Origin of the sequence: Phenylobacterium sp., from assembly GCF_030681155.1 — a bacterium.
In the GTDB taxonomy this organism is placed as follows: Bacteria; Pseudomonadota; Alphaproteobacteria; order Caulobacterales; family Caulobacteraceae; genus Phenylobacterium.
This window is the reverse complement of record NZ_JAUXXE010000069.1, coordinates 1-55553: the sequence shown is the minus strand read 5'-3', so window position 1 is coordinate 55553 and position 55553 is coordinate 1. Positions and strand designations below refer to the sequence as shown.

General features: G+C 63.9%; 58 protein-coding genes (1 of these 58 running past the window's edge). 22 read left to right on the top strand and 36 right to left on the bottom strand.

Annotated features, from left to right (window positions below):
• The 6 genes from Q8M13_RS18135 to Q8M13_RS18110 form a co-directional block, all read right to left on the bottom strand.
• Positions 1–1114 carry the 5' portion of a serine hydrolase gene (locus tag Q8M13_RS18135; RefSeq protein WP_305301544.1) on the bottom strand. Its footprint begins 329 nt before the window's first position, so 1114 of the gene's 1443 nt are visible here — the first part of the coding sequence; its start codon is at positions 1112–1114; its stop codon lies off the left edge, out of view.
• A 26-nt stretch (positions 1115–1140) separates the two neighbouring features.
• Positions 1141–2679, bottom strand: a complete 1539-nt coding sequence (locus Q8M13_RS18130) for a carboxylesterase/lipase family protein (RefSeq protein ID WP_305301543.1) — start codon at positions 2677–2679, stop codon at positions 1141–1143.
• Positions 2680–2700: 21 nt separating this feature from the next.
• Positions 2701–4095, bottom strand: a complete 1395-nt coding sequence (locus Q8M13_RS18125; protein ID WP_305301541.1) for an MmgE/PrpD family protein — start codon at positions 4093–4095, stop codon at positions 2701–2703.
• Positions 4092–4811: an IclR family transcriptional regulator gene (locus Q8M13_RS18120; RefSeq protein ID WP_305301540.1), complete on the bottom strand. Its 720-nt coding sequence runs from the start codon at positions 4809–4811 to the stop codon at positions 4092–4094. The genes Q8M13_RS18125 and Q8M13_RS18120 overlap by 4 nt, the downstream gene beginning before the upstream one ends.
• 198 nt (positions 4812–5009) lie before the next feature.
• Positions 5010–5246, bottom strand: a complete 237-nt coding sequence (locus Q8M13_RS18115) for a hypothetical protein (RefSeq protein WP_305301539.1) — start codon at positions 5244–5246, stop codon at positions 5010–5012.
• Positions 5247–5473: 227 nt separating this feature from the next.
• Entirely contained in the window at positions 5474–5983 is a 510-nt protein-coding gene (locus Q8M13_RS18110; RefSeq protein WP_305301537.1) for a lipocalin family protein, read from the bottom strand.
• Positions 5984–6267: 284 nt separating this feature from the next.
• Here Q8M13_RS18110 and dinB point away from each other — a divergent pair, with 284 nt between their 5' ends.
• The 5 genes from dinB (at position 6268) to Q8M13_RS18085 (ending at position 9775) form a co-directional block, all read left to right on the top strand.
• A complete protein-coding gene (gene dinB / locus Q8M13_RS18105; protein ID WP_305301536.1) occupies positions 6268–7395 on the top strand; it encodes a DNA polymerase IV in 1128 nt (375 codons plus the stop codon).
• The gene (locus Q8M13_RS18100; RefSeq protein ID WP_305301535.1) at positions 7392–7562 is read left to right on the top strand and encodes a hypothetical protein; all 171 of its coding nucleotides are present in this window, start codon (positions 7392–7394) and stop codon (positions 7560–7562) included. Before dinB ends, Q8M13_RS18100 begins: the two co-directional genes overlap by 4 nt.
• Before the next feature lie 75 nt (positions 7563–7637).
• On the top strand, positions 7638–8051 hold the full coding sequence (locus Q8M13_RS18095) for an MbcA/ParS/Xre antitoxin family protein (RefSeq protein ID WP_305301534.1): 414 nt from the start codon (positions 7638–7640) through the stop codon (positions 8049–8051).
• A complete protein-coding gene (locus Q8M13_RS18090; protein ID WP_305301533.1) occupies positions 8048–8764 on the top strand; it encodes an RES family NAD+ phosphorylase in 717 nt (238 codons plus the stop codon). The genes Q8M13_RS18095 and Q8M13_RS18090 overlap by 4 nt, the downstream gene beginning before the upstream one ends.
• Positions 8765–8881: 117 nt before the next feature.
• Positions 8882–9775, top strand: coding sequence for a 3'-5' exonuclease (locus Q8M13_RS18085; protein ID WP_305301531.1), 894 nt, complete (start codon positions 8882–8884; stop codon positions 9773–9775).
• A 109-nt stretch (positions 9776–9884) separates the two neighbouring features.
• Here the strand turns inward: Q8M13_RS18085 and Q8M13_RS18080 are convergent, their stop codons facing one another.
• A complete protein-coding gene (locus tag Q8M13_RS18080) occupies positions 9885–10157 on the bottom strand; it encodes a helix-turn-helix domain-containing protein (RefSeq protein ID WP_305301530.1) in 273 nt (90 codons plus the stop codon).
• Positions 10158–10236: 79 nt separating this feature from the next.
• On the opposite strand from Q8M13_RS18080, the gene Q8M13_RS18075 reads away from it, so the two are divergent.
• From Q8M13_RS18075 to Q8M13_RS18065, 3 genes are all read left to right on the top strand, one after another.
• A complete protein-coding gene (locus tag Q8M13_RS18075) occupies positions 10237–10428 on the top strand; it encodes a hypothetical protein (protein WP_305301529.1) in 192 nt (63 codons plus the stop codon).
• A gap of 249 nt (positions 10429–10677) precedes the next feature.
• Complete coding sequence (locus Q8M13_RS18070; protein ID WP_305301527.1) at positions 10678–11286, top strand: flavodoxin family protein; 609 nt, start codon at positions 10678–10680, stop codon at positions 11284–11286.
• A gap of 27 nt (positions 11287–11313) precedes the next feature.
• Positions 11314–11718, top strand: coding sequence for a GFA family protein (locus tag Q8M13_RS18065; RefSeq protein WP_305301526.1), 405 nt, complete (start codon positions 11314–11316; stop codon positions 11716–11718).
• A 41-nt stretch (positions 11719–11759) separates the two neighbouring features.
• Here Q8M13_RS18065 and Q8M13_RS18060 read toward each other — a convergent pair whose 3' ends face one another.
• The 4 genes from Q8M13_RS18060 to Q8M13_RS18045 form a co-directional block, all read right to left on the bottom strand.
• The gene (locus tag Q8M13_RS18060) at positions 11760–11972 is read right to left on the bottom strand and encodes a hypothetical protein (protein ID WP_305301525.1); all 213 of its coding nucleotides are present in this window, start codon (positions 11970–11972) and stop codon (positions 11760–11762) included.
• A gap of 124 nt (positions 11973–12096) precedes the next feature.
• Positions 12097–13518 (bottom strand): recombinase family protein, encoded by a 1422-nt coding sequence (locus tag Q8M13_RS18055; protein WP_305301524.1) that lies wholly within the window; start codon positions 13516–13518, stop codon positions 12097–12099.
• Positions 13515–14687: a recombinase family protein gene (locus Q8M13_RS18050; protein ID WP_305301523.1), complete on the bottom strand. Its 1173-nt coding sequence runs from the start codon at positions 14685–14687 to the stop codon at positions 13515–13517. The genes Q8M13_RS18055 and Q8M13_RS18050 overlap by 4 nt, the downstream gene beginning before the upstream one ends.
• A 2-nt stretch (positions 14688–14689) precedes the next feature.
• Positions 14690–15103, bottom strand: a complete 414-nt coding sequence (locus tag Q8M13_RS18045) for a S24 family peptidase (RefSeq protein WP_305301522.1) — start codon at positions 15101–15103, stop codon at positions 14690–14692.
• A 774-nt stretch (positions 15104–15877) separates the two neighbouring features.
• Here Q8M13_RS18045 and Q8M13_RS18040 point away from each other — a divergent pair.
• Positions 15878–16030: a hypothetical protein gene (locus Q8M13_RS18040; RefSeq protein ID WP_305301521.1), complete on the top strand. Its 153-nt coding sequence runs from the start codon at positions 15878–15880 to the stop codon at positions 16028–16030.
• Between the two features lie 121 nt (positions 16031–16151).
• Here Q8M13_RS18040 and Q8M13_RS18035 read toward each other — a convergent pair whose 3' ends face one another.
• Both Q8M13_RS18035 and Q8M13_RS18030 read right to left on the bottom strand, forming a co-directional pair.
• Positions 16152–16739 carry an alpha-ketoglutarate-dependent dioxygenase AlkB gene (locus tag Q8M13_RS18035; RefSeq protein ID WP_305301520.1) on the bottom strand — a complete coding sequence of 196 codons (588 nt, stop codon included), beginning with the start codon at positions 16737–16739 and terminating at the stop codon, positions 16152–16154.
• A 19-nt stretch (positions 16740–16758) separates the two neighbouring features.
• A complete protein-coding gene (locus tag Q8M13_RS18030; protein WP_305301519.1) occupies positions 16759–17022 on the bottom strand; it encodes a DksA/TraR family C4-type zinc finger protein in 264 nt (87 codons plus the stop codon).
• Positions 17023–17326: 304 nt separating this feature from the next.
• Here Q8M13_RS18030 and Q8M13_RS18025 point away from each other — a divergent pair, with 304 nt between their 5' ends.
• Positions 17327–17956 carry a sensor histidine kinase gene (locus tag Q8M13_RS18025; protein WP_305301518.1) on the top strand — a complete coding sequence of 210 codons (630 nt, stop codon included), beginning with the start codon at positions 17327–17329 and terminating at the stop codon, positions 17954–17956.
• A gap of 24 nt (positions 17957–17980) precedes the next feature.
• Here the strand turns inward: Q8M13_RS18025 and Q8M13_RS18020 are convergent, their stop codons facing one another.
• Both Q8M13_RS18020 and Q8M13_RS18015 read right to left on the bottom strand, forming a co-directional pair.
• Positions 17981–18433, bottom strand: a complete 453-nt coding sequence (locus Q8M13_RS18020; protein WP_305301517.1) for a VOC family protein — start codon at positions 18431–18433, stop codon at positions 17981–17983.
• Positions 18434–18639: 206 nt separating this feature from the next.
• Positions 18640–19974 carry a sodium:proton antiporter gene (locus Q8M13_RS18015; RefSeq protein WP_305301516.1) on the bottom strand — a complete coding sequence of 445 codons (1335 nt, stop codon included), beginning with the start codon at positions 19972–19974 and terminating at the stop codon, positions 18640–18642.
• 73 nt (positions 19975–20047) lie between these two features.
• On the opposite strand from Q8M13_RS18015, the gene Q8M13_RS18010 reads away from it, so the two are divergent.
• Complete coding sequence (locus Q8M13_RS18010; RefSeq protein WP_305301515.1) at positions 20048–20647, top strand: TetR/AcrR family transcriptional regulator; 600 nt, start codon at positions 20048–20050, stop codon at positions 20645–20647.
• A 425-nt stretch (positions 20648–21072) separates the two neighbouring features.
• Here Q8M13_RS18010 and Q8M13_RS18005 read toward each other — a convergent pair whose 3' ends face one another.
• The gene (locus tag Q8M13_RS18005; protein ID WP_305301514.1) at positions 21073–21828 is read right to left on the bottom strand and encodes a DUF72 domain-containing protein; all 756 of its coding nucleotides are present in this window, start codon (positions 21826–21828) and stop codon (positions 21073–21075) included.
• Between the two features lie 427 nt (positions 21829–22255).
• Here Q8M13_RS18005 and Q8M13_RS18000 point away from each other — a divergent pair, with 427 nt between their 5' ends.
• Entirely contained in the window at positions 22256–23233 is a 978-nt protein-coding gene (locus tag Q8M13_RS18000; protein ID WP_305301513.1) for a methyltransferase, read from the top strand.
• A gap of 229 nt (positions 23234–23462) precedes the next feature.
• Here the strand turns inward: Q8M13_RS18000 and Q8M13_RS17995 are convergent, their stop codons facing one another.
• Positions 23463–24341: a hypothetical protein gene (locus Q8M13_RS17995; protein ID WP_305301512.1), complete on the bottom strand. Its 879-nt coding sequence runs from the start codon at positions 24339–24341 to the stop codon at positions 23463–23465.
• A 532-nt stretch (positions 24342–24873) separates the two neighbouring features.
• Here Q8M13_RS17995 and Q8M13_RS17990 point away from each other — a divergent pair.
• The 3 genes from Q8M13_RS17990 to Q8M13_RS17980 are packed head-to-tail and all read left to right on the top strand — an operon-like array spanning position 24874 to position 26307.
• Positions 24874–25428 (top strand): hypothetical protein, encoded by a 555-nt coding sequence (locus tag Q8M13_RS17990; protein WP_305301511.1) that lies wholly within the window; start codon positions 24874–24876, stop codon positions 25426–25428.
• Positions 25429–25433: 5 nt separating this feature from the next.
• Entirely contained in the window at positions 25434–26060 is a 627-nt protein-coding gene (locus Q8M13_RS17985; protein ID WP_305301510.1) for an OmpA family protein, read from the top strand.
• Between the two features lies 1 nt (position 26061).
• On the top strand, positions 26062–26307 hold the full coding sequence (locus Q8M13_RS17980; RefSeq protein ID WP_305301509.1) for a hypothetical protein: 246 nt from the start codon (positions 26062–26064) through the stop codon (positions 26305–26307).
• A 641-nt stretch (positions 26308–26948) separates the two neighbouring features.
• On the opposite strand, the gene Q8M13_RS17975 is transcribed toward Q8M13_RS17980, so the two are convergent.
• The 6 genes from Q8M13_RS17975 to ectA form a co-directional block, all read right to left on the bottom strand.
• Positions 26949–28388, bottom strand: a complete 1440-nt coding sequence (locus tag Q8M13_RS17975; protein WP_305301508.1) for an MFS transporter — start codon at positions 28386–28388, stop codon at positions 26949–26951.
• Between the two features lie 49 nt (positions 28389–28437).
• Positions 28438–29667 (bottom strand): MFS transporter, encoded by a 1230-nt coding sequence (locus Q8M13_RS17970; protein ID WP_305301506.1) that lies wholly within the window; start codon positions 29665–29667, stop codon positions 28438–28440.
• Between the two features lie 112 nt (positions 29668–29779).
• Positions 29780–30727 (bottom strand): ectoine hydroxylase, encoded by a 948-nt coding sequence (gene thpD / locus Q8M13_RS17965; protein WP_305301504.1) that lies wholly within the window; start codon positions 30725–30727, stop codon positions 29780–29782.
• 11 nt (positions 30728–30738) lie between these two features.
• A complete protein-coding gene (locus Q8M13_RS17960) occupies positions 30739–31131 on the bottom strand; it encodes an ectoine synthase (RefSeq protein ID WP_305301502.1) in 393 nt (130 codons plus the stop codon).
• 12 nt (positions 31132–31143) lie between these two features.
• Complete coding sequence (gene ectB / locus Q8M13_RS17955; RefSeq protein WP_305301500.1) at positions 31144–32457, bottom strand: diaminobutyrate--2-oxoglutarate transaminase; 1314 nt, start codon at positions 32455–32457, stop codon at positions 31144–31146.
• 30 nt (positions 32458–32487) lie between these two features.
• Complete coding sequence (ectA, locus tag Q8M13_RS17950) at positions 32488–33042, bottom strand: diaminobutyrate acetyltransferase (RefSeq protein WP_305301498.1); 555 nt, start codon at positions 33040–33042, stop codon at positions 32488–32490.
• 236 nt (positions 33043–33278) lie between these two features.
• Between ectA and Q8M13_RS17945 the strand changes: the two genes are divergently transcribed.
• Entirely contained in the window at positions 33279–33785 is a 507-nt protein-coding gene (locus Q8M13_RS17945; protein ID WP_305301496.1) for a MarR family winged helix-turn-helix transcriptional regulator, read from the top strand.
• 277 nt (positions 33786–34062) lie between these two features.
• Positions 34063–35253, top strand: a complete 1191-nt coding sequence (locus Q8M13_RS17940) for a D-alanyl-D-alanine carboxypeptidase (RefSeq protein WP_305301495.1) — start codon at positions 34063–34065, stop codon at positions 35251–35253.
• 114 nt (positions 35254–35367) lie between these two features.
• Here the strand turns inward: Q8M13_RS17940 and Q8M13_RS17935 are convergent, their stop codons facing one another.
• Complete coding sequence (locus Q8M13_RS17935; RefSeq protein WP_305301494.1) at positions 35368–36153, bottom strand: universal stress protein; 786 nt, start codon at positions 36151–36153, stop codon at positions 35368–35370.
• A 5-nt stretch (positions 36154–36158) separates the two neighbouring features.
• Positions 36159–37025, bottom strand: a complete 867-nt coding sequence (locus tag Q8M13_RS17930; RefSeq protein ID WP_305301493.1) for a hypothetical protein — start codon at positions 37023–37025, stop codon at positions 36159–36161.
• Positions 37026–37138: 113 nt separating this feature from the next.
• Between Q8M13_RS17930 and Q8M13_RS17925 the strand changes: the two genes are divergently transcribed.
• Positions 37139–38431, top strand: coding sequence for an SLC13 family permease (locus tag Q8M13_RS17925; RefSeq protein ID WP_305301491.1), 1293 nt, complete (start codon positions 37139–37141; stop codon positions 38429–38431).
• 572 nt (positions 38432–39003) lie between these two features.
• Positions 39004–40218 carry a mechanosensitive ion channel family protein gene (locus Q8M13_RS17920; protein WP_305301489.1) on the top strand — a complete coding sequence of 405 codons (1215 nt, stop codon included), beginning with the start codon at positions 39004–39006 and terminating at the stop codon, positions 40216–40218.
• Between the two features lie 406 nt (positions 40219–40624).
• On the opposite strand, the gene Q8M13_RS17915 is transcribed toward Q8M13_RS17920, so the two are convergent.
• The gene (locus tag Q8M13_RS17915; protein WP_305301488.1) at positions 40625–40954 is read right to left on the bottom strand and encodes a thermonuclease family protein; all 330 of its coding nucleotides are present in this window, start codon (positions 40952–40954) and stop codon (positions 40625–40627) included.
• A 424-nt stretch (positions 40955–41378) separates the two neighbouring features.
• The gene (locus Q8M13_RS17910; RefSeq protein ID WP_370870100.1) at positions 41379–42638 is read right to left on the bottom strand and encodes an MFS transporter; all 1260 of its coding nucleotides are present in this window, start codon (positions 42636–42638) and stop codon (positions 41379–41381) included.
• Positions 42639–42939: 301 nt separating this feature from the next.
• On the opposite strand from Q8M13_RS17910, the gene Q8M13_RS17905 reads away from it, so the two are divergent.
• A complete protein-coding gene (locus tag Q8M13_RS17905) occupies positions 42940–43215 on the top strand; it encodes a hypothetical protein (protein ID WP_305301486.1) in 276 nt (91 codons plus the stop codon).
• A gap of 344 nt (positions 43216–43559) precedes the next feature.
• Here Q8M13_RS17905 and Q8M13_RS17900 read toward each other — a convergent pair whose 3' ends face one another.
• The 5 genes from Q8M13_RS17900 to Q8M13_RS17880 all read right to left on the bottom strand — a co-directional run bounded on the left by Q8M13_RS17900 (position 43560) and on the right by Q8M13_RS17880 (position 47985).
• Positions 43560–43829 (bottom strand): hypothetical protein, encoded by a 270-nt coding sequence (locus Q8M13_RS17900; RefSeq protein ID WP_305301485.1) that lies wholly within the window; start codon positions 43827–43829, stop codon positions 43560–43562.
• A gap of 86 nt (positions 43830–43915) precedes the next feature.
• Positions 43916–44128, bottom strand: a complete 213-nt coding sequence (locus tag Q8M13_RS17895) for a YHYH domain-containing protein (RefSeq protein WP_305301484.1) — start codon at positions 44126–44128, stop codon at positions 43916–43918.
• Positions 44129–44568: 440 nt separating this feature from the next.
• On the bottom strand, positions 44569–45219 hold the full coding sequence (locus tag Q8M13_RS17890; protein WP_305301483.1) for an NADPH-dependent FMN reductase: 651 nt from the start codon (positions 45217–45219) through the stop codon (positions 44569–44571).
• A 56-nt stretch (positions 45220–45275) separates the two neighbouring features.
• Positions 45276–46556 carry an MFS transporter gene (locus Q8M13_RS17885; RefSeq protein ID WP_305301482.1) on the bottom strand — a complete coding sequence of 427 codons (1281 nt, stop codon included), beginning with the start codon at positions 46554–46556 and terminating at the stop codon, positions 45276–45278.
• 61 nt (positions 46557–46617) lie between these two features.
• Entirely contained in the window at positions 46618–47985 is a 1368-nt protein-coding gene (locus Q8M13_RS17880) for an LLM class flavin-dependent oxidoreductase (protein ID WP_305301480.1), read from the bottom strand.
• A gap of 276 nt (positions 47986–48261) precedes the next feature.
• On the opposite strand from Q8M13_RS17880, the gene Q8M13_RS17875 reads away from it, so the two are divergent.
• A complete protein-coding gene (locus Q8M13_RS17875) occupies positions 48262–48954 on the top strand; it encodes a TetR/AcrR family transcriptional regulator (RefSeq protein ID WP_305301479.1) in 693 nt (230 codons plus the stop codon).
• Positions 48955–49636: 682 nt separating this feature from the next.
• Here the strand turns inward: Q8M13_RS17875 and Q8M13_RS17870 are convergent.
• Genes Q8M13_RS17870 through Q8M13_RS17860 form a run of 3 tightly spaced genes read right to left on the bottom strand, consistent with a single transcriptional unit; the run spans position 49637 to position 52707 of the window.
• Entirely contained in the window at positions 49637–50920 is a 1284-nt protein-coding gene (locus Q8M13_RS17870) for a 3-hydroxyacyl-CoA dehydrogenase NAD-binding domain-containing protein (protein ID WP_370870099.1), read from the bottom strand.
• Positions 50921–50947: 27 nt separating this feature from the next.
• On the bottom strand, positions 50948–51817 hold the full coding sequence (locus Q8M13_RS17865; RefSeq protein ID WP_305301478.1) for an SDR family NAD(P)-dependent oxidoreductase: 870 nt from the start codon (positions 51815–51817) through the stop codon (positions 50948–50950).
• Between the two features lie 17 nt (positions 51818–51834).
• Positions 51835–52707 (bottom strand): alpha/beta hydrolase, encoded by an 873-nt coding sequence (locus tag Q8M13_RS17860; RefSeq protein ID WP_305301476.1) that lies wholly within the window; start codon positions 52705–52707, stop codon positions 51835–51837.
• Positions 52708–52874: 167 nt separating this feature from the next.
• On the opposite strand from Q8M13_RS17860, the gene Q8M13_RS17855 reads away from it, so the two are divergent.
• Complete coding sequence (locus Q8M13_RS17855; RefSeq protein WP_305301475.1) at positions 52875–54077, top strand: acetyl-CoA C-acyltransferase; 1203 nt, start codon at positions 52875–52877, stop codon at positions 54075–54077.
• 119 nt (positions 54078–54196) lie between these two features.
• On the opposite strand, the gene Q8M13_RS17850 is transcribed toward Q8M13_RS17855, so the two are convergent.
• Positions 54197–55399, bottom strand: coding sequence for a TetR/AcrR family transcriptional regulator (locus Q8M13_RS17850; protein ID WP_305301474.1), 1203 nt, complete (start codon positions 55397–55399; stop codon positions 54197–54199).
• Between the last annotated feature and the right edge of the window lie 154 nt (positions 55400–55553).

Genomic DNA, 55553 nt, shown 5'->3' with positions numbered 1-55553 from the left:
CGAAGTCGCGCGCCGTGCTCCAGCACTGACCCGAGGCCAGGAAGTCGCCATTCCAATCGGTCTCGATGAGCGTCCGCGTCATGCCGATCTTCCACATGAGCTCACGGTGAGGGAAGCTGATGAAGGCGTGATCATCCCCCACCGCCTGGCGAAGCGCGCGAACGGCCAAGATTGTGTCCGATCCGGCGTAGACGAACCGCGATCCGGGGCGTGCATCGACCATGTTCAGCGCCGAGACCTCGGCGGCCGCAGCTCCTGACCCGTAGAGGGACTGCTGAGGATCGCCGGCAGCTTCGGTGTAGAGGCCGCTCGCCATGTGCAGGAGGTCATTGACGGTGATGTCGCCGCGGGGATCTCCCGGCCGCGTCCACTCGCTCAGGGGCGCCTTCCTTTGAAGGTCGATCAGGCCCTTGCGCACGCCAACCCCGACCAGACCGGCGGCGAGGCTCTTGCACATGGAGTTGGTGCGAGACAAGACGTGCGGCCCATAGCCGGGCCCATAGCGCTCGGCGACGATCTTGCCATCCTTGATGACCACGACGCCCCAGGTCGCGCCCTTGTAGGGGCCGGCCTGACCAAGGAACGCTTGATCGAGAACCTTCTCCAACCGGTCGGCTTGCGGCTTGCGCAGCTTTGCGACGGCGTTCTGATCACCCATCGGCCAGGGGCGCGCGTCGAGATCAGGGGCCAAGACGTCCGCGGGCCAGGTCGCAAGAGCGCCCACCGCTTCCTTTTTCGCGCCGATCGGAAGCTGAACGCAGCCGAGGTTCGCACGCCAGGCGGCGATGCGCGGCTCCATGTCCGGCGAGTAGCTCACCGACACGGTGCGTGCTTCACGGTCGATCTTCATGGGCAAGGCCGCCGAACGCGCGCTACGGCCGCCTGCGGTCGTTTCGACGAGCGACTCGCTCATCCCCGAAGCGAACAAGCCCGTACAGTAGTGAAGCGCGCGGAAACCTGCGGCCTGCGCAAGCGCGTGGCGGGGAGAGGCGGCGACGCTCCTGGCCTCGGCTGTCGCGGCCGCAGGGCGTGGTCCGCTCGCCTCTTGGGCGCTGGCCGGCGCGGCGCTCAACGTCAATGCGATGGCGAGTATCGTCAGTGAGGGCTTAGTCATCGAATGTCCAAATCAAACCTGCGGCCCTAACGGTGCAGGGTGCGACCCATCTGTTGGCTGGCGTAGCGGCTCATAAAAGCGCGCTCGCCGGCGTAAGGGTCTTGCGCAAGCGTCGGGGGAATATCGAACAGCATCACCGCCCGATCGGTCATGTCGTACGCTCGCCAGCGTGGAATGGCGGCGTTGTTGGGATCCCCGGTGCGCGCAAAGCTGATCCATGTCTCGGCCATCGCGTTCGCGAGCTGGCCGGTCTCCTCGCTCTCGGGTCCGGTGAGGTGCGTGGCGGCCGCGACGTTGTCGAACATGAAGGGCAGATCGAGAGTGTGCTGGCTGATACGGCGCCCGCCCTCGGCTGGAGAGCGCCAGACCAGTTGGTAGGAATAGGTCGGGGCCGCGCCGGCCTTCACCCGCTGTTCGGCCATGATGGTCTGGTCCAGGATGTAGCCGCGAGCCGAAGCGATCTTGAAGTAGAGCTCTGAAGGAGAGGCGTGCGGGCTGCTCGCTTGGAACGCGGCGATCGCCGCGTCCACCTCGTCCTCGCCCACATAACGCGGCAACCGTCGGCGCAGCTCGGCCATATCCAGGTCGAAGGCGCCAGGTTCATAGCCGAGCTGGTTGGAGAGCTCGGTGCGTGTCGTGCCGACCATCATCGGCAGATGGTTCGAAATCGCTGGCGACGCCGGAAGGAAAGGGTGGGTCTTGAAGGCAAGGCCGTCCAGCACCGGGGAGAACCGGGACCGCGTCTCGCGCATCACCTTCAACTGAGCCGCGCTCAACGCCTCGACAGGCGCCTCCAGCAGCTTGCCGGCGTCGCTGGGCGCCAGGTCGAGCGTTCTTAGCAGGGCGTCGGTGAGCTGGGCTGCCTTCTCGGGCGCTTGGACCCGCAGGTGCGAGCCGCTCTGCACGACGCCGCGGTGGAACAGGCCGCTGGCGTCTTCGCCTGCATAGCAGAGGCTAACCTTCCGGCCGCCGCCGGACTGTCCGAAGATGGTGACGTTGCCAGGGTCGCCGCCAAAGCTAGCGATGTTCTCACGCACCCAGCGCAACGCCGCGATCAGGTCCAGATATCCGACATTGCCGGCCGCGGCGTAGGCTTCGCCCAGGCGATCACCCAAGAAGCAATGGCCGAACACATTGAGCCGGTGGTTGAGGCTGACGACCACGACGTCGCCGCGCGCCGCCAGCCGCGAGCCGTCATAGACCTTCTGCGACGCCGATCCCGCCTCGAACCCCCCGCCGTGGAACCAGACCATCACCGGTCGCCGCGTCAAGTCGGTTCCTGGCGTCCAGACATTGACGCGAAGACAGTCCTCGCTCATCGGGCCCTTGTCGGCCAGCGGCCCGCGCATTTGTGGTGACTGCGGGCCATAGGCCAGGGCGTCCTGAACGCCGATCCAGGTGGGCGGGGGCTGAGGCGGGCGGAACCGGTTTGGCCCGGACGTGTCGGCGCCGTAGCGCATGCCCTTGAAGGCCGATACCGACCCTTGGCGCGATCCGCGCACCTTTCCCTGCGCGGTCTCGACCACAGGTCCCTCGGGGATGGGTTCGGGAGGAAGTGTGCCCATATCGAGCCTGCTCCTGGACGTTCAGCGTGCGATGAGTTCGATGAGCGGTTTGCAGTCGGGAAGGGTCTCTATCCCCCGGACCGCGGCGATGACGGCCTGCGCGCGCTCGGGCCCCAGGTGCTCGACCATCAGGTTGAAGGCCTTGGATTCAACATCGGCCGCATCCATTGGATGGGACGGAAATCCCAGGACATGGGGGACGAACCGCGAGAATTCTCGCCCGTCCTCCAGGGTGATCCGCACGCGGGCGGACTCCGTCCTGGGCGAGCCGGGCGCAGCCTCCTGCGCAGGGTCGTGGGCGATTTCGATCTTCGCCATCAGATCCTTGACCGCCTCCTCCTGCGCCATGCGCGTAAGACTCTGCGCGCTCACGAAATCCAGACGTCCATCGATCAGGATGATCGCGGCGAGGTAGCGCAGATTGAGCGCGGGCATGGCGGCGTCGCGAAACGCCTGCCAGCGGCCCGGCATCTCGATGAATACGCTTTGAACCGCTTGGCCCGCGATCGCCGGCGACAGGTCCAAGAGCGCCTCGACCGCCGGCTGCGTCGGGCCGCCGACCGGATAGCGCTTGAACGCGGTTAGCGGCAGCTCCGAGCGCTCGCCGAGATCGTCGACCAGATAGGCCCGGTTCGCATCACCCCCGGAGAACATCGCGCCGCGCATCCAGCCGCCCGGATGGTCCAGAGCGTTCCGGACGCCGCGGAAGCCCGCCGAAACCATCAGCGCGGCATGAAGGCCGTCGCGAGCGCCCATGCCGGCGAAGACAAACGCCTTTTCGATGTGTTCGACGTCGAGCAGCCACTGCCAGGAGCCCGAGGCCTGCTGAGCGCAGAAGGTGAATACGTCGCCAATCCTGTCAGCGGGCAGGCGCAGCAGGATCGCGGCGGCCGTGGCTGCGCCAAACAGAGGGCCAAGGCCGTGATTTGCAACGCCCGCGCGGCGCAGGTTCTCGACGCCAAGAGCTTTGGGCATGCGCCCGGCCAGTTCATAGCCGGCCATGACCGCGCGGAGCAGCTCGGCGCCCGAAGCGCCCCGCGTCTCGGCGATCGCCAAGGCTGCGCTGAGCACTGCAGGACCTGGCTGGACAAAGGCCGACGGAATGAAGTCGTTGATCTCCGCGCCGTGGCCCGTCATGGCGCTGGCGAACGCCGCATCGACGATGCTGGCGCGGGCGTGAGTACCCAGGATCGTGGCTGCGTTAGGACCGTCGCCGCCGCCACTCAGCGATAGGGCGTAGTTGCGGGCCAGGACCGCGGGTTCCAGGTCGCGACATGCGACGATGGCCGCAAGCGTGTCCAGGATGTGGAGCTTGGCCAATTGGCGATGCGTCTGGCAAGGCCAGGCGTCCAGAGCGCCGCTGACGTAGCTGGCCAGCCGTTCGCCGACCGGAATTTCCAACATGGGCTGGCTCATGGCCGGTCCAGCGCCTCGGTCATGCGGGCCCGGGTCTCAAGCAGCGCCTCGATGATCGCCTCGCGTTTCTTGCCCGCGAGCCTCTCGCTGGGCGCAGACACGGACAAGGCGGCCTCTGGAGGTGCGCCTCCGGCTGCAACCGCTGCGCCGATGCTCGTGACGCCGGGGCTGTAGCCGGAGAGCGCGTATCCCCGCTGACGGCACTCTTCGAGTTCCGTCATCAGGGCAGGGACATCTAGGTCGCGGTGGACTGCGGCCTCTTCGATAAGCTGGGGGGCGTCGATGCGAGCCGAGAGGATCGCCTTGCCGCCCGCGGTGAGCGGCGCCGGCACGCGGCTTCCGACCCGGGTGAGGAAGCGCACCGGCCGGGCGGCGGTGAGCTTCTCCAGATAGAGGACGTCGCTTCCAGACAACACCGTCAAACTGACCGTTTCTCCGGTCGTCCGGTGAAGCGCATGGAGGTAGCCCGCAGCGACCCGATAGATTGGGAGGTCAGCGACAACCCCAATGCCGATCTCCCACGACCGAAGGGTAGGGCGATAGCGTCCAGAGTCGTCCTGGTCGGCGTATCCTAGCTCCGAGAGCGTCGCGAGGATCCGGTGGACCGTGCTCTTCTGAAGGTCGGTCGCCGCGGACAGGTCCGACAATCGCGCAGGCCCACGCGAGCGGGCCAGGGCCTCCAAGATGGCGAAGCTGCGGGAGACGGCCCGATCCATGATTGCGTCGACTCCATAGGTCTTGCGCAGACCCTACCGCAGGCGCTGCTATTGTTCCAAGTGATGAAATATTGTTCCGTAGAGCGGAACAGTATTCGGATCAGGCGATGGGGCCAAACGTCGGTCGTGGTGTGGATGACCGGAAGTGAGACCTCGCTTGCCGAAGCACGCTTGGGCCGCGCGCACCGCCTGACGAGGTCAGGCCCCGACGATGTTCTGGAGACGCATCGGCGGGGTGGTGAAGCGACGACCAAGGCTTCCATCGCGAAGAAAGATCTCAACCGCGGCCTCTTCGCCGGCGTCGGCTAGACCTTGTGCAAGCCTGATGGCCGCGCTCTCGGCCGATGCTTCGCTCTTGAAGAAGAGCACGCTTTCCATCGCCTCGGTGCGTAGCATCCAGCCGCTGTCGACCGGGGAGATCTCAATGCGTTTCATTGGGCCCTCCATGTCAGTTTTGATCCGGCATTTAGAAACAAGCCGGTGTTGCGCAAGGCGCGGTGTCGACTGAAAATGACATCCCCACGCGACAGGTGGCGCCGGTCGTCAGGTTCGGCGGGCGATGTCTTGCCGGCGTCCGCCTGCGCGAGAGGCGACTGTTAGCCGCGCTCTAATTCCCCCGAGGTCAGAATCGAGACCCGCCACTCCTCACGCCAGCACGAGTTTCAATTTTCGGCCAGGAGAGCGTCCGTAACCTCGCGGCCTGTGTGGCGGGGCGTGATCAGATCGGTCAAATCGAAATCCTGCCGACGAGCTTCGGCGAGATAGGATTGGACTGTCATGTCCGGGACGCTCGGGTCACGGGCAAGCAGCCACAGGTGCTTGCGGTCCGGAGTCCCCACAAGTGCGATCTGGTATTCGGGGTCCAGTTTTAGAATCCAATAGTCACCCTCGGTGAACGGTATCCATCGAATGAATTTCGGTAGGAAGCTCACCTTAAGTCGAGCGTTCGTCTCGTCGGCCGGTTTGGCCACGCCGACGGACTGAGTGGGTTCGCCCTCTTTATCGAAACAACGGTTGTCGACACGCACAGCGCCGTCCTCGCTCAAGGCGTAAGTCGCGGTGATGTCGCTCGCCGCTTCGTCCTCCCACCTCAAAGGCAAGCGGCGAATTTCGTACCATCGGCCCAAATAACGTTGGAGATCGACTTGGGAAACGGGTGTGACGTCGCTCATCCGGATGGTCTCCGTCGAATGGTTTGTCCCAGATCAAGAGACGTCATAGTCCGCCTTGGGCTCAAGAGGTCGACGCCACTGACTTGCGGGAGAGCTTGTCTGACAGCGGTAGCTTGGTCGCTGAGCACATAACCTCAAACGCCATGCCAAGGTTTCTCCAGTTCGGATGGCCGGCCACCGAGGTGCCACGTCCGCCGTCACCGAAGCGAGGTTTCGCCAGCGGGCCAACGTCGCAATCGGGAAGATGTTCCCGTTAAGTTCCAAATCGCCTATGCTCGGAGGGGATGAATGACGCACCTCTCCGCAAGATCATCCATGTCGACATGGACGCGTTCTTTGCTTCGGTTGAACAGCGGGACGACCCGGCCCTCAGGGGGCGGCCCTTGGCCGTGGGTTACGCCGCCGCGCGCGGTGTCGTGGCGGCGGCGAGCTATGAAGCGCGAGCGTTTGGCGTGCGATCAGCGATGCCGTCGACGACGGCCATGCGCAAGTGTCCCGAGTTGGTGTTCGCGCCGCCCCGCTTCGAGGTCTACAAGGCCGTGTCTCGCCAGATTCACGCGATATTCGCTGAATACACGGGGCTGATCGAACCCTTGTCCTTGGATGAGGCGTATCTCGATGTTTCGGCCAACCTGCGTGGCTTGCCCACGGCATCGCAGACCGCCGAAGAGATCCGTGGACGTATCTTCGCTGAAACCGGGCTGACCGCGTCGGCGGGCGTCTCCTACAACAAATTTCTCGCCAAGCTAGCCTCCGATCAGCGCAAGCCCAACGGCCAGTATGTCGTCCCGCCAGGACGAGGGGAGGTCTATGTCGAGAGCCTGCCGATCGGCCGGTTCCACGGCGTGGGGCCCGTGACGGCGGCCAAGATGGAGCGCCTGGGCATCTTCACCGGCGCGGACCTGCGTCGCCAGTCCCTAGAATTCCTTGAGCGGCACTTTGGCAAGTCAGGTCCCTGGTATCACGCGATCTCACGCGGCGTGGACGAGCGCCCGGTCAACCCAGATCGCGAGCGCAAGTCGTCCGGCGCCGAGACCACTTTCCAGCGCGACCTGCTGGATCCGCGAGAGATCGAGGCCGGCGTGCTCTCTATGGCCGATGACGTCTGGGACTGGTGTGAGAAGACCGGGGCGCGCGCCCGCACCGTCACCGTCAAGGTGAAGTGGGCCGATTTTAAGCAAGTGACCCGAAGTCGATCGGTGAGCACGTTGGTGGGCGACCCTGAAATGCTGCGCGACGTCAGTTTGAGTCTGGTTCGGACCCTTTTTCCGCCGCGAACCGGGGTTCGACTTGTCGGCGTGACGCTCTCTAACTTTGGCCAGGCCGAGCGGGCGCGCGCTGATCAACTGGACTTCGCCCCGCCTATTGTGGCGCAGTCGCATGCCGATCAACCGACAGGCGAGCACGCATGACCCACCGTACGCTCCTGCGGCTAATGGCAGGCTTTTGCGTGGGTCTGGCCCTGATCTGCATGACCTTGGCCCTCGCCTATGAGCGTAAGAGCGCCGAGGCTGAATGCTATGCTGACGCCGCCGAACTTGGCCTAACGCCGGGCAGCGAATGCGAGCGCCCCAGGTGACGCCAGCATCGCCCACGAGCCGTTATTGCCATTTGGCCGTGTTTGACCTATGTTCGGCCATATGGAGAGTCGAGCATGACCCTTGTCCTTCCCATCGATACGGCGGTGCACGCGTTTCGACCCGATCCGATTTCGGACGCCGAAGCCGCTGCGATGTTCCGCGCGGTGGTCAATCTCTTCGGGCGCTGGGAATTGACCGACGAGCAGGCGGCGACCCTGCTGGACATGCCGGTGCGCACCTACCGGCGATGGAAGGCCGGTGAGCAAGGCCGCATCGACCGCGACGCCAAGGCGCGGCTTTCGAACCTGATGGGTGTCCACAAAGCCTTGCGCATAATCTTTCGTGAGCCGCAGCGCGGCTATGGCTGGATCAAGGCGTCCAATCAGGCGTTCGAGGGCCGCTCGGCTCTTGAGATCATGCTGGGCGGAGAGTTGACCGACCTGATGCGGGTGCGGCGTTTCCTAGACGCCGAGCGTAGCGCCTGGTGATCAACGTCGACGAGACGCCGACGGCGCGTGTGACGTGGCGCGCCGCCGTGCGGATCATCCGCAGCATCTACCCGCCGATCGATCTCTTTGAGGATATCGCCGATCCAGCTGATTGGGCGTTGCTGCTATCGGCCGAGCAGAAGACCAACCCACGGCTGATGGAGAACGTGGGCAATCTCGACCTGATCCCTCCGTCGAGGCGGGTCGGCGGCCCCGGCGCCAGCTATCTCATGGCGCCCTTCACCCATGTCAGTCCTGACCGGCCCAGCCGGTTCAGCGACGGTCGTTTCGGGGTGCTCTACGCAGGCGAAGCTTTCGACGTGGCGCTACTGGAAACCATCCATCACCACGCCGTCTTCATGGCGATGACGAACGAGGCCCCCGGTTGGACGTCCCAATTTCGTGAGATCATCCTGACGGTCGACGCCGAGCTGCGCGACCTGCGCGGCGATGAGCGCAAATTCGCGGGGGTTCTTGATCGAGACAGCTATGTCGAAAGCCGTATCCTGGGCGCCCAGCTGCACGCCGCGGGAGCTGGCGGCGTGGTCTATCCCAGCGTTCGGACGTCGGAGGGAAACTGCGTGGGGCTCTTCTATCCGGACTTGGCTGGAAATCCGGTGCAGGGCCGCCACCTTGACTATCATTGGAATGGCGAACGGGTGGATCTCTATCGCGAACCGGCAAGCGGCGCGGTCTTTCGGATCGTCGAGTAACGCGACCGCGCAGCAATCGCGCGGGCTCGTTACAGCAGCAGCGCAGCCTGGCATGGGCGAGCAGCTTTTGTCTCCAGCCACGGTGATCCACCGAAGCTGAAAGCTCCGAGGCTCGATTTGGACGACAAAACCGCACATCTGGAGGCCATGGCCGAGGCGCTTGAGGCCACGGGTCGATACCGGGTCCTGCGCAAGCTGGAGCCGCGTGCGGCGCAAGCGAGCCTGGCGGGGCCGGTGCGGACGGGCCTGTTCGTCGACGTCGAGACGACGGGCCTGGATCCGGCGCGCGATGAGATCATCGAATTGGCCATGACGCCGTTCCTCTATGACCTGAGCGGTCAGGTGCTCGAGGTCGGCGCGGCGTTCGAAGGGTTGCGAGAGCCGGCGACCAGGATTTCAGCGGAGATCACCGCTCTGACCGGCATCACCAATGAGATGGTCGCCGGACAGGTCATGGATCCGGCGGCTGTCGCCAGCTTCGCGGCGCCGGCGGCCTTGGTGATCGCCCACAACGCAGCGTTCGACCGGCGCTTCCTGGAGCGCTTTTGCGAAACCTTCACCACCAAACCCTGGGCTTGCTCGATGTCGCAGGTCGACTGGTCGGCCGACGGCCACGAGGGAGCTCGTCTTGCGCACCTGGCCGCTGGAGCGGGGTTCTTCTACGACAAGCATCGGGCTCACAACGATTGTCTGGCGGCCATCGAAATCCTGGCCCGGCCCATGAAGTCCAGCGGTCGTCCGGCCTTGGCCCACCTCTTGGACGAGGCGCGCCGGCCGACTTGGCGGATCTGGGCCGAGAACTCGCCCTATGACCTCAAGGACGTCCTGAAGGCGCGTGGATATCGCTGGAACGGAGACGGCAATGGATCCCCCAAGGCCTGGTACATCGATCTAGGCGAGGGCGCGCGGGAGGCCGAACTGACGTTCCTTCGCGCCGAGATCTATCAGCGCGACATCGAGCTGCTGGTCAGGCGCATCGACGCCTATGACCGGTTTTCCGAGCGGGTCTGACGGGGCTGATAAAGTCGAAGCCTAAGCAAGTCGCATGACGTCGTCACGTCCTTGCCACCCTCGCCGAAGTTTAGGCCCGATATTCAGGGTCGAATATTCCCCGCGGCGATCATCTATCTTCGTCAGGAATAAGGTCGGTGATCTGGCACCCTAGGGCGCGGGCGATGCGGATCAGTCTTGAGGCCGCGACGCGGTTTTCGCCGCTTTCGTATTTCTGGATCTGCTGAAAACTGACGCCGATTTTTTCGGCTAGAGCCTGCTGAGAGACGCCTCGCGATTTGCGGCGCGCGGTGATCTTGGCGGAGATGACCCCGTCTATTGGATCGGGTTTGCGCGTTGTCGAACTGTACATAGTTCCCCCCAAATGATCATCGCTGTCCACCTCGTTTCGTCGAGGTCGGGCAGGAACGATTCAACGCAGGAGTTGTTCACCTGCGTCAGTTGCTTGAGGAAAATATCGGATGGACATGACACTCCCCGGCATTGAGCAATTCAACGAGCCGATTGCCTTCGCAGACTTGAAATACCTGGTTGTCTCGGCCTCGCGCTGTCTGGCGAAGGGCGATGTGCTCGAGCTTGCCGACGCATTGCACGATGTCCTTCGCGAACGTCGATGCGCCGCTGAATCCGACGAACTCGAGGCGGTGTGCTGACCTGGCTTGGCTGCTTCCTGGTGTGGCGTCGGCGCGAGACCATCCAACCCAAAAGCCAGCTGGCCCCAGCCGAGCCGGGATCCAAGCCGCGCCGTGAGGATTAGGCATAGTCCAACCTGACACGAGGGATCTGACGCCTCTCATTGCCTATCGGACCTCTAGCCGGCTTCCGACCCATGAGCCGGTTTGTCGCCGTCGGAACGTTCTTGGCGTCAGGCGCTAGAGCGAAACCGGCAGAAGGAGCCCCGCATGTCCCTGATCGTCCAGCCCATCAACTGCACGCTGAAGTCCGATCCAAAAGCCAAGAGCTCCACAGACGCCATGATCGGCGTCCTTGCCGGCGAAATGAAGAAGTTCAGCGCGGAGATCGCGCCGACGATCCGCATCGCGGCGCACAATGTTCTGCCCGGCGTCACCTCCGATGAGGGTCCGGGCGATGGATGGCCGGCCATTCGAACGGCCATCCTCGCCGCCGACATCCTTGTGTTCGGAACGCCCATCTGGATGGGCCAGCCAAGCAGCGTCGCCAAACGGGTGCTGGAACGCATGGACGCGTTTCTCGACGAGACGGATGAAGCCGGGCGGATGCCTTCCTACTCCAAGATCGCGGTTTGCGCGGTCGTCGGGAACGAGGACGGCGCGCACAATGTCTGCGCCCAGGTGTTTCAGGCGCTCAACGATGTCGGATGGACGATTCCGCCGGTGGGTGGATGCTATTGGGTGGGCGAGGCGATGGGCGACACCGATTTTCAGGATCTGAAGGCCATGCCGAGGATGGTGACGAAAACCGCGAAAATGGTGGCCGCCAACGCAAGCCATCTGGCGGCCCTCCTGAAGGACAATCCATTCCCCGGTTGATCGCCGCTGCATGGAGACCGCATCACCGTGATTCCGATTGATGGAAGTTGCCACTGCGGGCGCATCACCTACGAGGCGTCGGTCGATCCCGCGTCGGTGACCATTTGCCATTGCACCGACTGTCAGGCGCTGACCGGAACGGCGTTTCGGGTCTCCGTCTCCGTAAAGCGCAAGCTGCTGCGGATCAAAGGTGAACCCAGGATCTACATTAAGCGTGGAGCGAGCGGCCGCAGACGCTTCCAGCATTTTTGCTCAGACTGCGGATCTCCGCTGTTCACCAGCGGCGAGGGCGAGGACGCGGAAGACTGGGGCGTTCGCTGGGGCGGGGTGCGGCAACGCGATCGCCTCATCCCAACCCGTCAGATCTGGCGGCGATCGGCTCCAGATTGGGTTTGCGCCTTTGAGCGCGCACCCGCCCGCATCGCCGAGTGATCCGAGGAACCTGCCGCCCCAATCCTGGTCGAAACCCTCGTCTACAGAACCCGCACCAACCAGTCCTCAGGGATCCATATCGGCGTGCAGGACAATGAGACGCGCCGGCCACCGATATGAACCTCGACGGGGTAGCCTGCCTCTTCAAATCGTTTTGCGTGGTCAATCGCCGAATGATCGTCGGGACAAGCCGCCTGACGCGTGCCGAAGCGCTCGCCGAGATGATTGATGAGGGAAAACGAGTAAATCGGCATGCATCCCCGCTCTCCGCAGGAACTGCGGCTGATTGCGGGGGAATAAGGCCACGCTAGTCGCGGCTGAGCGGGGAGGCAACATGGTTGGAGCCGGCGAAATGTTGGTGAGCGCATGACCCGCGGTTCAGGTCATGGTCAGTTCACCCTTCGCCCCATGTCCGACGCCGCCGACAGCCCACATTTCAATTTGACGCCGACGGGCCGCGAGGCGAGCGGCTCCCAGGGGAGAGGCCGCCTCAGAGGCGCTGATCCGGACAAACCCAATCAGGGCGTAGGCCTTGGCGAGGGAGCCGAAGCGGACTCGATAATGACTCGCGCTGGGAAGAAGGGGATCGGCGTTGATCAGTCTTGGGGATATGTCGCCGCAGCGCAGGAAGAGGTTGGCCAAGCCGGTGAGCAACGCGTCATCGTCTAGCTGACCCTTGGGGAAGTGTTTGGGAGGCGCGTAGCCAACACGAGCGAAGGCCGCCTGAAGGCTTCCGAAGCGGTGACGGTAACTGCGATGATAGGCGACGCCGAGCGCCTTGAGGCGCGGCTCGCTGACAACGCCGTAGGTCTCTGCAATGGCTCGAAGCGCGTCAAGCAGCGCTTCATCGTGCGGCGGAGACGGCCGCGGACAAAGAGCCTCCTGGGCCGCGTTGAAAATTGACTTTGAGACAAGCGGTGGGCTGGCTTCGGATGAGATCCAGGTCTCGGCCGGGGCGACCCGTCGGCGACCGCCTAGGGGGGTGGTCCTGCGCTGGGTCGTCAGGACGCCGGCATACTTTGGGTTGGTGAGGATTTCGCGCACCCGCTCCGCTGACCAGGTGCGGCCTTTGGGCGAGGGGACGTTTTCCTGATTGAGGCGGCTTGCGATCGCCCCAGCGCCCATGCCGTCCTTCACGCAAAGGCGAAACATGCGCCGCACGATCTCCACCTCGCGAGCCACGCCCTTGACCAGGACGGTTCGCGTGTCCCGATCGGCGTTGCGTTCGCCCGGCGATAGTCGCCGGCCTGGCGTGCCGTTCACCTGAGCAACCTGACGGGCAAGGCCATAGCCGGGGTCGCCATGGAGCCAGTATCCGTCTGCCGCATAGCGTCGTTGGGCGTTCTTCACCTTAGCGCCCAGCTCGCGGGAAAACTCCGCCGCCATGGCCCGCTTTAGCGCCTTCATCAACACGTCGGGCACGGCAAGCCCGCCGCCAAAAGCTTCGGCGCAGTATTCGATGCGCACACCTTCCTGCGCACATAAGAACTCATAGTGCGCCGCCTCGTCGGGATCTTGAAACCGCCCCCAGCGGCTGACGTCGTAGACGAGGATTGCTTCAAAGTCGGCTCGGCCGCCCAGCACGGTCGCCAGGAGCTCCTGGAACGCAGGTCGCCCCTTGGCGGCCACGCCGCTCAGGCCGGCATCCTCATAGGTTCGGACGATTTCATAGCCGCGCCCCTGGGCATGCGTCGAGATCGCCGCGGACTGATGGGCGAGGGAGTTGGGCTGCTGGGAGGTCGACATCCGCAGGTACTGCACCACCCGCGCAGGGCTGGCGGACTTTTGGTCTTTCCTCAACGCGTCCGGCTCCTGAGTCGGCGCGTCCGCCGAGCCTTGACGAGTTCGGCCGGGCGTCGCTTGGCGCGTACGGCCTTGTAGTCATAGCCGATCAATTGATAGGCCTTCATGAGGCTTCCGAACCGGTTGGCGTAGGTGTCAGCGCAGGGAAGGTCTTCGGCGTTCTTGATGAGCTGCTTCGACAGGCGGCCCTTCCGTCTGGCGAGCGTTTTGAGACGCGCCAGCATCTCCTCCTCACTCAGAATCACCATCTTGGAGGCGATCAGCTTCGCCGCCTTCGCTTGGTTAGCCGGGGCGATCACCCGCGTTTGCGTCTTGGCCCTCACCCAATCGCAGGGCGCTCGCTTTTCCAGTCGACCGCCAAGCGGCCTCACCGTCTTTCCGAAGGCCTGTTCGCCGGCATAGACCGGGTTGGTCAGAACATTGGCGACGCGTTGGTAGGTCCAGGGTCGCTCGTCGCCATAAGGGACGCCTTCATTGTTCAGCATTCGGACGATCGCTGTGCGCGTAATGCGATCTTCGAGGAAGAGTTGGTAGATTCTGGCGATCACCGCTTGCTCTTCCGGTGGCCCCAGGCTCAGCACGACCTTGTCGGATGCGGTCGCCTTGTGCTCGCCACGCTCCAGGACAGCCTTTATCTCGCCGTTTCCTCCCACCACAGCGCGGCGCAGGCCAAAGCCTGGGGGGCCGCCCTGCCAGAGCCCGCGGGCGGCATTGCGGCGCTGCGCGCCTGCGACGTTCGTTGAAAGCTGACGACTGTATTCGGCGGCCATTACCCGTTTGATCTGTTTGAGCAGGGCGCTGCTCACGCCGCCATCGCCGAATGTCTCGGCGCAATATTGGACCCCCACGCCCGCCGCTCGGCAGACAAATTCATAGTGAGCGCTCTCATCAGGGTTTTGAAAGCGACCCCAGCGGCTGACATCGTAGACCAGGATCGTCTGATAGTCGGCCTTTCCGCCGACCACGTCAGCCAGCAGTTGCTGAAGGCCCTTGCGCCCTTCACGTGTGAGACCGCTGACGCCCGCATCGACATAGGTCCGTACGATCGTCAATCCGCAGCGCTCGGCATAGGCCGCAATGTGCGCCGCTTGTCCGGCGAGGGCGTAGCGTTGATGGTCGGTCGAAACCCGCAGATATTGGGCGACCCGCTTTGAGGGCGCCGACATGGCTAGACCCCTGTGGTGCGCAGGATGCGCCGAGCCTGATGAGGCGGAATGATCGCAGTGATATGCGCCGCCCAGCGCAGCTTGGCGTTCTCACGCACCGGTCCGACGACGCTTTCCAGATCGTAGCGACCGCCGCGCGAACCCCGCAGCAGGCGTTTCACCAGCACCTCGCCTTCAAGGGTCTCCACAACGACTACATGGCCGAACATGTCCGGAGTCGGCGGGGTCCGCTGAACCTCGAAATAGATCAGGCCGCCGTCGTCGGCGACCCCGCGCATCGAATGACCCACTACTCTTAGGGCGACGGCCTTGTCGGTCCCACCAGGCGGCAGGGGGACCAGGTCGCCAGCCTCCTGTCCGGTGGCGAACAACACGCGGCCTTCGGTATCGGCGCCGACCCGCCCGATTACCGGCACGAGGATCGGATGTCGCTCCGCTCTCGGCGCGTCCGAATCTGACGTATCCGTACCGTCATATAGCCAGGCTGCGGATACCCCCAACGCCGCCGCATAACGCTTGGCCGTTGCGTACGAGAAGGTCGCATTGCCATTCTCGTTCGAGGAATAGGTATTAACGTTCCAGTTGAATTGCGAAGCAGCCGCTCGGGCGGTTTGGAACCCGGCTCGGCGGCGGGCCTCCTTCAATCTCGTCGCTGGCGTCTGGATAAGCATGCAGTTGTATTTATCATACATTTTGATGTTGCCAAATTGCTGTATAAAAAATACAGATTGCGCATGGTCACGCGTCCGAAGCCTCCAACACAGCCGACAAAGGATTCTCTTTCCGTGGAGGTTGGAGGGTGGTTCAAGGCGAACGCCACGGGCGCCGGAGTCTTCGTGATCGGCGCGATCCTCGTGCTTCTCGCAGCCTTGGGTCTTTTGCAGCTTTGGTTGGGCTTGCCGGGCTAGGCTGTTGGCGAGGGGACGGGAAGAGGTCGCGCCGAAGGTTAGATCGGCGAGCGCTCTGACCTAGGGCGGAGGCGCCTTCGCGATTTTCATGGTGGAGCTCCTCCCCGGATGGCTCGACAATAACCAGACCACGCGCAGGTTGCCCCGCTCACGCTCGCCTCCGTCGCTAGACAGCAAGCGCCTGCGACGCCAAGCTCGTCCGCCATGGGGTGCTATACTTTCCAACCCATCGGCCGTGACGGCGCGTTGAGGCCCGCGTTAAGACAAGAGCTGCCCGACGACATGGCCGCCCTTCAGTATGTTCGACGCTATCTCGATGATGTCGGCTTGGCCCTGGTCAACGTCTGGGAAGGGGAGCGGCTGGTCGCTGAATGCTCCTGGGGTCCTCGACACGACAACGATAACGACAACCTCATCGACCGACGTGAGAGCTAGGTCCGCAATCGGCGCTTTTGGTATCTCAACCGCCGCTAGGATCGTCTACTGGGCGATAGGGGCGGTGACCAAGCGGGCGTTTGCAATCTTGCGAGCCGTCCATACCGGTGGGCTCCGAGCGCTAGTCCGGCGAGCGGAATGTGCGGAACGTCACTGAATAGCGCCGCGCCTCCAGAGGCGGGATCGAGTGCTCCCAGTCGTTGCGTACTGTCCCCGAAAGCAGATAGGCCGAGCGCGGCGTGAGCGTCAGCTTGGCTCGCCGCCAGCCATCTGGTGTCCGCAGTCGCAACCGCAACGGGCAGGGTGCGCCCAGTGACACTCCGGCGACGTCCTCGAAATGGGGTCGGTCCCGGTGCCAGCCAATAACCGCTCCAGGCGCGTATTCCAGGACCAGCGCCTGCTGAAACGTCTCGGGGTCGTGCCCGGTGAAGGCCGCCACCTGTCGGCGCAGCGGCAGCAAGAATTCAGGCATCGGTTCGGCGGGTTCGAGGACGCGCCGCGCGAAGTCGTAGCGCCAGCCAAAGGACACGACGCGGCGGTTTCCGACAAAGCCGTGAAACTCAAACGGCTGAAAGGGAAGTTCGGCCACCCACTCGATGAGCGCCTGCTCTTCCGCCGGAGAAATAAGCTGCGGTTCGAAACGAAATCCGTCCGGCCAGGATGGAGGCGTGAGCGGTGGCAAGTCGAAGAGCAGGGGCTGTTGAGGCATGTTGGGCGCGGCTCGACGTTTAGCGCAGCTGGCTGTCTTTGCTGCCTCGGCGATTGATCCCCTGAACGACGATCCGGCTGTCCCGGCCGGCCTGACAGTGCACGCAGGTTCGCGCGCCCGGGAGCGCGAGTCGGCGCGCCTGCGGAATATCATCACCGCATTCCACGCAGCATGCGGCGCCGTCGCCGGTCGGCAGTCGAGCCCGTGCGGTCAAGACGCCGTCCGTAATCGTATCGGTGATCTGATCGAGCACCGCGCCGTCTCGTGTCCAGCCGCCGGCCATATCGCCTCCAAGATGATTGTCAGCAGCCTAGATGGGCGATCCCACTCAGATCCAAGCTTCGGCGTACAATTTTGTCGATTACGGATCGTTCAAGGCGCTGGAGAGACTTTGCGGCTTCGGCGGCGTCCTGCGCGCGGCGAACTATGGCAAAGCTTAGCTCGCGCCCGGTCTCATGTTAGGGATGGCCGACTTTGGCCAATTGGGCATCGAGCGACCGTGTCGTAAGGATCAGCAAGTTGAGTGACGGCGCCTATGAACGTCAATTTCTGCGTTTTTATGTGTCGGCCAGACGAGCGGTGATCTTTTGACCGAGCAGGCCAGATCTCCTGACGCAAGCTCGACACAAAACACCATCCTTGTCGGCGAGTTGCATCACCGGCTCCAGAACACCTTGGCTATTGTCCTTGCTCTTTCGCGATTGACGGCCAGGACCGTCGACACGGTGGAAGAGTTTCAGGCCGCGTTCAGCCAACGTATCGAGGCCATGGCGCGGACAAATTCCTTGCTGCTGCGCGGGCAGGTCCAAGCCGTGAGCGTTCAGGTCGCACTTGAAACGGAATTGCAGCCCTACCTCGACGACAAAGGGCAGGTCACGCTGGTCTGCGATCAACTCGACGTCTCGCCGGACACGGCCCTCAGCCTGAGCTTGATCTTTCACGAACTGGCGACGAACGCCGCGAAATATGGGGCGCTCGCCAAACCTAGCGGCCGCTTGTTGGTCGAATGCAGATCCGGTCCGATCGGCGGCGTTCTGCACTGGCGCGAACAGGTGAGCACGCCTTTGAAAGCGAGCGCGAGGATCGGCAGCGGATCCCTATTGATCGAGAGACTGGCGCGGTCCCTCGGCGGTACGTCACGCGTCGAAATCCGGGAAGACGGACTGAACGCTGAGATCACTTTCAGGCTCGACAACCGGCCGATCCAAAATACCTGAACTGATCGCGGCCCCCGACCGCCATTAGCCCCCACCGAGGGGTTGCGCCAGTCCGATGAGAAGTCCCTCGGGTCCGCGAACGTAGCAGAGACGGTAGCTGTTTTCGTACTGCACCACATCGCCAACGAGTTGAGCGCCTTGCTTGTGAAGTTCAGCGAGGGTCTGGTCGAGGTCGCCCACCGTGAACATGGCCCGTAAGTAGCCGAGCGCGTTAACCGGGGCGTTGCGATGATCGGCGACGACGGAGGGCTTGATAAACCGGGAGAGCTCAACCCGGCTGTGGCCATCGGGCGTGACCATCATGGCTATCTCGACGTGCTGATCCTCAAGTCCGGTGACACGTCCAGCCCAAGGCCCTTCAATCGTGCCTCGCCCCTCTAGCGTCAGACCAAGCGCGGTGAAGAACCCGATGGCGTCGTCAAGAGACGCCACCACGATTCCGATGTTGTCCATCCGTAGGAGGTTGCTCTTCGTCATGCTGCTGGTCGCTCCTGGTGAAGTCGCCGCCGGCCCGGGCGACGGGCGCCCCGACCCGATCATCGGCGCTACGGACCGCTTCCGCCACCGACGTGTTCCGCGCGGCGGAGGAAGTGGGGGACCGGGTCGCAAGTCGGGGAGCGGCCAAGTCGTGCCGACCGGTCGTCCGACGACCCAGGCAGGCCTGGCCAGGCGCGCGATCATTGTCACGTCGCGATCAGTCGATCAGCCGAGATGGCCCGACCATCGGCTTCTCCCTCTTCCGTTCGTGGGGTGTCGTCAATCCGCGCCGGGGCGTCGGGATCGCGGCCTTGGCGTCGATCGAGGCCGCGCATGATCGGCGTGACGGTCAGGCCGTGAACGATGATTGAAAGCAGGATGATCAGGCCCACTATCGCCCAAAGTCGCTCCGCTTCGGGAAAGGACGCGTGATTGAGCGCATAGGCGACGTAGTAGATCGAGCCGACGCCGCGGATGCCGAAGAACGCCAGGGTCATCTTCTCGCTGCGATCTGCCTTGAGGCCGATCAGGCCGAGCATGCCCGCCACCGGGCGCACCACTAGCAGGACTATCAGGGCCAAGCCGACGTCGATAAGGGTAAGGGGGCCCAGCAGGCCGGTGACCAGGGCCCCGCCGAACAGCAGCAGCAGGAGCATCATGGCCAGGCGCTCCACCTGCTCGGTGACGTCGTGCATGTCGCGATGGAAGTCGTGTTGCCGATGGGCGTGGCGAAGGGTGAGGGCGGTGACGAACACCGCGAGGAAGCCGTAGCAGTGAAAGATTTCCGTCACCCCATAGGAGACGAAAGTGGCGGCGATAGCGATCAGGCCATCGCCGGTGCTGGCTAGCTTGCTTTCCGACGGGATGCGGAAGGTGAGCCAACCGAAGAGCCGTCCGATCAGCCAGCCGCCGAAGATCCCAGCCCCGATTTCCCACGCGACATTCTGCGTGAGCCATTTGGCCAACCACGGCTCATCGCTGACACTGGAGACCGAGAGCGCGATGGCCAGGTGGACGAAGGGGAAGGCCAGACCATCATTCAGGCCCGCCTCGGAGGTCAGGCCGAACCGCACCTCGTCCTCCGCCCCAGTCTTGGGCGGCCCGACTTGGACATCGGAAGCCAGCACAGGGTCGGTGGGCGCCAGGGCGGCGCCAAGCAACAGGGCCGCGATCCATGGCAGGCCGGCCCAGGCGCCCAGCAGCGTGATGGCCAAGATGCTGAGCGGCATTGTGATCGCCAGCAGCCGCCAGGTGACAGCCCAGCGCCGCAGATGGAACACGCGATCGATCTTCAGACCGGCGCCCATCAGCGCGATGATCACCACGAATTCGGTGAACCGCTCGGTGATCTGGGGGTAGCTCAACGGTTGTGGGCGCAAGCCGATCTGCGGCAGGCTGAAGATCCCTGCGCCCAGGGCGATGCAAATAATCGGCAGGGACAGAGGCAGTCGCCTTAGCGCCAGGGGCAGCCAGTTGTGGTCGCGGCTATCCGAGCGCCGACCCAGAAATATATCGTTATAGAAGTACCGACCGGTACTCAAGCAATTTGCGAAAAATTATACCCTTATCGGCTAGGCGGTTGCGCCCGGCCCACCGGGAACTAATCTGCACCGCGTGACCGATATCTCTCCGCGCGAACGGCTGCTGGACGAAGCGGTGAAGGCCTTCCGTACGGAGGGCTACGGCGCGGCCAATCTCGGCCGTATCGCCAGGGCGGCCGGCATCTCCAAGAGCACGATCTATAAATTCGTGGACTCCAAGGCTGACCTGTTCGCTCAGGTGGTCGAGGACGGGATGCGGCGTAACAACCTGACGGCGTTGGCCGCCACGCCGGAGCCCGGCGAGGACTTGCAAACAACATTGCGCCGCGCCCTTCTGACTATGACGGCCTTGGCGCTGTCGCCGGACGGCCTGGCTAGCGATCGACTGATCAGCCGCGAGCGGCAGCAGTTCCCGGAACTGGCGGCGCTGCACGACCGGGCGTTGGCGCCCTTCCTCCAGAGCTTGGTCGAACTCCTGGCGGCCGGGCGCGACGCGGGCTCGCTGGCGATCGCTGACCCGCAGTGGGCGGCGATCCGGCTAGTGGACCTCACCTTGGCCGAGGCGCGCCGCCAAGGGCTGAGCGGACGCGACCCGGCGCCCGAACCAGCCCAGCAGGCCAAGCTGGTTGATGACGCCCTGGAGCTTTTCCTGAAGGGAGCCGAACCCCGCTAACCGCTGCCCGCGGCCACTGAAGGTTCAACGCGTTCTGGGAGCAATCGTAGCGCCATGACGTTGGCGACCCATTGGTCGGCGCTCGCCCTTTCGTCAGCCTGAGGGAGACGTTGTCTCTACAGGCGCAGGTGGACATCATGGCTCTGGTCGGCCCTCGTAACCGCCCACTATGCCTGGACCGATCACATATCGGCCTCCGCCGCCTACAAGGTGCTCGATGTCGATCACGACCGAAGCGGTCGCGTCTACAGCGCGCGTCTGTCGGGGCCGGTGCTGGGGATCACCTACGGCCCTCAGGGCGCGCAGCCTGACCGAACTGGCCGCACCGCGACCCCTATGGCGCCGTCCAGGACGTCAGGGGCGGGGGCTGACCTGGACGACAGGCGGTTGCAGAAGGAACTAAAGCCCCGCTTGCGGCGCCCAGGTCAGGCGCCTTGAATCAGTGAACTGTCGGGGGCCGCCAAAACGCGATTGCGTAGATCCAGCGCGTTGGCGGCGGCCGCGCCCGAGGCGGTGTTGTCGAATACGCACCAAGTCTGGCGCGAAACTGTCTGACGCAGCTTAAAGGCCAATGCGGTGATGTCCGCTTCCCCATACGCCGAATAATACATGCGAGGGGAACCGTGGAGACGCCAGTAGGCGAGCCCCTTCCAGCCGCCTGGCGCGCCTGCCGCAGGATGAGGAGCCGGGTCGGCGGCGACGCGGCCAATTTCGTAGTCCCTCAACAGCGCCTCGGCGTCGGCCTCAAACCAGGTCGGATGTCGGGGTTCGAAAGCGATGGCCCCTGGCCAGATCTCGCGGAGGTTCGAGAAAAATCGGTCGGCTGCCGATAGCTCAAGGGCGAGGCTAGGGGGCAATTGGACAAGCAGCGGTCCAAGCTTCTCCCCCAAGCCCGCGACCTCATCGCGGAAGGCGGCCAAGGGCTCCTGTGTGACGGCCAATCGGGCGTCGTGGGTGATCGCTCGGGGGAGTTTTACGGCGAAACGGAAGTTGGTGGGGGTCGCCGCATACCAGCGGGCGTAGGTGGCGGAGCGATGACTGCGGTAGAAGGTGCTGTTGACCTCCGCGGCTTCGAAGCGGGCGGCATAACGCTGGAGGCCGGAGCCCTGGGACGGAAACCGCCCCGCCACTTCGCGAGGGATGCTCCATCCGGCGGTCGCGATCAGGGGAGGGGGCGTCATATCGAAGACCCTCGACGGCCAAAGCTGGCCATCCTCATGATGCAGATCCGACGTGTTGCGTGCATGGCTCGCCAACCCTCACGAGCATCAACTCCCAGCTGCGGCGAGCGTTCAGTACGCTGCAACGACCGGAAGCTTGTGGAGCGAGGAATTCTGTTGTGGTTGGGATCCATTTTTTGGCGTGGGTACGGGTCCGGCGCGAACCGGGCGCCTAGTGATTGTCGAGAATGCGACTTTGAAACCCGACAATATGAGGCGCGTTCGCCGACTGCGATGTCGGGAGAACCTCAATGCAGACGTTACCGCAAGACACAAAGGTCCGCCGCCAAGCGGGGGAGGTTCGGCGCGGCTATCGTGCAGCTCCGTCTGCGCAGTGTGACGCTGCAAACCCGCCCGCCCTTGGGCTTGACCGGGATCGACGCGCATCATGGCCGGGCTGACGATGGTCGAGGCGCAACTTGATGAACCTTCCAAAGCGACGGCGGGGAGGGCGCGTGTCGAACTCCTCGAGCGTTTGAAGGGCGCGGGATACCAGTTCGTGGCGCCTTCAGTGGCGACCCACCGGCGCGTACTGCGACGAGATGGCCAAACGACAGCGCGCGATCTTCGCGACGTTTTCGGCTGGAGCTTGCCGTTCTCGCGCACCCTGCTTGAGCCGGGACTGGTCGATTGCATGGCGGCCGCAGGAGCGCTTCGCCTGCGTGACGGGCTGCTGGTCAGCACCCTGCGAGCGGCAAGCCTGGGCCAAGACATCTTCCTGCATTCCGCGTTTCCAGCGAACGCGCCGGACGCAGTGTTCTTCGGACCCGACAGCTATCGGTTCGCCAACTTTTTGGTCCATGAGCTTGGCGATGCGCCGCGCAGCGGCGTTCTGCTCGACATCGGGTGCGGCTCTGGCGTTGGAGGGGTGGTGGCGGCGCGTTGTATGTCGCCAAGCCAGATCATCCTCGCGGACCTCAACCCCACAGCCCTTGATCTGGCGCGCGCCAACGCCGCAGCGGCTGACGTGGCGGCGTGGTTTGTGCGTGGTGACGGTGTCGCAAACATCAACGAACCGCTCGATGTCGTGGTGGCCAATCCGCCGTTCATCGCCGGCGATGGCGGCCGCACCTATCGCGACGGTGGAGATCTGCACGGCGCCCAGGTCTCACTGGACTGGACGCTCGCCGCTGCGGGAAAGCTTGCCCCCTCAGGGCTGATGCTGCTCTACACCGGCAGCGCCATTGTCGCAGGCGAAGATCTGTTTCGCGCGGCGCTTTTCGCGGCGTTGCCAGCTGAGCGCTTCGCCATCGATTACCATGAACTCGACCCCGACATCTTTGGAGGTCAGCTGTCCGCGCCGGCCTATCGCGACGTAGAGCGCATCGCCGCCGTGGGCGTTCGGATCGAGCGGTGGACCACGTGACAAGGCGTCATCTGGCAAGCGCTCGTCAGCGTGCGTGACGCGCTCCGGACCCAGAGCGGGATCAGCGCGCGCCAATCTCGATAACGTCGACGCGGCGTTGATTCCAGCACTCCGCTAGACGTGCAACCGCGTCAGGCTCGGCCGAGACAGCCTTCCGTGCAGGTCGCGCTGAAGCGCTGAGCCCGGCCAGTGGCGCGCGACGTCAACGGCCGCGCGCCACGCCTTCAGGCTAGCGGCGCACGCGGGCGCGGGTTTCGAGATCGGTCAGCCGACGGTCGAGGTAGTTTTGCTCCTCGGCGGTCGGGCTGAGCCGGCGATAGGCCGCCGCGAGGCGGCTGAGGTCCTCCTGCTCAGTGCGAAGCTGCGTCTGGGCCGCCCTCGTCAGGCCGCTCGACGGCAAGGCGCGAGTGATAGCCTGCAGTCGCGTAGTGGGATCGACGGGCCGCGACGGCTGGGCGGCGACGTCCCCCACGCGCGCGTCGAGGGCGTCGAGGCGGGTCTCCAGGTCGTCCCGCTCTCGGGCGCTCAGCACACGGTCGCGCATATAGTCCGCTTCGAGGCGGACAACGGCGGCGTATTCTGTCTTCAGCTGGGTGCCCTGCGTACGGGTCAGGCGGCGCACGCGCACGCTCTCATCGACCCGCGCCTCGAAGTCCCGCCGGCCATCGGCCACGGAAGTCCCGCCAGAGACCCCGCCGCTGTAGCCGCCCTCGGCGACCACGCGGGTGAGGCTGTCGTAGCGATCGGTAAGCTCGGCGCGCTCTTGCGTTGTAAACCGACGATAGGCGCCGTAGCGGGCCTCCAAGTCGACAAGGGCGCGATAGTCGCTCTTGGCCTGATCGGCGGAGGATCGGCTCAGCGCGCCCGTCCTCGCATCGGCATCGACGCGCGCTTCGAACTGGCTTCGTTGCTGCGCCAGAGGGAAGCGGCCAAGCGTCCATTGGGTCTCGAGAGATGTTCCGCCGCCCGTGCGGCTGTCGCCGAATAGCGCTCCCAGGATGGCGTCGACGCGTTCCTGCTGAGGTGAGGATTGCGGGGTGGGCTGCTGCGCGGCGACGCTGGTCGCCCCAGCGGCCGCGATCGTGAGGATGACGGCGAATGCTCTCATAAATCCAAGCCTTGGCTGTTGCGGGAAAGGGTCAACGCCACGGCGCCGCGCAGGTTGCGAGCGGCGCGGCGCCCGCACACGAACCCGGAGCACAGCGGACCGCTCCCGCCCGCCGCGTTCAATCCGGCCTGCTCGCTCAATCGCTTGTCGGAAGACCTTCACAGTGGGGGGCGACTGCTTCTGCGCCGTGTCGGCGACAAGGCCAAGGTAGACCTTTTGGAGGATTAGTGGTGGAGCGCGGTGTCCTGCAGGCGAGCGGCAGTTGGTGTCGGAGAGTGCAGACGATGCCGTCGACGAACCCATATTTCGCCGCGCAGCGGACATGCTTCGGGACCAGACCCCGCTATCAACTTAGCAGGGTGGGTAACGGTCCTACGATGCATTCATCCGGCGCATAATCGCCCAGCGCGTGAACCGTGGACAAACTTAGCACCAAACGGTTTGGAGCGTTTCAGGGATGAGGGAGTTCAAAACAAGCGCCGCCGAGATTTAGTGACGCGCGACGCCCTTGTGTCACCCGACGGAGTATTGCATGCCCGACCTTCGCCTCATCGTTGTCGCGGGGGTCTCGGCCCTATCTTTGGCAGCGTGCTCGCGCCAGGATGTATCGAAAGACACACCGGGGTCACCTGAGGCCGCCGCCGCCGCCTCCGCCCCGGCCAACACCCCCGTGACCGCTCAACCGCGCGAGACACGAACGGTGCCAGTGGATGTCCAAGGCGTGACGGACGTCGGCGCGACAGTGCGCGTCAAGTCCGTCGATCTCGCGGAGGACGCCACCGTGCTGGATGTCAGCATCTCATTCGCCGGCAAGACGACCAACAACGTCAAGATGGCCACCAATCCGACCTATATCCAGCTGCCTAACGGCCAAAAGCTCATGCTCAAGGCTCCCGAGGGCAATCCGGATATGAACGTCGTCAACGGAGACACCATGAACGGCCGATTGGTCTTTATGGGCGCTGTGCCACGCGACGCCCAGCGTATCGCCGTCGTGTTCAATGAGGGCTCGAGCTCCGACAGCATCATCGGTCCGTTCCTGCGATTGGACGTGCCGCTGACTGCTCAAGCCGAGTCAGCCGGATGAGGGCGTTGGCCCTGTCTGTCGCCATACTGGCGGCGGCGCCCAGCGTGGTCAGCGCCGAGGTCAGGGTTCGATTGATGAAGGGTAGCGCCATTGGCATGGCCTCTACCTTTGATCGGGCTGGCGACGCCCCGCGCTCAACCTTCCAGAAGGCGGTCACCGACAGCGCGCTTACGAGCGTCTTCGTTGCTTCGGAGGTTGCGCCTGCCCGGATAGAAACCACCCGCGCGCTCCTGACCGAGCTGAACGCCCGCAGAAGCGATGGGACCATCGTCGTCGACCTGCCGGCCGACGTGTTGTTCGACTTCGACAAGGCGGTGATCCGGCCTGACGCCGAGCCGGCTTTGGATAAAGCCGCCGAGGTGCTGAAGAGCTATCCGACCGCTAAGGTCACCGTCAGCGGCCATACCGACGCCAAAGGCGATGACGCCTATAATGAAGCGCTTTCGATGCGCCGGGCCAAGGCGGTCGCTGATCGACTGGCAGGGCCTGGAGGTCGCAGCTTAGTAGCCGAAGGCTTCGGCGAAAAACAGCCTATCGCGCCCAACGCGCGCGCCGATGGCCGTGACGACCCCCAGGGTCGCCAGAAAAACCGGCGGGTTGAAATCCGTATCACGCCGGACGCTGGAGATTGAGATGGCTCTGATCCCTTGCCCCGCCTGCGCCCGCCAAGTGTCGGAAGCAGCGCCGACTTGCCCAGGTTGCGGCCACCCAATCGCCGCGCAGAGCAGTGCTTCATTCAAAGAGGCCCTGACGCGCCCAGAAGCCGTGAAGTCCGGCTTCACGGTGCTTGGTCTTTATGTCACCGCCCCGTGGATCGCACGCGTGCTGGCCTTGGTGCTTTTCGTTGGCCTAGCCGCGTGGGTCGTGGCGAATAAGTAGCGCGCAACGCTCTGGATCCGTCCGTCACCCAAGCGGTCGAGATGTTCGCCTATCGATATACGCCTTGGCTTCGGTTGGTCTCCACGCTTGATCTTCGGATCGAGCGCCGGGTGTGAGCTTCTTGGATTGTTGAGACTCTAAGTCATTGGTTGCCGGGAATCGGTTCGTCCCAGAACACCGAGATTTTCAAACTTCTAGCCACGGGTTGATTGCTCATTGCTGCGACAAGGTAGTCCGACGAATTAGAGACCATGGTTGATTGCGCGCCCTCTCCAGCACACCCCAGATGCAGACTCTGATCGTCGGAGCAGAGGCCGCGAGCGGCCGTCAGCTGGTCGCCAGAACTGTGCGACCTGATCCGACGCTGCGGCTGCGGAGATGAGGAGCGCCACCTCGCAGGCCACCTCCAGCCGCCGCGCGAGGTTTCCAATACCGATGCGGGCGACAAGGCAGGATCAACGTCGGCAGTACCGCTGAACGACGCCGCGGCGCGGCTTGCGCCGTCGGGACGTGCGATAGAGCAAGAGCGGGTCGATCAGCAGTGCCCGGCCGATCGCGCCACCGCGCCGGCTTACGGCGGCGAGCAGGCCATCGCGCAGGTCGCAATCGTCCGTGGCGCGCGCCAGGTCCGACAAGCGCTATCACCACGGGCGCAATTGCGGTGGCGCGCCGCGTAGTGTGGTCGGAACGGTGTCGGCGCTAGAGGTCGAACTCAGGGTTTCGGAGGCCGTCATAGGCGTTGTCCTGCCTCGGCGGCCCTCCTCATTTGACCTATCTGCGTCGTCGTCACGCAGCGACTGACCAGCAGTCTCCTTCATGAAGCAAAGCGCAATCATCCCGATGATGCAGGCGGCGATCATGTAGTAGGCGGGAAACATGGCGTCCCCGGTCAAGCGTATCAGCCACGAGTTCATCGCCGGAGCCGTGCCGCCGAATATCGAGGTCGCCACATTGTAGGCGATCGCAAAGCCGGCGAAGCGGACGCTGGTTGGGAACATCGCAGGAAAGGTCGCCGAGATTGTCGCCAGTTGCGGGGCGTAGAGGAGGCCGAGGGCCGCAAAACCTACGATGGCGCCGAGCAGACCGGTCGCCATCAGGTGATAGAGCGGGATCACAAACAGGCAAAGACCCACCAGCGACACCCACCACAGCGGCTTGCGCCCAAAGCGATCGGACAACGCGCCGGCGAAGGGCAGCAACGCCATCATGAACAGCATGCCGATGATCGGCACGATCAGTGACTGCTGAGTGGTGAGGCCGAGCCTGCGTTCCAGATAGGTCGGCATGTAGCTCAGCAAAGTATAGTTGACGACGTTGAGGGCGATGACCAATCCGCTCATGATCAGGAGCGGACGCCAATGGCGCGCGAACAGGCGTTTTAGCCCGCCGGCCGCCGGGCGCGCGTCCGCCTGATTGGATTGCCGTTCGCGGAAGATGGGCGTGTCTTCCATCTTTGAACGTAAGTAGACGCCGATGAGGCCGAGCGGTCCGGCCACGAGGAAGGGAAGGCGCCAGCCCCAATCGTGCATCGCCTCCTGGCTCAGCAGCACCGAGAAGGTCAGCATCAACAGCGCGCCCAGCGAAAAGCCCGCCAAGGTTCCAAATTCCAGGAAGCTGCCGAAGAAACCGCGCCTGGCGTCCGGGGCGTACTCCGCCATGAAGGTGGCCGCCCCGCCATATTCGCCGCCCGTCGAAAAGCCCTGGATCATTCTCAGAACGACCAAGGTGAGCGGCGCCCAGAAGCCGATCTGCTCATAGGTCGGGATGAGGCCGACGCAAACCGTGGCGACCGCCATCATGATGATGGTGAGGGCAAGCACCGACTTGCGTCCAAAGCGGTCGCCCAGCGGCCCCCAGAAAAGTCCGCCTAGCGGCCGGATCAGAAACGAAATTGCGAAGGTGGCGAGCGCAAATAGTGTGGCTTCCGCCGCCTCTCCAGGAAAGAGCGCCGCGGCGATGTAGGTCACGCCGTAGGCGTAGATCCCATAGTCAAACCACTCGGTGGCGTTACCGATCGCGGACGCGGCCACTGCGCGTCGCAAGGTCGCCTTCGATGGGTCCCGTGCCTCGCTTGACGTCATCGCCCCCTCCTGAGCCATGCCCCCTTGCGGGGCGTCTGATCTGTTTTGGTCATTCGCGGCCCTCGCTGTGCGCATCCAGGGCGGCCGACATCGGTGTCGTGCGGGGCAGGCTCTGGAAGCCCTGCTGCAGTTCCTGCGGCACCGGCTGACTGCTCCAATGGCGCCACATCGCGAACGCCAAGCTGGCCAGGGCGCATGCGGTGAAGAACAGGAAGAGCCCTGGCGCGCCCATCATTGACATCGCCAGCCCTCCGGCGACCGGGCCGATGGCGGCTCCGAGCGAATAGATCATCACGAGGCCGCCGCTAGCGGCCACGCGCTGGTCGGCGCCGAGGTGATCGTTGGTGTGGGCGACGCACAGCGGATAGAGCGCAAAACAAAGGCCGCCGAACAGTCCGCCGAGCCCAAGCAGCGGGAGCTTCGCGTCGCCGCAGAGGGCGATGCCGGCGCCGACGACAGCGACTCCGGCGAAACTGATGGTGATCACCCTGCGCCGATCAAACTTGTCGGACAGCCAGCCCACTGGCCACTGTAGGGCGACGCCGCCGAAAATGACCGCGCTCATGAATGTCGCGGTGGCGGCCACATCGAGGCCCATCTGCCGCGCATAGACGGCGCCCAATCCATAGAAGCCGCCCATCATCACGCCGGTCGTGGCCGCGCCGGCGACTCCGAGCGGCGAGATGGCGAAGAGGTGGGGGATGGACAGCATCGGCGCCTCGCCAAAGGCGGGGCTAACGCCGCGTGTCAGAGCGACCGGAATGACGGCCAGGGAGATCAGGATCGAGGCGACCGCGAACGGCAGCGAAGGCTTGGCGTCGCCTATGTTGAGCAGGAACTGACCCAGGGCCTGCCCTGCGTAGAGCGCGATCATGTAGGCGGCGAGCACCGAGCCCCGCCGTCGAGGCTCAGCCCGTGCGTTGAGCCAACTCTCCAGGCAGACATAAACGCCAGCTACGCACAGCCCGTCGGCGAACCGCAGCGCGGCCCAAAAGATGGAGTGTTGCGCCAGGGCGTAGGCCAGGGTCGTGGCCGAAAGCAGGGAGACGAACGCCGCAAAGGCTCGAATGTGGCCTACCGACGAGATCACCAGGCCGGCCTTCAAGGCTCCGACGGCGAGGCCGGCGAAATATGCGGTGGCGACCGCGCCCACGACCACAGGGGGGTGACCCGTAGCCGTTAGGCGCACGCCAACAAGGGTGGACATGAAGCCTGCGCCCGCCATCATCACGAAGATGGAAAGCAGCAGGCTCCGGACCGGAGCAATGGCGCTCAGCATCCGCCGCCGCCCACCCGCCCAGGCCTCGAAAGTGACGGCGGCCTGTCCACACGGAAGGCTCGAGACCCTCGGGCGGCGCGCCGTCTCATGGTGTCGAAAGCCGCCTTGGCGATCACGAGATCGGAGACGCCAGATCGACGCTCACGCCGGCTCTTTGAGAAAGCGAGCCCGTTTGCGGGCGCAGGGCCGAGGCTGCGCGACGGGCGATGAAATCAGGGCGTGGAGGTTTTCCGCCGTAGGGCCTGACAAGCTGGTTGGCCATGGCGTTGAACACGATGAAGGCGTTCGCCCTCGGATAGGGCGTGATGTTGCCGTTTGACCCGTGCATCGTGTTGCAATCGAAGATGATAACCGAGCCCGCCGGTCCAGTCGGCGCGGTGATGCCACCGCGTTCAGCCAGCAGGGTGAGGCTGGCGCGGTCTGGCACCCCATACTCCTGGCGACGCAGCGATTGCCTGTAGTGATCGTCCGGCGTCTCCCCGACGCAGGCCACATAGGTGTTCTGAGATCCAGGCATCAGCATCAACGGGCCGTTGACCGCATGGTTGTCGGCCAGTTGGATCGACATCGACAGTGCGCGCATGCGCGGCATGCCATCCTCGACGTGCCAAGTCTCGAAGTCGGAGTGCCAGTAGAATTCCTTGCCGTCGAAGCCGGTTTTGTAGTTCAGCCGCGACTGATGCACATAGACGTCATCGCCCAGGAGATGCTGCGCCGTCGCGACCAGGCGCGCGTCACAGGTCAGGCGGGCGAACAGCGGGCTCTGTTCGTGGATTGCGAAGATCGAGCGGACCGCGCCCGACTCTGGCTCAGCGATCACCGTGTCCAGGTCCAGCTCGACCGGCAGATTCTGCAGACGATAGAGTTCGATCTGCAGGGCCTGGACCTCGTCGGGGGCGAAGAGGCCCTCGAGCACGAGGTAGCCGTGACGCTCGAACCCTTCGTGTTGCTCGCGGGTTAGGGGAGCATCCGAGCGCCAGGGCGCATGGGCGACAGGGTCGGCGCGCTGTAGCCACGCTGGCTCAGTCAGGACTCTTGACGGATAGGCGTCTGGTTGCATGGTCTGGCCGTTCAAACGGCTTCGGCTTCGAGCGGATAGGCGCCCGTTGCGTCATGCACCTCCAGGCCGTTGAGCGGCGGGTTGAAGGTGCAGGCCATGACCATTTCGGTCTCGCCCCTAAGAACGTGCCGATCGTGTTTGTCCAAGGCATACATCACGCCGGGTCTAATCGGGTGAACCTGGCCTGTGGCGAGATCCTCGATCGATCCCTGACCGCTGATGCAAAAAACCGACTCCAGATGGTTCTGGTAATGCATCGGCAATTCAGCGCCGGCGTAGATCGTGGTGATGTGGAAGGAGAAGCCCATGGCGTCGTCCTTCAGCAGCAGCCGTGTGCTCTCCCAACCTTTGGTGACGACGCGGCGGCGTGTGGTGATGGCTTCGTTTAAGTCGCGGACAATCATCTGGTTCTCCGTTTAGGCGCGGGGTTGGGCTGCGGCGTGCGTCGATGCGACGGCGACGGCGGCGGCCAGAATGTCGAGGCCGTGATCAAGATCGGCGTCTGAAATGGTGAGCGGGGCCAGTACCTTGACCACCTGATCTCGCGCCCCGCTGGTCTCGATCACCAGGCCCTGGGCGAATGCAGCCTGCACAATTCTCGACGAGACGTCCGCGCCGCCCACCTCCAGTCCGCGCATCATTCCTCGCCCTCTAACCCCGCTTGCAATCAGCCGATTGCGCGAGGCTATTTGCGAGAGCCGCTCTCCGAGATGTTCGCCTTTGCGCCGAACCTCGGCGGCGAAACTGTCATCGGCCCAGAAGGTGTCGAGCGCCGCGGCGGCGGTGATGAAGGCATGGCAGTTGCCGCGAAAGGTGCCGTTGTGCTCACCGGGCTTCCACACGTCATGTTCCGGCTTCATCAAGGTCAGAGCCATAGGCAAGCCAAGGCCAGACAGGGACTTGGCCATGGTGATGATGTCCGGCTTGATGCCTGCGCCTTCGAAACTGAAGAAGGTGCCGGTCCGGCCGCAACCGGCCTGGATGTCGTCGATGATTAGTAGGGCCTCGTGGCGGCGCGCTATGCGCTCGATCGCCCGCAGCCAGGCGCCTGAGGCCACGTTTAGACCTCCTTCGCCCTGCACGGTCTCCACAATGATGGCGGCGGGGCGGTCAACCCCGCTGGATGGGTCGGACAGCATCTGATCGAGTTGCGCGGCTGTGTCGGCGTCATCGCTGAAATAGCCGTCGAAGGCGGCGTGGGTGACGCCCAAGGCCGGCAGCCCGCCGCCGCCGCGATGGTGGGCGTTTCCCGTGGCGGCCAATGCTCCGAGCGTCACGCCATGGAAACCGTTGGTGAAGGCGATGACGTTCGTCCGCCCTGTGATCTTGCGCGCGAGCTTCAGCGCAGCTTCGACTGCGTTGGCGCCAGTCGGGCCAGTGAACTGGACGCGATAATTGAGCCCGCGGGGCCTGAGAATTCGGGCCTCGAACGCCTCGAGGAACTCGGCCTTGGCCACGCTGTGCATGTCCAGGCTGTGGGCGACGCCGTCGGCGGCCATATATTCGATGAGCCGGGCCTTCAGGGCGGGATGGTTGTGCCCGTAGTTCAGGGAGGCGCAGCCGCTGAGGAAGTCGAGATAGGCGCTGCCTGCATCGTCATAGAGCCACGATCCGCTCGCCCGGTTGAATACGGCCGGGAAGGTGCGGGAATAGGATCTAACCTTCGACTCGAGCCGGTCGAAGGTGGCGAAGGGGCGCGGCGTGCGTGCCGAGACGTCGGCGTCGTACATGAGGCCTCCAGGAAAGAGAATTTTGAAAGGTCAGGCCCAGGTTGGGGCGAATGGACCAATGGTGACGAGGTGTTCGGTGGCGTGACCGGACGAGAGATGTTGGCCTTCGATGAGCCACGGGACGTCAACGATCTCGGCGTCGAGGTGTCTGGCGAGGCTGGCGAACAAGGCCCAGGACGCGTGGTTGTCCGGCGTGATGGTCGTCGTCAGCCTTCGCACGGTCTGGCACGCGTCGCGGGCCAGCAATTCGATCAGCATTCGCCGCCCAAGCCCGCGCCCGCGTGCGGAAGCGGCCACGGCCACCTGCCAAATGAAGAGCGTGTCGGCCTGGTCAGGCGGGAGGTGGCCTGACACCCATCCCGCAAGCTCGCCGTCGATCGTCGCGACAACGCAGGTCTCGGCGAAGTGCGTGCATTGAAGGAGGTTGCAGTAGGCCGAATTGACGTCAAGCGGCGGGCTGGCGGCGATGAGCGCGTTCACTTGGAGCCCGTCGCGGACTGTGGGTGTTCGCAGGTTCAGGCGTCCTTCAGCGGGGATGGCGAGCCCCCCGCTCTCCGGCGCCCGCTGGCGTTCAGCGGTCTCCATGCGCCGCTTTTCGTTCGGTCATCGAAGCATGTCAACGCGTGGACTGGAGGTTTCACCCTCGAATTGACTCCAAACAGACCATATTTGCCAGAGGGTCTCTAGAGATGGCGAGCTTTCGGGATTAATATAATTCGGTATTCAAAATAAATTGAGCGTGGTCATAAGGGCGACTTGCGAGCGCCTTCTTCCTGAGGAACAAGGCGCAATTCCCTCATCATCGGGCGGTCGTTCACGCCATGGATTCTCGGGTCACCAGCGCTCTTATTGCGATCCGCCGGATCGTGCGCGCCGCCGAATTCGCAGCTCGCGACTTGTCGCGCACCGCAGGCCTCACGGCCTCGCAGATGGTTGTTTTGCAGATTATCGCGCAGCGGGGCGACGCCGGCGCCGGAGCCGGCGCCATCGCTGACGCAGCCAGGCTTAGCCAGGCCACGGTCACAGCCTTGTTGGACAAGCTGGAAGAGCGGGCTCTGGTCGTGCGTGGGCGCTCGGCGGAAGACCGGCGGCGTGTAGTCGTTGTGTTGACGGACGCTGGCCGACAGACGCTATCGACAACCCCGGACGTCCTGCAAAATCGCTTCGCTGCGGGGTTTGAACGCCTTGAGGACTGGGAGCAGGCGGGCGTGGTGTCGGCCCTGGAGCGGGTCGCCTTGTTGCTCAACGCCGGCGGGATCGACGCCAGTCCCATTCTCGATGTCGGGTCGCTGGATCGAACAGCTGATGATCCGGTAGGGCGACGCTGAGCGCGGGCGGACGAGACGATCGTTCGAGCCTGCAGGAGCGCATCTACAGGGCGCTCGGTGAGCCCCCGCCTCAGTCCATAGGCATTCGCCTTTGTCGCCTCGCGTCGTGGTCTGGCTCGAGGTTTCGCGAGCGCCTTCGAGGACGCTCGGCTGGATTGCGGTAGAAAATTTAGGAACTGTTTACCTAGCGCCCACACCCTGCGGCGATCAAATCCATTGAAATGTCGGGGGAATGGCCGTGGGAGCCAGGCGCTGTCGTGTGCTCATAAGTCGTATCATGGCCTGCCGAACCGGTCTGGTTGCTTTGCTCATGGTCCAGGCCTTGAGCTGGGTGTGCGTCACCGACGCCGTCGCCGACTCCGCCTTTAGCCCGAACAAGTTCGCCGCCATCGTGGTCGATGCTTCGAGCGGCGAAGTCTTTTATTCGCGGCAAGCTGCGGCAGTTCGATACCCAGCATCGCTGACCAAGGTGATGACGCTCTACTTGGCCTTCGACGCCCTCGATCGGGGCGAACTGAAGCTCACAGACAAGGTTGTTATTTCGCCGCGCGCCGCCGCGCGGCCGCCCTCCAAGCTGGGGCTCAGGTCGGGTGAATACCTCAGCGTCGCCGAAGCGCTAGATGTGCTTGTGGTCAAATCCGCCAATGATGTGGCTACTGCGCTTGCCGAGAAAATGGCGGGCAGCGAAGCGGCGTTTGCAAAGCAGATGACGGCCAAGGCGCGTCAGTTGGGGATGCAGAACACGACCTTCAGAAACGCCTCGGGCCTGCCCGACCCGCGGCATGTCAGCACGGCGCTTGATCTGGCGATCCTTGGGCACGCCCTGCTGCGCGATCATCCCAAGCGATATGCAATCTTTAAGCAGCAGGAGACTGTGTTTCGCGGGACGCGGATTCGCGGGCACAACGCCCTGCTCAGAACGCCGGGCGTTGATGGCATGAAGACCGGTTTTATCCGGGCGTCCGGCTTCAACCTGCTGACGTCCGGCGTCACCGATGGCCATCGCTTCATCGCGGTGGTGCTCGGAGCAAACACAGCATCAGCGCGTGATCGGTTCATGCGGCAGTTGCTTCGCGCAAGTTTCACATCCTTGGCCGTGCGTTTTGCCGGGGACACCTTGCCGGTCGCCACGCTTCTTGGCGCCAGAGATCCGCTTCCCCCGTCCAAGGAGGCGGTCAGCATCGCCAGAGCTTGGCCGGCGTCGACGGAACTCAGCGGCGCCTGCGGAGCCGATTGTTGGTCGATCCAGGTGGGGGCCTTTCGGTATCGCGACCAGGGCCGCCGGCTCCTTGCCGATCTTGCGGCGCGGTTTCCGCAGCGCTTCGCCCGCGCCTCGCAGCAAATCGTGCCCTCGGGGAATCTGCACCAAGCCAGGTTCGCCGGCTTCAGTGAGGTCGCCGCGCAACAAGCTTGTGAATTTGTGCGATCTCGGGCCGAGGCGTGCTTAGTCGTGCGCGTGACACACTAGCTGGCCGCGAGCGCCTCTGCCCTGCGGGAGGCTTGCCTCTTCGGGCGCCGAGTCACGTTTCGACCAGGTCGGTCCGCACCTTGGCCCGTCCCACGATAAGGCCGTCGTGCCACCTCAACAGATCAAAACCGGCGCGCGCTGCGCCCAAATGCTTTGGGGGTCAATCTGCTTGAGGCTGGCCGACTTGTCGGCCAGGGCCACTTCTCGTGAGATGATCAACAGGTCGAAGCCGCCGTTGCGCCGGTAGGCTCGCACCGCAGCAGCGGGGGTGGCGGCGCTCATCGCGAAGACGCCGGCCGAGTGCGGCCTCAGCTTCTCTCGCGCCCAAGTCAGTTTGCCGGCGGCCTCGGGACGTCCATCGTCCATGAGAACGAGATCCATCTCAAGTCCGCGCAGTGCAGGGTGAGCAGACACGAAATTGACCGCGCGCTTATGGAGCGGGTCGGCGTCGAGGATGATGAGCGCGCGCGAGATCGGCAAAAAGACCTGCGAAACGAGACAGATGGGACGGGTGGTTCCGCGGACGACGGGTTCCACATTCGAGCCCAACGCGCTGCGATCATCGGCCTCCCGCCCCCGTTTGCCCATGAGGATCAGCTCGGCGCTGGCCGACAGGTCGATGAGCGTCCGCGCGAATCGGCCCGCGGGCTCAAGGGCTGTGATCGCCTCGGCGCCTTCATGCTCCAGGCGTTCGCGAGCCCTGATAACTGGAGAGGCTTCGGACGTCTTTTCGGGGCCGGGCTTTCCGGGCTCTTCCACGTTGACCAGGACGATCGGCGACTGCGTCCGGCCAGAAAACCAGGCCGCGTAATCGCAGACCGCGCTCGCGTATCGTGACCTGTCGACACAGGCGAGCAGGGCGCCGGTCGGGGCAGTTGTTTGGCGGCTGGTCGCCGTCAAATGTCCTACTCCCGCCATTCGGCCAGGATCTTGCCATCTGCTCCATCCTCGAAGGCGATCCGGTCGAACTCAACGGCATAGAGGCAGATGGGCCGATGCGCGGTCGATTCGCTCCAACACCGTAGAGCGGTTGATCGATCAAAGCCCACCAGGCGACCTTGCAGCACGAGGTTGAAGCTGCGGGAGAGAGATGCGACATCGCCATCGGCAATTTTCTGGACGAACTCATAGGGGCGCTCGCCACGCTGGAGCGCGCGGGTCCCGCCGGTCATGAACAACCGGGCCAAGCCCAGGGTCGGCGCCGTCGGCGCGGTCGGCGTCGCCGGAATGGCGTCGTCGCGTCGCGGCGGGCAGGCTTCCGAGGCGCTCCAAGGGCGAGGAATCCAGAAACCCTCCACAGACTCGATCTGGTCCACGTCCGCTAGGCCCTGCACCAGCGGCAGCGTCTTCCAAGCCGCTGGTCGGGCCACAAGTCTCAGCGTCTTCTTGGTCGCATCGTATTCCGCGAACGCTTGGGCCCCACCAGGCGACACCTGCGCTCCATTGCAGCCGAACGGAATCTTAAGGCTAAAACGTCGGCCGATCAGCGCGTCCTTCACTTGTGTCTTGTCGCTTGATCGGTCGGCATAGGCGCCAGCCGCCTCATTGGCCGCGGCGATCAACTCCGTCCGGGAGAGTGGAGGGGGCGGTAGCGGGGCCAACGCTGCTGGCGGGGCCTGAACGGGCGGCGGCGCCGGCGGCGGAGCGGGGGGCGCCTCGCGATCACGGGAAAACACCGCGAACGCGATGATCGCGCCCACGGCGGCGGCGATGACGATCGGCCCGATGAGGGCGAGTTTGCGGTCCCGTGACCTCAGTCTATTGTCTGGCATCGTCATAGCCTAGCAGATCGGCGCCGAGTGCTTACAATCCCCAACGGGTCAAAAACGGCGAGTTATCTAGGCGGGCGTCAAGCCCAAGCGCCCCAGGTGCGGCGGATCTGCGGATGACTCACCCGCAAATTGTCGCCTTACTGGTCCTCGTGGCTGTGGTCGCGGCGTTGATCTGGGGCAAGGTGCGTTCGGACATCGTCGCCTTGTCAGGCGCAGCCGTCCTGCTTGCGACGCAAACGATCAGGCCGGTAGAGGTGCAGGGCGCGTTTGCGAGTCCGGCCATTATCGCCTTGGCCTCGCTCTTTGTGATCGCCTACGCCATGGAGTTGTCGGGGCTGCTGGGCCTGCTTATCCGCGGCGCCGTCCGACTCTGCGCCCGGTTGGGCGCGCTCGGGGTTTGGATCGTTATTGGAATTTCCGGAGCCGCCTCGGCCTTCCTCAACAACACTCCGATCGTCGTTCTGGCTGCGCCGGTGGTTCGAGATGTCGCCGATTCCATGGGGCTCTCGCCCAAGCGGTTCCTTATCCCTCTGTCCTATGTGACCATTTTGGGCGGCGCCTGCACCCTGATCGGCACGTCCACCAACCTGCTCGTCAACGACATGGCGCGAAACGCCGGTCAGCCGGGTTTTGGAATGTTCGAGGCCACGCCGGTCGCGCTGATCGTGGCGGTCGTGGGCGGGCTCTACCTATTGCTGTTCGGTGGTCGGCTACTCACGCAGGAGGATGATCACGTCGTTGGAGAGGCTCCGCTCAAGGCCAAGTCGGCCACGGGCGACGACCCTGATATTTTTCCGCTCGACCGCCCTTTCAAGCCCCTGCAAGCCTTCGCGTCGTTGGGGGTGTTTGTGCTTGTCGTTCTCGTTGCGGCCTTGGGGATCACTCCAATCGCAGCATCCGCCTTCTCCGGAGCGGTGGCCCTGGTCCTGATGCGAGTGATCAGCGCTGAGGATGCCTACAAGGGATTGCGGCCCGAAATCCTGTTGCTCATCGCCGGGATGGTCGTGATCGGCCTGTCGCTCGAAGTGACTGGATTGGCGGCGTTGGCGACCAACACGCTGGTGGGCTGGGTGAATTCACTTGGGCCGCTGCTCGCCCTGGCCCTGCTCTACGGCGTCACTCTTTTTCTCACTGAAATGCTCTCCAACGCCGCCGTGGCCGTGCTGTTGACGCCGGTGGCGGTGGCGCTCGCCGAAAGTTTGGGGGTCAATCCTCGCCCGTTCCTGGTCGCTATAATGATGGCCGCTAGCGCTGCTTTCGCTACGCCGTTCGGCTACCAGACCAATGTGTTGGTCTTCCAGTTGGGCCGATACTCCTACATGGACTTCGTGCGCATCGGCGTGCCGTTGAATCTGTTGACTTGGTTGGTCGGCGTAGCCGTCATTCCCCTCTTCTTTCCCTTTTAGGGCGGGGCTTGCGCCAAATCCTCACGTAATTGTCAGGCTTCGGCGGTGGCGCTAGCTTGCTGCTCGCGATAAGATGCGAGGTATCAAGAATATAGAAGTAATGCAGAAGGAGGGCTGTCTTGGAGACTGTTCTCGTTATTTGTGATGATCAGAATTATTCTTCTGAAATTCTGAGCAGGCTCTCGTTTGAGGGTATGAATTCTCTGGGTCCCGTTTCGACGGCTGGCATGGCGCTAGCGCTCGCAGCTCAGACAAAGCCGACGGTGGCGATTGTCGCCGGGACCCCCACGGGGCGACGAGGCGGCGCCGAACTGGCCAGCAAACTGTTGAGCGATTGGGGCGTCCACTCCTGGCTGATTGACGCCCAAGGGGGCGAAGCGTCGGAGCCTGCGATGGCTGATTGGTCGCCGCCGCCAGAGCAGTTGGACCGTCTACGCCGCGCGTTCGCCTAAGGCCAGCGCTGCCGCGAAGGCCAGCGGCTCGCGCCTATCCGAACGCTTCACGGCTTCCGACAGCTTTGGAAGCCCTGCCTGAAAGACATCGCCATCTCGGACTATCCGCTTGACCTTCGGGTGCTGCAGCCATGGCTGCAGGCCCTAATTGGCCTTGGGCTTTTGGCCCTAGTCGCCTTCCTGGCGAACCTCATCGTCAAACTTGTCATCCTGCGTCTCTTCCGGCGAATTGTGAGCGCCTGGGGGCACGTCAATGGCGAATTGCTAACCCCAATCACCGACAGGCTGGCCAATATCATCCCGGCGATCGTGGTCGCCCGCGGAATAGGCGCCGTCCCCTATCTGCCTGAGGCCCTCGTCACGGTGTCGCGCAATGTGGCGAGCGCCTTTATCGTCATGACGCTCGCCTTGGCGATCGGCGCCGCCCTCAATCTGCTCAATGTACGTTACCAGCAGCGTCCTGACGCCGCTCTGCGACCGATTAAGGGCTACGTGCAGGTGGTCAAGATTCTGATCTATGCGGGTGCGACAATCCTGGTCGCGGCCGCTCTGATGGAGCAATCACCGCTGCTTTTGCTGTCGGGGCTGGGCGCGATGGCGGCGGTGCTGATGCTGGTCTTCAAAGACACTATCCTGTCTCTGGTGGCGTCGGTGCAATTGACGTCGAACGACATGTTGCGCGTCGGAGACTGGATCGAGATGCCCCAGCTCAACGCCGACGGCGATGTGATCGACATCGCTCTGCATACGGTCAAGGTGCAGAACTGGGACAAGACAATCACCACCATCCCGACCCACCGGCTGATCACCGAGTCCTACAAGAACTGGCGAGGGATGTTCGACACCGGCGGTCGGCGGATCAAACGCGCCCTGCGGATCGACCAGACCAGCGTCCGGTTTCTCTCTCCCGAGGAGCGCGCGACGCTTAAGAGGTTCACGCTGATTGATGAGTATCTTGATCGCAAACAGGTCGAGCTCGAACGCAGCAACGCCGCGTTGGTCGAGGCAGGGTGCGACCAAGTCAACACCCGTCGGGTGACCAACATCGGCACCTTCCGGGCCTATGTCCTGGCCTATCTGAAATCCCATACCGCGATCGCCCAGCACATGACCCTGCTGGTTCGCCAGTTGGAACCTGGTCCGCAAGGTCTGCCTCTGGAAATCTACGCGTTCACCAACACGACGGCCTGGGCGGACTACGAGGCGATACAGGCCGACATCTTCGATCACCTGATCGCAATTCTTCCAGAGTTTGGTCTGCAGCTTTTCCAAGATCCCGGCGGCCAGGACATTGCCCGATTGATATCAGAAGAGCGCTTGCGGCAGGCGGCATGACGCTGGCCTATAGGCTGTGCCACGCAAATTCGTCCAATACGCTGCTGATGGAGGGCTCCGCCCATTGGACGAACTGCGGCTGACATGAACTGCAACGGACAAAAGCCTGTGCTGTCAGCGCCCAAGGGCAATGATCGACGTCCAACTGCAACACGGCTGAACTAGGCTGCTCTTCCGATAACCTTCATTAGGCGATGCTATGATCTGCGTCAAAGCAAGGCGCTGGCTCTGTCACGGCCATAATTATTGACCAGTGGTTGCTGTCTGGGAATCCGTCAAAATTGTGGCCGCGGTGCGCCTTGCACGACGTTCTCCGCGAGCGTCGCAACGCCGCGGAAATTGTGCTGCCCGCCCTCCCCTAGGTCGTTCCGCGATCTTCCCGGCGCCCTCGTCACAGCGCTTGGTCTCATCGGCCATTCCCACCCTCTTCGACGCCAGCGCCGCGCATCAGATCGCCAATGGTGACGCCCCCCAGCCGGCAGGTCGCAACGACGCGGTCATAGGAACGTCGGCCGGCGGTACAGACGACGTGGCGGTCCTTCACGATGCGTTCGAGCGTGGCCTTCCCATCCCGGCCGCCAGGCGCGTTGATCTCAGGGCCGTAGAAATCAGCAACGCGGACCTCGACAAGGTTCTCGGGCGCCCGGCCGCCCACGGCGACGCACAGGCTGTCGGCGTCGCCCACGTAGGTTACCGGGCCGCTAAAGGTCTTTCCCTTCCCCAGATAAGAAGGCATCGGGCCACGGTCTGGGATCGCCTTACATGGGTCAGCCAAGGCTGGCGACGCGAGCAGAACAAAAAAGGTGGCCATTACGCTGGGATTCACTGAGCGGCTCCTTCAGCCGAAATTGTGGATGGCAGACGGCCAGATCCGGCCTTAGCTTCACAGTTATCGAACCGATTACTCGGACCGTTTGGTGGTGCTCGCTTTCAACGGCTGAGCCCGCACTTGCCCGATCAGCGCCAGTTGGAGACATTGGCTCGCTTCCGACAATCGGACCTATGAGCACATCTTCATAGCGAGCCCCACGACCGTTCCTAGGCATCCTGGCAGCAAGCGGACAGGAAACTCCCTCCCCCTGTCGAGCCGGCCCCGCGGCAATGCGTCATCCCAGCCTCAACAAGAGCACCCGGCGGACTCAAGGTCCTATGGCGACGCTCTAAATCCTCTGCCGAAGGCGGATCTGCCGGCCTGCACGCCAAGCCAGCCAAGCGGCCGGCAACATGCCGATCGCCGAGAACACGATCGGGGCCCAGGGGGTGGCGCTGGAGAACAGCAGGCCTGCGACCATCGGACCGGCAACCCTAGCGGCCGATCCGGCGGCGTTGTTGGCGCCGAGGATAGCGCCTTGCCGCCCGGGTGGCGCAGCCTGCGAGATGAGGGCGCTGGTGGCCGGCTGCGTCAGCGTGTGGCCCGCGACGGCGAGCGTCATCGCGACGACACAGAGCCAGATCCAAGGCGAAACCGCCTGCACGAGCAAGAACGTACCTGTCGTCAGTAGACCGCCAACAATGGTGGGTACGGCCCCCAGTCGTCGGACAATCGCACCCGAGAGGAAACTCTGGCTAAGGGCGGCGGCGACGCCCGTCACGCCCATGACAAACCCGATTTCCTTGGGACCCCAGCCGAAGCGCGCCTCCCCCCATAGGCCGAAGATCGCCCACATGGCGGAGAAAGAGGCGAAGCCCGTAAAGGTCATCGCGATCAACCGACGGAGCACGTCGTCAGACCACGCTTCCTTGAGGGAGGCCAGCGGCCCTGGGCGGACCTGGTGTGCGACATCGTTTTGAACGCTCTCGCGAACGAACGCGAGCACCCCTGCCGTAGCGACCACGCACAATGCTGCGGCCACCAGCAGCGGTGGCTGGAAGCCCGCAGCGCCAAGCTCAGGCCGCGCCAGGACGCCGCCTAGCCAGGGACCGACAACGAAGCCAACGCCGAACGCGCCGCCCACCAGTCCCAGCCGGCCCGCCAGCCGTTCCGACGGCGTCACGTCGACGATGTACCCCTGGATGGTCGAGATGTTGCCGCTGAAGAATCCCGCAAAGGCCCTGACAAGGATTGCGACGCCGATGGTGGGTGCGTAGGCCAGCGCCACATAGCCTGCCGCAGACGCCAGGATCGTGATGAGGAGCACAGGCCGCCGCCCAATCCGGTCCGAAAGCCGTCCCCAGGTGAGCTCTCCTAGGAACTGTCCAGCGGAGAAGCTCGCAAACATCAGCGTCACCTGCCAGGGCGAGGCGTCGAAGACACTGGCGTAGAAGGGCAGCAGCGGGATCACCACGCCGAAGCCGATCAAGCTCACAAAGACAATGAGCAGCAGTACCGGCACAGCAAGGCGCGTGTCCGGCGGGCGTTGAGCGCGACTAGGAGCCATAGGAGCCCTTAGCGCCAGAGGGCGCCTATAGCGACCCGGCATTTCCTCGGTGTCATGCCACGGGCGGACCCTTCCGCAAGCCTTGCAGACGAACTCAGGTCCCAGTCGGGAGCACGGCTGTCGCGTCGCCGCTTGACCTAAGGCGGCATTTGGCTCGCGGCGCGCAGACAACAGCTGGCTCCTGCGATGGAGCGCCGTGGGGCCGGGTCATTGTGACTGTTACGGGCATGTCGCTCGCCGCGCGGCAGGAAGCAGTCTCGTTTGAAGGCCTGATTGCGAGCACGTCGCGTTGGGCCGAACGCGACCCGTTGCAGACATTCAAAGCTATGTCCTAAGCTGAGCTATGGATAGCAAGCGCCGCTGGCTATGGGTTTTCCTCGCGGCCCTGCCCGTAGCGCTGTGCGTCACACAGTGCACTTCCGTCGTCGGCTGTTGGGGCGACCGCGCCTACGCTGAGGGCCAACACTTCGGCTTCACGATTGGCATGAACCGCCAAGCGGCGGCTGACATCATTGCAGCAACCTACGATGTCGCCGATGTCAGCGTTTGGAGTGGCGACAACAACCTTGTGTCTATCGAGACGCTCAGCCAGCTGAAGGCGCTACTCTCGCCCCGTTAACAGTGGCGCTTCGGCGGTAGGCATCGTTTATACTGTGCGTGGGATCGGAACGTCGTGCTGGTCTTCCATGGCGAGCGCCTACTGACCATCAAAGATGAGCATTCCATCACCCTGCCTTAAGGGCTAATTGCCGCTCGATTTTCAACAGAAGCGGGGTGTAGTGAAGCTAGATCGGCAGAGTTCCAGTTTCCACCAGCGCAGCCGATCGGCGCGTCCTCTTACGGGCAAGTCCCCTGCTCCGCCTTCCAACGACAGCTCGGCGCCAAAAGCGGACTCTGGCTTACGGCCGGCAAGCGGACATTCGCACTAAGTCGAGGCCGGGCTCGCCCGGCCTCAGAGAGGATTCAATAGGATCCGGTTTTTGGCGCGCTGTATGTCTTAGGTGGCTTGTAGCTGTAGTCTGGCGACTTCGTGCCGGCCTTGCCGGAGTACGGGTTCACGTTAGGCTTGGTTGAATAGTTGTCGATGTTTGTGCCGTTCGGATTCGTCGCTCGAGTGGGCGCCACATAGGTCCCGTTAGATTTGACATAACCCTTCACGGAATGACTTTGCTGGGCCGATACAGCGCTCGCTGATGCAAGCAGGCCGGCCAAGGCGAGAGATAAAACCTTCATCGGATTTCTCCTTGAGTTCACAGCGGCGGTCCAATGTTCCGCCACCGCATTGTGGCCCGCAGCAAGGCGCCGTCCTCCGCCAAAGGCTACTTCGGCTTGTGGCAGTGGTAGTCGCCAGTTTGGCTGTTGGTGTGACAGCCATAGGCGTCGGTGCCGCCGGAATGGCTTTTCACCGTCTTGGACACCGGTTGCGGCGCGGAGACTTTCGGTGATGGGGTGGGCTGGGTCTTGGGCGGCGGCTCATGCGCGAACGCACTGGACGCAGACACCGCAATAGCTAAGGCGATCAAAACTCTCATGCTTAGTTCCCCCATCGGCGGATGGCCGACCTCCCCATTAACCGCAGAAAGCCGCAACATAACAACTATTCCGTCGACGGGCCGGTGACAGCTCCAATGGTTGTATTGTCCAGAGCTTGAACCGCGCTCTGGTATCGCCCATGCGTGACGATGCGCTCCTCTATGAGTGTCGCACCGATGCAACATTGTACTTGCCCTCCGCTCTGACAGGATGGCCGGTTCAATGTGGGACGCTGCATGGAGCTTTGGGCCTATGCCGGCCCCCCCTAAGCTCCATCAAGCCTGGCGCCAGCAGTTCACACCCGCATATTACCGATTGCCGCGCCTCTAAGCGGAAGCGGGTGCATTTCAGTCGGCTGGGCACCAGGAGCGGAAGTACACCTCCCTCCGGATATCGGACCTTATTCGTCACTTCGCCACGGCTCACTTCCCAACCGCCGTCAGTGCGGAGCGCGTAACTTCGCGCTCGCGAGCGCGGACTTCATGTGGGCGAATTCTACGACCTGCTCGGCGACTGTCTTGAGCTGCAGCGTGTCCTTGAGGTTGAGGCAGGAGCCGACGCCGTCGAACAACGGCGCGCCCGCGTTGAGCGTAGCGCCGAAAGGCGTGGGCCAGCCTCGAAGGGCGTGAACAATCGCGCGGAGCGTCATCAGACTGGTCCCCCCAGCCTGCGAGCCGCCAGCGGTCACGATCATGCCGACAGGCTTGTTCGACAGATAAAGACCCTGGTCGTCTCGGCCGAGTTCCAAAGTATCGAGGGCGTTCTTGATCACCCCCGATATCGAGCCGTGATAGCCAGGCGTCGCGATGATGACCCCGTCTGCCTGGGCGATCGCTTCAACGAGCTCGCGCTGTTCCGGGGTCGGTCCGCCTGGCCGCGGGTCGAAAATGGGGAGCTTCGCCAAGAAGTCGCCGCCTAGCAGCTGGACCTCTGCGCCCGCGGCCTCAGCTGCTTGCAACGCGACAGACAGGGCTCGCTCGGTCGTTGATCCGGCACGCGTGGTTCCGCCAATGCCCAGGACCTTTGGATGACCCCAAGGTGGAGAACGATCAACGGGCGGCTGGTCCTCGACGAGGTGACGAGTGGTCATATTCTGGTCCCTGCCATTTTGGTCAATCAAGCTGAAGAACGTCGAAGGATCGGACGTCATCGCCGGCCGTCGGCGAGGCGCAGAGCGTCAGGATGTTGGCGCAGCCGCGCCATCGCCAGGCAGCCCAGCGCCGGGCCGAGCGCAAGCATCGTGAAGGCGCCAGGCCATCCGAACACGGAGGAAACCGGGGCCACCAACTGGATGCTCACCAGGGTGAGGAGAAAGCCGCCGCAGGTCTGCAGCGTCAGCATCGTGCCGACGGACTCCGGCTCGCTGAGCTCGGCGATGCTGGCGGAGAATTGGGCGGAGTCAGCGATGATGGTGACACCCCAGATGACGGCGACGACGGTGACGATCCATGGCGGCGCGCCCAGCAGCCAACCCATTATGGCCGCACATGCGCCGCTCGCGGCCATCGAACCGATTGTCACGGTCGTACGCCCCCATCGATCGGCGCAGATCCCGCCAAGCCAGGCGCCCAGGGAGCCCGCGGCGATGGCGCCGAAGGTGACGATCTCGGCGAGCATGCGGGGGTCTGCGACCTCAGAATGTCGAAAGCTCTGCGCCAGGAACACCGCGAGCCATGTCCACATGGCGTAGAGTTCCCACATGTGTCCGAGGTAGCCGAGATTGGCGAGCCGCAGCGCTGGGACCCGCCAGGCCTGGGCCACACGCCCGGCTTGCACCCGCACCGACCGGGGTACATTGGGCCCCACGCCAGCCCACAGGATGACGACGCCGCCAAACGCCGCCAGGCCGGCCGCAGCCAGGTAGATCACCCGCCAGTCGAGGTCGCCGAACGCAGCCAGGATGTGGGGGCTGGCCGATCCCAGAGTCAGGGCGCCGACCAGCAGGCCGACGAGCAGTCCCAGATCCCCGGACGCCCAGGTCGCCGCCAGGCGCATGCCGATCGGGTAGACGCCAGCCAACGCCATGCCTGTCAGGAAGCGAAGGGCAAGGATGCTCGGGCCTGCCGGCGGCAGGGCCGCCAAAGCCGCCGAGGCCGCTGCGGCCACCAGCGCTGAGACCATGAAGATGCGACGGGGATCGAAGCGATCCGGCAGACCCGAGAGCGCGCTGGCCAGGGTGCCCAGCACAAAGCCGGCCTGCACGGCGCTCGTCAGCAGAGCCGCCTCGAAGTCGGAGAGCGGTGTGCTCCGCGCCAGGCTTGAGGCCGCAGCCGCCGAGGCGAACCACACCGCCATGGCTGCGACCTGCGCGATGAGGAGAACGCCGATCGACGGCCACTTGTCCTCGAGGCCGCCGCGCCAAGCTCGCAAATCAGTGGCTGTTCCGTGGCCGCCCGAGCTGGGCGTGTCGGCCTCTTCTTCCCTCAACTGGTATCTCCCCATCCGCGGGCCGCGGCGCCAGCCGCCGGTTAGGCTTCGGCCGCCGCTGTCACTGGCTTGCGCGACGGCGCGTGGCGGCCGGATGGGTCTCCTCCAGGCGAGGCCCGCGCCCAAAGAGCTTCTCGCGGTAGGTTCCCGCAGCGTATTCCTTCTTGAAGGACCCACGCCGCTGGAGCTCGGGGATGAGGTGATCGACCACGTCGCTGAAGGTTTCGGGCATCACGACATAGGCGAGGTTGAAGCCGTCAAGATCGGCTTCCGCAGCCCAGGCCTCGAGTTCGTCGGCGACCTTCTTGGCTCCCCCCACCAGGACCGGGCCGCCGCCGCCAAGCCCCACCGACCGGCCAATGCTGTCTACGTCCACATGCTCGCTGGGGCCGCCACGGGTAAAAGCGGCCGCCGCGCCTTGGATCGCGTTGCTGCTCGCCGCGTTGGCGGCCACGAGCTCTGGCTTGGAGAAGTCGATGCCTGTCCACCCGCCCATCAAGGCCAGGGCGCCGGGCGCGCTCACATACTGCTTGTAGTCTTCGAACTTGGCTTCCGCCTCCTCGTCGGTAGCGGCTGTGATCACCGTCACCAGCCCGAAGACGAGCAGGTCGGACGGCGCGCGACCGGACTCTGCGGCGAGCGCGCGAAGTTTCGCGACGTCGGTCGCCGTCTTGCTTCGCGAGTGGCCGCCAACGAATACGCATTCCGCGTGCTTGGCGGCGAACGCCGTGCCCTTTGATGACGAGCCGGCCTGGTAGAGCACCGGCGTGCGCTGCGGCGAGGGTTCGCAGAGGTGGACACCATCCACCTTGAAGTACTCGCCGTCATGGCTGACCCGATGGACCTTGCCGGGTTCGGTGAAGACGCCGGCCTGATGATCGCGACGAACTGCGTCGTCCTCCCAGCTTCCTTCCCAGAAGCTGTACTGGATATCCATGAACTCCTCGGCGATGTCGTATCGGGTGTCGTGCGCCACCTGTTGGCCACGACCCGCGCCCTTGGCCCCGCTGTCCAGGTAACCGGTCACAATGTTCCACCCGATCCGCCCATCGGTCAGATGGTCGAGCGTGGACATCCGTCGTGCGAACGGCAGGGGCGGTTCATGCGAAAGATTGACCGTGACGGCGAAGGCCAGGTTCTCAGTCACCTGCGCCATCGGCGGGATGATCAGCAGCGGATCATTGGTCGGAACCTGCACCGCCTCTCGCAGGGCGGTGTCCGGGCTGCCGCCGTACACGTCGTACACACCGACCACGTCAGCCAGGAACAGGCCGTCGAACTTTCCCCGTTCGAGCAGGCGGGCAAGCTCGACCCAGTGATTCAGGCGCCAGTACTCCGCCGAGCGATCGCGAGGGTGACGCCAAAGACCTTGGGATTGATGTCCCACGCAGTTCATCGCGAAGGCGTTGAGTCGAAGTTCGCGAGCCATGTTTCCTCCTGGGCTTTCGCGAACGTTATGCTCGTTGACCAATATTGGTCAAGCGACCAAAATAAGCGTTATGAGCCGCCTGAGTTTCCAAGAGCACGCGCTCGGCGCATCGGCGAACGCGGGCAAACTTGAGGTCAAACCCGTCGACGAGGTGGAAGCGGGACGTGCTAGCCTGGAGCCGACCCGGCCGGCTAAGGACAAGAAAGACCTATGATTGGCGCATCCCGCCTGCGGACCCGTAAGGGCTCGGGCATGTATCAGACAGGTCGAGATCGAGTGATCCAGATCCTGGACACGGCGCTCGAGATTCTCATCGAAGATGGGTACCAAGCCCTAACGCTTCGCGAGGTTGCACGGCGCTGCAACATCCAGATCGGGGCAGTCAGTTATTACTACAAGAGCCGCAGCGACTTGATGCTGGACGTGATCAACCACGTCCTCGTCCCCTATGCGGACAACATCAATTCCATTCTTCATGAGCCGGGCCTGACCGCAGAACAGAAGCTCGAACGCTTTATCCGGCTGCTCCTGGACGATATCCAGACCAAGAAGACGACACGGCTGTTTCCGCACCTCTGGGTGCTCGCCAACCACGATCCGCTCATCGCGAAGGTGGTGGACAGCATCTACATCCTTGAACGTCGAACGCTCACCCAGCTATTCGCCGAGATAAACCCGCTCCTCTCCGCCCAAGAGCGCGAGACGCTGGCCGTCTTTGTTTCGGCGTCAGTCGCGGGCGGGACCATGTTCGTTGGTTTTGAGAAGCCTTGGGCGACTGAGCTGCCGCTCTACAGCGCTATCGCCTGCCGCGCTCTGGTCGAACTTGTGAAGACGATCACACCGGACCAACTGCGTACCTACGGCTGGTCGCCTGAAGACAGCGCGCCCGTCTGGAAGACGCCCACGCTCCTCAACCCTGAAGAGCTTCAGACGGTACTCGAAGAGGCCGAGACAACAGATGCTCCGTGAAGGGCCCGAGAGGCGGTTGCCAAGGGGTGTGGCGAGAATGACGGCTACCGGCCGGAAGGGGCCGAGTGCCGCGAGCCTGTAGCTCACTGCCTGGAAGCGGACCCGGACGAGGTCTCAAACAAGCCCAAAGCGGTCGCTCTGGAGAGGTGCCGGATGGCGCGTCGCACTCTGGCGTAGGTGCGCAGAATCGGTAGGGCAGGATCACTACGCCTACGCCATTGCCCTCTAAAGTGCGCCTTCGCGGACTCCCTCACGGCGGACCTTCTGAACGGCCGCTAAGGATGGGCAACGCACGGCAGGGCGTTATCAGCCGTTGCGCGCGTCGAGCTCCTTTGCGATCGAATTCTCGCCGAAGGCCCGACACTCTACGAAGATTTTGAACTAGCCGATCCGACCACCCAGGACTGGCGCCCCCAGGTGCGCGATCGAGATATTTGGCTGCGGATGGCAGCACTGCGACGAGCAGGCGTCCTACCTCCTTCGGGCGCCAATGAGCTAGATGAGATAGCTAAACGGCATTCCTTTATCGCTGGCGATTTCGACGAGCAGGACCTTTTCGGCTCATACTCCACTGGCGTGCGATTTGTGTCGGGCGATGCGAACCTCCTGAAAGAAGCAGAGACAGATAGGCGATCATAAGGTTCGCTTGCGCCGAATTCAGCTTGAGGCCACAGCGCGACGCCTAGAGGTCGCCGAACCCCTTACCCTCCACCGCCAGTCGCTCCAGCAGCTCCGCGGGCTTCATGACCGGCCCAAGTTGAGCTTCGAAGCCGCGCAAGGTCTCGACCACTTTCATCAGGCCGACTCGATCAGCATAGAACATGGGGCCCCCTTTATCGGTCGGCCAGCGGAAGCCGTGCACCCAGACCACATCGATGTCTGAGGCCCGGATCGCCTTGCCTTCCTCCAGGATGCGCGCGCCTTCGTTGATCATCGGATAGATCAGTCGCGCGAGGATCTCGTCGTCGCCAATCTTGCGCTGCGCCAAGCCCTTTTTGGCCGCGAAATCGGCGATGATCTTCTCGACCGCCGGGGCCGGATGCGGGTTCCTGTCGACGTCGTAGTCGTAGTAGCCCGCGCCCGTCTTCTGTCCGCGCCGATCCATTTCGCAAAGAACGTCGCGCAGGCTCTCGCCTTTTGACCGTTCGGCGTTCCAGCCAATGTCGAGGCCGGAGAGGTCGCTCATCGCAAACGGCCCCATGCGGAACCCGAACTCGCGGAGCACACGGTCCACGTCCCAGGGCATCGCGCCTTCCAAGATCAGCAGGTTGGCCTGATCCTGGCGTGGGAACAGCATCCGGTTGCCGACGAACCCCGGACCGACACCGACCACCGCGCCGATCTTGCCGATCTTTCGGGCGACCGCCATCGCCGTAGCGACCACTTCCTTGGAAGTCTTCTCGCCACGCACGACCTCGCACAGCGCCATCACATTGGCCGGCGAGAAGAAGTGCATGCCCACCACGGCTTCGGGACGGGCGGTCGCCGAGGCGATTTCGTCGACATCGAGATAGGACGTGTTGGTGGCCAAGATCGCACCGGGCTTGGCGATGCGGTCCAACTCACTGAAGATCTGCTTCTTCAGCCCCATGTCCTCGAACACCGCCTCGATGATCAGATCGCAGTCGCTGAGCGCTTCGAGCGACAAGGCGCCCGTCAGCCGGCCCATGCGGACCCCGACCTCTTTCATGGGGAAGCGGCCGCGCTTGGCGGAGTTTTCGTAGTTCCGCCGCACCACGCCCAGGCCGCGATCGAGGGCCTCGGCCTTGGTCTCGACGATCATGACCGCCATGCCGGCGTTGACGAAGTTCATCGCGATCCCACCGCCCATGGTGCCGGCGCCGATGATCCCGACCTTGGCGACGTCAAGGATCGAGGTGTCGGCGGCGATGTCTGGGATCACCCAGCAATCCTGCTCAGCCTTGGCGAGGTAGGCGTCAGCGGCCAGCGCATTCAGGTCGGTCATGGTGTCAAGCTTTCGAAAAACGATAGGTCACTGAGCAGGCTTGGGGCGCAGGTCCGGACCCCAGGTTTGGACCGGTGGATTGGCGGCGTTGACCAGCACATCTGACTGGCGGCGCATGAGGTCCTGCCAGACGTCGCCATTGAAGACGTAGAAGCGGTTTTCCTTCATGGCCGACAGCGTCGCCTCGGCAATGTCCCGCGCGGGCACGCCCCTGCCCTGGAACGCTTCGGAGCCCGTCACATGCGCCGGGTCATTCCACTCGCGGTCGCTCCAGGGCTGGTCGCCCTCAGGACGATTGCGGTTGGACTTGTGGATCTGGGTGTCGACCATGCCCGGGCAGACCACCGAGACGCCGACTTTGGTGTTCCAGGCAATTAGCTCTGAATAGAGCGACTGACTGATCGAAAGCGCAGCGGCCTTGGACGAACAATAGGGGGAGTGTTCACCCGTGCCGTTGAAAGACGCGAGTGAGGCGGTGTTCACCACATGGGCGGGCTCGCCCTGCTCGATCAACAGCGGAACGAACGCCTTGATCCCGTGCACAATGCCCCAGAAGTTCACGTCATAGACCCAGCGCCAGTCGTCGAGCGACATCTTCCAGATCGGTCCGGTGATGGAGACCCCGGCATTGTTGACCAACACGTGGACCTTGCCGAATGCGGCGTAGCTCGCCTGGGCCAGAGCCTCCACAGAGGCGAACTTCGAGACATCAGTAAGGACGCCGACCGCCTCGAACCCTCGCGCTCGCAGGGCGGCCACCGACCGATCCAGGGCGTCTTGCTGGATATCGGCGATGACCAGCTTCATGCCTTCGGCCCCAAAGACCTCAGCCATGGCCAAGCCAATGCCGCTCGCGCCGCCGGTGATGACGGCGACCTTGCCATTTAGATCTTCCACGACCTAAGCCCTCAAATTCACAGGTGTTTTTTGAACCAATCGAGGGCCATTTGGCGCGCCTCGACCAGATGCTCGTCGTAAACCTTGTAGTGCGTGCACGGGAAGGTGCGCCGCTCGGTGGTCACCCCGTTCGCCTTGACGATCTCGAAGGCCGCCCCGCCCTGCAGCGCAGGCGCGTTGTATTCCTCGAACTCGGCGTCGATGAACAGGATCGGGGCCCGGATCTTCTGGGCGTAGTCCAGCGGCGCATGGCCAAGCTGCCGAGCGATATCAGGCGTGCCGCGCAGGCCGGGCGCACCGTCGACGCCCTGCGGCACCGGGGGATTAAGGACGCCTCGCGCCTTGTCGGACTGCCGCTGAAGGGCAAGGGCGCTATACCACTCCTCGCGGGGGTGACCGTAGCCGCCGATCTGGGCGACCACGGCCTTCACGCGAGGGTCCATGCCCGCGGCGCAGGTTACGTGACCGCCCCCGTAGCTGGAGCCCCAGAGCCCCACACGGGCCGGATCGACCCCTTGCTCGGCGACAAGCCAGGCAAAGCAGTTGCGAACATCCGCCAATTGGTCGACCGGGTCCACGACCTCGCGCAGCACCCGCATGTGCTGTGTCTGCACACCGCCCTCGGTCAACATCGGGGTATCCGTCGCCGCGATCATGCGGCCATCGGAGCCGCCCCAGCCGCGATAGTCGAAGGCCAGCACCACGAACCCCTCGGCGGCGAACGCCCTGCCGTAAAGCTCAATCAGATGCTCTTTCAGCCCGCCCCAACCATGGGCGAGGACGATCGCCGGCAGAGCCGCGGCGCCACCCTTGGGCCGTAGAATTTCAGCGGCCAGCCGTGAGCCTTCACTCCAGATCGTGATCGACTTCTGCTCGATTTCGTGACCCACGCGACCTCCCTGTCGGCTTGCCCGGCATACGATAGACAAGTCGAATTTGATTGCAAACCACGCACTCAAAAATATTCCGAAACACAAATATATGGCCTGTGCGAAACGGCTTGGGGTTGATAGGAAAAATACCAGTTCATCAATTCAAGCCTTCCGGAGACCTGGTTTTGCGCCAAGCTGTTATCGTGTCCACCGCCCGCACTCCTATTGGCCGGGCCTTCCGCGGCGCCTTCAACGACACCCAGGCGCAAGCCTTGGGCGGGCACGCGATCGCCGAGGCCGTCAAGCGGGCCGGAATTGATCCCGGTGAGATCGACGACGTGGTGATGGGATGCGCGCTGCCGCAAGGCACGACCGGCTTCAACACCGCCCGCCAGGCGGCCCTGCGGGCCGGCCTGCCCGACACGGTGGCTGGTCAAACCATCGACCGTCAGTGCTCCTCGGGACTGATGGCAATCGCTACCGCCGCCAAGCAGATTATCGTTGATGGGATGACCGTCGCTGTGGGCGGCGGGGTCGAGTCGATCTCACTGGTCCAGGGCCAGCACATGAACAACTACCGCGCTGGCGATCCGGAACTCGTCCGCAGCACGCCAGGGCTCTACATCCCGATGCTGGAGACCGCCGAACTCGTGGCCGAGCGCTACGGCGTGAGCCGCCAGGCCCAGGATGAGTACGCCCTGCAGTCACAGCAGCGCACCGCCGCGGCGCAGGCCGAGGGACGCATGAACGCCGAGATCGCGCCGATCACCACCACGATGATCGTCGTCGACAAGGCCACCGGCGAGCAGTCGAAGCGCGAGATCACCATCTCGGCCGACGAGGGCAACCGCCCGTCGACCACCCTGGCCGACCTTCAGAAGCTGGCCCCGGTGTTCAAGGGCGGCCCCTTCGTGAAGGAAGGCAAGTTTGTCACCGCCGGGAACGCCAGCCAGCTTTCAGACGGCGCGGCGGCGGTCGTTCTCATGGAAGCTGGCGAAGCCGAACGGCGCGGCCTTCAAGCGCTGGGCGCCTATCGCGGCATGGCGGTGGCCGGCTGCAAGCCGGAGGAAATGGGTATCGGCCCCGTCTTCGCAGTTCCCAAGCTGCTGAAGCAGGCAGGCCTGAGCATCGACGACATCGGCATCTGGGAGCTGAACGAGGCCTTCGCCAGCCAAGTCCTCTACTGCCGCGACACGCTGGGGATTCCGAATGAGCGCCTGAACGTCTCGGGCGGCGCCATCTCCATTGGCCACCCCTACGGCATGACTGGCGCCCGCTCCACGGGGCACGTGCTGATCGAAGGCAAGCGCCGCGGCGCCAAGTACGGCGTGGTCACCATGTGCGTGGGCGGCGGCATGGGCGCTGCGGGCCTTTTCGAAATCTTCTGAGACGGCCGCGCCGAGACGCCATCGCCTTGAAACTCCCCGAACGGCGCGGGCCGCAGCATCCGGCCCGATCTGCAAGCCGTTCGCACCTGAAAGGGCCGCGCCGAGGCGCGGCCCTCTTTTTATAAGGGAGCCAGCAGGCCTTCAAAGAATGGCCGCACGTAAAGATCAGCAGCCTGACCGTACGTCATGCCCGGCGTCCAGAAATGCAGCTCGGCGGCGGCGTTGATCATGGCCGTCAGCATCTGGGCGGCGATGTTGACATCTACCGGACGGATCGACCCGTCGGCGACGCCGTCACATATCAGCGCTGCGAAGCGATCGGAAACGCTGTTGAATTTGGCCACGATCTGCGGCTGGATCGATTCCGGAGCCGTGGTCAGCGCCGAAGTCCGCAGCAACGGCGAATTACCGGAGGTTTGGCACTCAACGAGCGCCACAGCGGCGGTGGCGAGCGCCTGTAGGCCGTTCGCCGAGGCGCTCTCGGCCTGGCGAATGGCCCGACGCATGATCTGGAAGGTGCGCTCAAAGCACGCGACCACCAGCTCATCCTTGGTTTCGTGGTGATAGTAGAAGGCGCCCTTGGTGAGGTTCAACCGGGCGGAAATCTTGTCGATGGACGCGCCGAGATAGCCCTCCTCGTTGATGAGGTGGGTTGCGGCGCGCAGGAACATTTCACCAGCATCGCCCTCCCCTTCCGGATTGAGCGAGGTGAGCGGCAACGGATTCCACAGCGCGCCTGGCGCGCGCAATCCGTCGACCAGGATCGATGTTGATCGCTCCCAGGCCCGCCCATAGTCCTGGGGGTCCAAGCCCTGCAGCCAAACGACATTCCAGAAGGCTTGTGAAAGCAGCAGATGGCTGCGGGCGTTTTTCGCCAAACGGCTGAGCCCGGCTGTCTCGGGCGCGTCGAAAAGCTGCCGTCCATGCCTGAACATGTCGACATAGGCGACGTTGACCGTCTCGCGATTGAGCGCCCGGACATCGTTGAACACCGCGATATCGTCGGCCTGGCCGGTCACGACCTGATAGCGGAAATCGAAATAGGCCTTGCTGAACGCCGCTATGCGCTCGCGTGCGCTAGCGTGCTCTTCGCCAGCCCGCGCAAATTCGCGGTAGCGGGCGATACCAAGCTGGAAGCAAGCCTCCGCCAGCTCCTCTTTGTTCTTGAAATAGTAGATGACCCCGGTCGGCACGATGCCGAGCTGGGTGGCGACGTCGGCCAGGGTCATCCCGCGCACGCCTTTGCGGTTCATGGCCTGGACCGCGGAAGACACGATGTCCTTCTTGCGGCGCTCGAAACGGGCGCTGGGTGGTCGGGTCATGCGGGATTGAAATCTCGGGGTGGCGGCAGCGCTCCCACCGTCATAGAGGCTGCCACCCGCCCGCTCAACCGACGCTTACGGCAGGCGCATAAGCATCGCGCAGTTCCCGTTTCAACACCTTGCCGATGTGGCTGCGCGGCAGTTGATCGACCAG

Coding starts and splice junctions, on each gene's coding strand:
- Q8M13_RS17900 (WP_305301485.1), bottom strand. CDS start 43,829: ATGAAGGTTTTATCTCTCGCCTTGGCCGGCCTGCTTGCATCAGCGAGC.
- Q8M13_RS18050 (WP_305301523.1), bottom strand. CDS start 14,687: ATGTCGGCGCCCTCAAAGCGGGTCGCCCAATATCTGCGGGTTTCGACC.
- Q8M13_RS18125 (WP_305301541.1), bottom strand. CDS start 4,095: ATGAGCCAGCCCATGTTGGAAATTCCGGTCGGCGAACGGCTGGCCAGC.
- Q8M13_RS17880 (WP_305301480.1), bottom strand. CDS start 47,985: ATGGCTCGCGAACTTCGACTCAACGCCTTCGCGATGAACTGCGTGGGA.
- Q8M13_RS17970 (WP_305301506.1), bottom strand. CDS start 29,667: ATGCTGAGCGCCATTGCTCCGGTCCGGAGCCTGCTGCTTTCCATCTTC.
- Q8M13_RS18100 (WP_305301535.1), top strand. CDS start 7,392: ATGACCCACCGTACGCTCCTGCGGCTAATGGCAGGCTTTTGCGTGGGT.
- Q8M13_RS18095 (WP_305301534.1), top strand. CDS start 7,638: ATGACCCTTGTCCTTCCCATCGATACGGCGGTGCACGCGTTTCGACCC.
- Q8M13_RS18130 (WP_305301543.1), bottom strand. CDS start 2,679: ATGGGCACACTTCCTCCCGAACCCATCCCCGAGGGACCTGTGGTCGAG.
- Q8M13_RS18000 (WP_305301513.1), top strand. CDS start 22,256: ATGGCCGGGCTGACGATGGTCGAGGCGCAACTTGATGAACCTTCCAAA.
- ectB (WP_305301500.1), bottom strand. CDS start 32,457: ATGTACGACGCCGACGTCTCGGCACGCACGCCGCGCCCCTTCGCCACC.
- Q8M13_RS17895 (WP_305301484.1), bottom strand. CDS start 44,128: ATGAGAGTTTTGATCGCCTTAGCTATTGCGGTGTCTGCGTCCAGTGCG.
- Q8M13_RS17940 (WP_305301495.1), top strand. CDS start 34,063: ATGGCCTGCCGAACCGGTCTGGTTGCTTTGCTCATGGTCCAGGCCTTG.
- Q8M13_RS18030 (WP_305301519.1), bottom strand. CDS start 17,022: ATGGCCGGCGGCTGGACACGAGACGGCGCGGTGCTCGATCAGATCACC.
- Q8M13_RS17930 (WP_305301493.1), bottom strand. CDS start 37,025: ATGCCAGACAATAGACTGAGGTCACGGGACCGCAAACTCGCCCTCATC.
- Q8M13_RS17910 (WP_370870100.1), bottom strand. CDS start 42,638: ATGCCGGGTCGCTATAGGCGCCCTCTGGCGCTAAGGGCTCCTATGGCT.
- Q8M13_RS17925 (WP_305301491.1), top strand. CDS start 37,139: ATGACTCACCCGCAAATTGTCGCCTTACTGGTCCTCGTGGCTGTGGTC.
- Q8M13_RS17915 (WP_305301488.1), bottom strand. CDS start 40,954: ATGCCTTCTTATCTGGGGAAGGGAAAGACCTTTAGCGGCCCGGTAACC.
- Q8M13_RS18110 (WP_305301537.1), bottom strand. CDS start 5,983: ATGAGCGACGTCACACCCGTTTCCCAAGTCGATCTCCAACGTTATTTG.
- Q8M13_RS17990 (WP_305301511.1), top strand. CDS start 24,874: ATGCCCGACCTTCGCCTCATCGTTGTCGCGGGGGTCTCGGCCCTATCT.
- ectA (WP_305301498.1), bottom strand. CDS start 33,042: ATGGAGACCGCTGAACGCCAGCGGGCGCCGGAGAGCGGGGGGCTCGCC.
- Q8M13_RS17945 (WP_305301496.1), top strand. CDS start 33,279: ATGGATTCTCGGGTCACCAGCGCTCTTATTGCGATCCGCCGGATCGTG.
- Q8M13_RS17905 (WP_305301486.1), top strand. CDS start 42,940: ATGGATAGCAAGCGCCGCTGGCTATGGGTTTTCCTCGCGGCCCTGCCC.
- Q8M13_RS17850 (WP_305301474.1), bottom strand. CDS start 55,399: ATGACCCGACCACCCAGCGCCCGTTTCGAGCGCCGCAAGAAGGACATC.
- Q8M13_RS18075 (WP_305301529.1), top strand. CDS start 10,237: ATGGACATGACACTCCCCGGCATTGAGCAATTCAACGAGCCGATTGCC.
- Q8M13_RS18115 (WP_305301539.1), bottom strand. CDS start 5,246: ATGAAACGCATTGAGATCTCCCCGGTCGACAGCGGCTGGATGCTACGC.
- Q8M13_RS18035 (WP_305301520.1), bottom strand. CDS start 16,739: ATGCCTCAACAGCCCCTGCTCTTCGACTTGCCACCGCTCACGCCTCCA.
- Q8M13_RS17960 (WP_305301502.1), bottom strand. CDS start 31,131: ATGATTGTCCGCGACTTAAACGAAGCCATCACCACACGCCGCCGCGTC.
- Q8M13_RS18040 (WP_305301521.1), top strand. CDS start 15,878: ATGGCCGCCCTTCAGTATGTTCGACGCTATCTCGATGATGTCGGCTTG.
- Q8M13_RS17890 (WP_305301483.1), bottom strand. CDS start 45,219: ATGACCACTCGTCACCTCGTCGAGGACCAGCCGCCCGTTGATCGTTCT.
- Q8M13_RS18070 (WP_305301527.1), top strand. CDS start 10,678: ATGTCCCTGATCGTCCAGCCCATCAACTGCACGCTGAAGTCCGATCCA.
- Q8M13_RS17870 (WP_370870099.1), bottom strand. CDS start 50,920: ATGACCGACCTGAATGCGCTGGCCGCTGACGCCTACCTCGCCAAGGCT.
- Q8M13_RS17995 (WP_305301512.1), bottom strand. CDS start 24,341: ATGAGAGCATTCGCCGTCATCCTCACGATCGCGGCCGCTGGGGCGACC.
- Q8M13_RS17980 (WP_305301509.1), top strand. CDS start 26,062: ATGGCTCTGATCCCTTGCCCCGCCTGCGCCCGCCAAGTGTCGGAAGCA.
- Q8M13_RS18060 (WP_305301525.1), bottom strand. CDS start 11,972: ATGCCGATTTACTCGTTTTCCCTCATCAATCATCTCGGCGAGCGCTTC.
- thpD (WP_305301504.1), bottom strand. CDS start 30,727: ATGCAACCAGACGCCTATCCGTCAAGAGTCCTGACTGAGCCAGCGTGG.
- Q8M13_RS18005 (WP_305301514.1), bottom strand. CDS start 21,828: ATGACGCCCCCTCCCCTGATCGCGACCGCCGGATGGAGCATCCCTCGC.
- Q8M13_RS17975 (WP_305301508.1), bottom strand. CDS start 28,388: ATGACGTCAAGCGAGGCACGGGACCCATCGAAGGCGACCTTGCGACGC.
- dinB (WP_305301536.1), top strand. CDS start 6,268: ATGAATGACGCACCTCTCCGCAAGATCATCCATGTCGACATGGACGCG.
- Q8M13_RS18020 (WP_305301517.1), bottom strand. CDS start 18,433: ATGACGAAGAGCAACCTCCTACGGATGGACAACATCGGAATCGTGGTG.
- Q8M13_RS18120 (WP_305301540.1), bottom strand. CDS start 4,811: ATGGATCGGGCCGTCTCCCGCAGCTTCGCCATCTTGGAGGCCCTGGCC.